Below are 57,671 nucleotides of genomic sequence, written 5' to 3' on the forward strand. Positions count from 1 at the left end.
CGATCTCCAGCATCACGGCGCTGGCCGCCTCGGTCAGTGATACCGGCTTGACGTTGATCGTAATCGACGGGTTGTCGCTACCGGCCGGGAAGAAGGCGCGGTTGATCTTGTCGGCATTTTCGAACTGGGCGATCGCCGTGCTTGGAATGCTCGCTGCGCCGAAGGTGCCCTTCCAGCCCCATGGCGACGCGCTGGTGTCGACGAAGGCTTCGAGCTTTTCCTTGAAGAAGGTCTTGAACAGTCCCTCCGGCCCGAAAAGCCTGATGAAGTCGCTCATCGCCACGTCGCGCGGTGATTTCCGCTCGAAGGGATAACGGCCGGTGACGACGTTCGAGCAGAAGCCTGCGCCTTCGGCCGCCCATGCGTCGCTGATGCGTGAGCGTGCGGATTTGACCGCCAGCGATCCGACATCCGCAGCCAGCCCGGCCATCCAGGTGTCGACCGGCGCCGGCAGCTTGCGGGCCTGCTGCAGCAGGTCCTGATTGGCGTCTGTCAGCTGACTGTCGACGTCGAAGACTTTCGCGACTTCGGCGGTGGAGGTCGTGGCGCGCGAGAGCTGCTCCTGCACTCTCTGCAGGATCGGCTCGAGCTGCCCGATTTCCGATCGCGGCGCATCCTTCGGCTGCTCGGCAGGCGGCGACTGGCCGGCAGGCGCCTTCAGCGCTTCGCGCAGACGGCCGAACGGGTCGGGTGCATTCGCCGCGCTGGCAAGCGCGGTGGTCGACGCGGGCAGGCTGTCGCTGGCGGCCGAGGCGATTTCCGCGCCGGGTCCACGCAGATCGGTGGTGGCGACGATCGATTTGGTGATCGTCTCGACCGGACCGGGCTTGCCCGCCAGGATGCGGGTGGTTTCTGCCGCATCGCCGATCGTCTGGGAAGGTTTTACCCTGATATCGGCCAGGATCGTCGACCAGCGCTGCTCGAACGTGTCGAAGTAAAGCTGCAGCGTCGCCTGGGCGACCGTATCGACCGTCACGCCGGCAGGATTAGGATCGCCGCGGACCCATTGCTCATCGAGCGCCTCGCGCGCGGCGTCGGTAATCCCGGTGAGAACGACGGTGCGGTAGCCGGTCGCGGAGAAAAGGCCGGGAATGCCTTCGCTGAGCGGCGCCTTGGAGGTTCTCTCGAAAGCCTGTTCACCGAGCGGCCCGAGCGCGCCTGCCGGGCTCCAGGCGGGAAGGGCGCGGGACTCGCGATATTCCGCCAGGATGTCATAGGCGCGGCTGGCGATATTCTGCGAGCGGATGATGTCGCGCGCCTTGGCGATCAGCGTCTTGTCGAGCTCGATCGGCGGCAGCGCGCCGCGCGCCATCACATTGGCATGGGCGATCAACGCCTTCCGGGCCGCGGCCCTGCCTTCGTCGGGGTAGAGTTTCGTGAACATGTCCTCCGCCTCAAGCGATGCGAAGTCCGCATCCATGGGGCCGAGCCCGCCGAGCATGCCGTAGAGCTTCAATGCGTCGAAGGTTCGGGTGACGTCGGTGGTTTCGGCCATGTCCTTCTGGAGCTGCACCAGCATGCGCGGCAGGAGCAGCGCGTTCAGCGCCCGCTGATAGGCCTCGCGCTGGCGGCTGGCGACCTTGCCTTCCTGGTCGAGGCCGAGGCTGACCGGCCAGACGCGGGTCTTCGAAAAGTCGGTGGTGACGGCGGCGAGATTGTCGAGCGCCGGCAGGATACGCAGGAAATCCGCATCCGAAACGTCGCGAACCGGCACGCCGCGCGCCAGTTGCTCATAGGCGTCTATGCGCCTTTCGGCGGCGGCGAGCGCGGTGGTGTTCTGGATATAGGTGGCCGTCCAGCTTGTCAGCACGACGGCCAGCAACAGAACCGCGCTCGCATAGGCGGCGCGGCGGAAGAGGAGTTGCCGGCCGGAAAGCCGCTTGTCGCGGGCGACCAGCGAGGCTTCGCCGAAGATCACCTCCTTGAAGAGACGCGGGAGGAAATAGCTGCGTCGCATGCGGGGAACGGCGACCGTCTCCTCCCTCTGGGTACCGGAAGCGAAATAGATGCCGCGCAAGAGCGGCGCCTCCACCAGTTTCGAACCCGAGCAAAGCTCGGTGACGACCTCGTGCAGACGCTCCTTCAAAGAGGTGAGTTCGGCCGGAAAGCGGAAGATGCGGCCGCGCAGCTCCGGATTGGGTTCCTGCTGCAAGCGTTCGATCAGCATGGCGTCGACGCGCTGCTGCAGCAGGGTGAATTCCTCCATGAAGCGTTCCGGCAGATTTGCCGCCTCGTAGCTTTCGTCGAGGCCGAAGGTCGTGCCCCAGACCTGTTCGCGGTCGCTTTTGTTGAAACCGTCGAAGAATTCCACGAAGCCGGTCAGGAGATCGGCCTTGGTCAAAAGCAGATAGACCGGCACGCGCGCATGCAGGAGTTCGTCGAGCTCGGAAAGCCGCTGGCGGATCGCCCTGACCTCCTCGCGCTGTGCCTCCGGATCGCGCGTCAGGAGATCGCCGATCGACAGCGTCACCAGCGCGCCGTTGATCGGCTGCGAACGCCGGTATTTGCGTAGCAGGCCGAGAAATCCTTCCCAGCCGGCCTTGGCGGCGCCATTCAGATCGTCCTGCGTCGTATAGCGGCCAGCCGTGTCGATGAGGATGGCCTCGTCGGTGAACCACCAATTGCAGTTGCGCGTGCCGCCGATCCCCTGCACCGAATTGCTGCCGAGCGCATCGCCGAGGGGGAATTTGAGGCCGGAATTGGTGAGCGCCGTCGTCTTGCCGGAACCCGGCGCGCCGAAGATGACGTACCATGGCAGCTCGTAGATATAGCCGAAACGCTTCTTGGTGATGCGGCGCAGCAGCTGCAGCGCTTCCTTGAGCCGATTGTGGATCTCACCCACTTCGGCTTGCTGGCTGGCCGCCGCTTCGGCTTCCGCGTCCCGCTCTATGCCTTCGACGAGCTTTTTGTCGCGGCGGCGGTCGCGGATGGTGGTGAAGACGAGATAAGCAAACCAGGCGGCGATGATGATGCCGATCAGCGTCAGCCGCGCACTGGCGCTCGCCAGCGGCTTGAAATCGCCATAGGCGGCGAGATAGCCGTAGAACCAGATGACGACGCAGATTGCCGCCACCCAGATGATTGAGATGAAGCGCCGGCCGAGGAGGCCGGCATAGGCCTCCACATAGGAGCGCAGCGTATAGAAATAACTGAGCGGGTTCATCGCGAACCACCTCCCGCAGCAGGCGCCGTCGGGTCATCCGGCATGTCGGCCTGGCGCGGTGTCGTCATACCCGCATCGCTCAGCCGCTCGCTCGGATCGGTTAGCACCAGGATCTCAGTGCGACGGTTCATCTCCCGGCCCTCCGGCGTATCGTTGCCGGCGATCGGATCGGTGTCGGCACGCCCCTCGGTCAGGATCGCGCCCGGCCCGGTGAACGAACTGAGGATTTCGCCCACCGCCTTGGCGCGGGCTTCGGAAAGGTGCCAGTTGGAGGGGAACTGGACGGTGCGGATCGGCACATTGTCCGTGTAGCCCACCACCACGGCGCGGAAATTCTCTGCGGCCAGCGCGCCGCCGATCCGCTGGAGAAGATCGTGGAATTTCTGGCTGACCTCCGCGCTGCCGGTGGCAAACAGGCCGGAATTACTGATCCGGACCAACAGCCTGCCATTCGAGTCCGAAAGCGTGACCAGCTTCTTCTCGACCTCCGGCTGAAGGAAGGCGAGCAGATTGTCGAGCCGGCTCGGCGGTTTCACTTGTGGCGGCGGCGGGGGTGGCGGCGGGGTTTCGGCGACGACAACAGGCGGCGGCTGCCGGGGCGGTTCGGGCACCTTGACCAGCACGCTCGGCATATCACGCGGCGGCAGCTTGGCGAGCCGCTCGAAGGTTCCGTCGGAGGCGCGATTGAGCGAGAGCGTGAAGAACAGATAGCCGAACGCCAGGATCAGGGTCAGAAGCGAAAGCAGCGTCCAGATCGCGGCCGCGGTGCGCAGCGGCTGATGCCGGGCCGAAACACCCTTCCAATGCGGAGACAGCTCCCGTTCGAACACGCCGTACTGGCCGAGCAACGTCTTGTAGAGACTGTCGCGGATGCGGCCGAGCTCCAGCCCGCCGCGCGCCGAGACGCGGGTGCGGCCCTCGAAGGCAAGCGACAGGCAGAGATAGATGAGCAGCAGCAGGTCCTTGTTGGCGCCGGGGCTCTGCTGGAAATGATCGAGCAGGTCGAATACCCGTTCGCCGCCGGTCACGTCCATATGGAAGGTGGAAACGAGACCCGAGCGGGCCCAGCCGGCGCGAACGCCCCAGGCCTTGCTGAGCACGACATCGTCGACCGTCGCGCAGACGACGTAGTGGGCGGCGCGCGCGCGTTCGGGGCTGATGCGGGCGCTCGCCAGATCGCGCTCGTAGCGGCCGACGGCTTCGATCGCCAGCTGGCGCAAAGCGTCGATCTCGGGCTGTTCTTCCGTGTAGCGCAGGGCATGGGCGAGGTTGAGCAGCGGTGCGGCCGAGCGTACCAGCGTCGGCACGTCGTCGGCGCCGAAGCGAAAATCCCGGACGAGGGTTTCGATGGACGCGGCGCTCTTCGGAGGTGATCCCACCGGCGGCTTTCCTGCCTCACTTTCGGGAAAGTCGAGGACGTCATCCAGCATCTCCGCCATCTTGCGGGCGGATTGCTTTTTCCGAGTGCCATCCTCGGTGAGTTCGACGATGGTCGGCAGGTTCTGCCAGGTGGAGGCGGGTTCGGTCTTCATTCTCTGAGGGCCCACAATTCTATTTCAAGCCCGGGGAAATCGCCGGCAAGATGCACGGCGATGGCGCCCGAAGTGTCGAGTTGTTTCCAAAGCGGGTTTTTGGTGTCGAGTTCGAAATAGATGGTGCCGGAGCGATAGGGGAGCTGGCGCGGCAGCACCGGCAGCGGCCGCACGGGAATGCCCGGCAGCGCCACGTTGACGAGGTCGGCGATGCGCTCGACCGGGCCGACCTTGATCTGCGCCGGCAGCTTGCGGCGCACGTCCTCGGCCGGCATCTCGGCCCGGACCGCCAGCACGAATCCGGCATCTCTGAGCAGCGAACGGTCGTTGATCGTGCCGATCCTGACACCATGCCGGCGTTCGGCCAGCTCGATTGCCACGGCCGCCTGTTCGAGCACGGAGGACAGCGAAGCGCGCAGATCGTCGAAGACGGCGGCGAAGGTCGCCTTCAGGTCGTCGTGCCGGTAGGGCGGGAAGTCGCTGGCGCGTTTGCGGTCTGTCGTGAAGGTGGCGAGCTCGCCGGCAAGCTGGATGCAGTTTTCGTAGAAGACGATGGGGTGGATCCGCGTCGCATTCGCCGAAATATGTTTCAGCATCGGGTCGGCGCGGTTGAGGATCTGCAAGAGCAGGTAGTCGCCGACCTCCGCCGTTCCTCGAATGGTGGGGTCGCCGATCCGTTCGGCGATCGCCTCCGCGCGGTGGCGCACGATGCCGAGCAGTTCGGTGATCAATTCGTTCAGCCGTCCCGCGGCCGTGCAGTTGAGACTCGGCACGATATAGTCCGGATCGAGGATCACGGCCCGGTCGGAGCGCACCTCGATGATGCGGGCAAGTCCGATGAGCTCGTAACCGGCAAGCTCGTCGCCGGTCCGGAGATAACGCAGGCTGAGGCGGCCGACATCGATCGGCGCCATGAAGTCGGTCTCGACATTGGCATCGGGCGCTTCGTAGGGCGAGGCGACGAGACGGACGCTGTTGCGTGCGGCGCCACCGTTCAGCGCCACGTCGGCCTTGCCCGGCTGGCGGGCGGGAAGCGCCAGATAGACGATCGTATTCTTGGTGTTCTCGTCGAGATCGAGCGGCGGCGGCAGATCGGTATCGATGGGGGCTTCGAACGGCGTTCCGTCGGGCAAGACGCCGCGCAGGTTCGACAGCGCGAATTGGCCGATCGCCAATGCGCCGCGGTCGATGCCGATCTCGGCCACACCCCAGGGGTAGGGCGACAGGCCGTGCGTCGCGGTGCGCACGAGCCGCTCCGTCCAGCGGTCCGCCTGCTGAAAATGCTGCACGCGAAGGAACATGCCTTCGCTCCAGGCCACCCGGTTCTCATTCCTCATGATGTGTGTCTTTTCCTTCCTGCCTGTCTTGCGGACGAGGCGCTGCCTGCGTGCCGTCCACCGCGCCGGACATCGCATCGCGGAACACGTCATGGATCGAGCGGCTCTCGCCGTCCTTTTCGAATAGTGCCCGGTAAGCCTGCCAATAGGCCTGGTCCCGGCGCCAGGGCAGGCGCCAGGCGCCGGTCTCGACCCGCGCCTCGATGATGCGCGGCTCCAGCCGGCCTGCCGCCTGAACGAGAGCCTCGAGCGCGGAATTGAGTTTGAGCTGCTGCCCGAGCATGGTCTCGAAGCGGGCAAGGAGCGCTTCCTCTCTGCCGCCGGCCAGGAAATCCTGCTCGCCGTCGGAGGATGGCGCGTTGATCTCGAAAACCGCATAACTATTCTCGATGGCTTGCTCGAGCCGGACAAGCAGCGGCTCCAGCCGATCGGCGAAGGCGTCGGGCCGGCCGATCGCCAGCGCCGGAAATTCCTCGGGCTCCGGTTCCGGCCGCGGATCGTTGTCGTTGACGATCCCGATCACCGGCGCCGGCCGGCGCTGGGCGATCGGCACGGAGACATGGGTGGCGGCCCCATGTTCCAGGTGGCTGCCGTATTCGGTCTCCTCCACATTCCAGTCTTCCGGCAGAAGCTGGGTGGCTGACCGGATCTCCGGAGGGCCGCTCCAGCCGATCTCGACACTGCGGGATGAGGCCGCTCCCATTTTCCCGGCCTTTTCGGGAAGACCCCAATCATCGACCGCACGCTCGCCAAGGACGCCGTTTGCGGTATGGCCGCCCGGAGCGATATCGGCCAGGATTGCGGAGATGGTCAGCGGTTCGTCGCTCAGCACGAGGGCGGCATCGGGATCCTCGATCTCGCGGTCCTTGTCGCCTGATATGTGGACGGAAAAGGCAAGCCCGCCCATCTCCAGCCGCGACCTGTCGGAAAGCCGCACGATCTGGCCTTCATGCACGGCGATGCCGTTGACCCGGGAGCCGTTTGCGCTCTGGTCACGCAGCAGGAAGCCTTCGCGGTCGCGCTCGATGATGCAATGGAGCTTGGAGATGGAGCGCCGATCCTCAGGCAGCCGCCAATCGCAATCGGGCGCCCGGCCGAGCGTTCGCCGGCCGCGTTCGAAGAACCATTTCGGCTGGCCTGGCGCCATCGCGTCGCTGGTGATCTCTTTCAGTTCAAGCCGCATCTTCGTCTCCTCACCGCGCCTGGACCGACAGGCGCTCGACGATCACCGCATCGCCGCTGTCCTTTGCCGCCGGCGCGACCCTCGCCCAGCTGTTCCAGCCCAAGCGCGGCGGATCGCCTACCTGTCCGAGCTGGCAGAAGGGGACGTCCTCCTTTTTCAGGATGGCCTGTATGTCGAATTCGAGTGCGGCGCCGACATAGAGCCGCGTCAGGGCGAAGAGCTCGGTGATGGCGCGGCCGCCCGGCGCGAGCTGCAGGTAATCGGCATAGCCGAGCGGACCGATGACGATGCGAAAGCCGCCGCTGAAATCGTGGATGGCTGCACCCGCCGTCGCATTGATCCCAAGCTGGACGCCCTGCGGCTGGCCCATGCGGCTGCGCTCCTCCACCGGGATGGTCAGCCAGCGGCCGCGGAACAATTCGATCTCCACCGGCAGGCCGCTGAATTCGCGCAGCATGGCGCGCAGATTGGAAGCATTGCGGTTGCGCGCGGCGAAAAAGCCGGAGAAACGCAGGATCAGCTCTTCGTCGACGCCGCTCTTTTCGACGAGACGCTTGGTGCCGAAACCGGTGAGCGACAGGAGCGTGGTGACGAAGGCGTTGTTTGCCCACGTGCCGCCCCAGCGCAGCCGCCGGGCGATGCGGTATTTCTCGCAGGCGTCGGTGAAGAGTTCCGCCATCCGCGCACCGAACAGGTCGAAAAAGCCGGCCAGCGCCCGTGACCTGTTGCGCTCCTCGCGCATGACAAGTTCGTTATAGGCCGACGGCATCGAGCCGAGCGCGCCGACGAGACCGGCAAGCGCGCTGCGGATGACGGCCCGGCCGGCCTTGCGGCTGTATCCGCTGACCGCAAGCGGCGCCGGCGAGACGCCGACATGGGCGGCGACATCGAGCCGCCCTTCCTCCACCGAAGCCTGCGCAACACGGAAAGCCGTCACCGGCTCGAAGCGGCCGGGGTCGCGTTCGAGCAGATCGGCAAGGGCGTCTGGTTGGCGGGCGACGGGGAGATCCATGATTTGAGAGCGATCCTTCCTCAGAGCAGCGGGCGTTCGGCGGCGCGTGCCGGCCATCGGGCGATCGGCCTCGACTGCCCCTTCATCCCGATGGTCAGCCGGGTGAAGCTGTTGACCGAGGTATAGAGACTGAAGAAACGGTCGAGCACGCTGCCGAACAGGAAGGCCGAGGGCCGGTCGATGGCGGCCGGATCGAATTCGAGCGCGATCTCGGTACCGGGCACCATGCCGCCGCTGCCGAGACGGGCGGTCGAGTTGCCCGCCTTGATCCGGACGAGCGCATCGCCGAACTGCTTGGTCTCGGGACTGTCCCGGAAGGCGTAGAGCGACAGGATGTCCTTCAGCGCCGCGCCGTCATTGTCGAAGAGCGACAGGTGATTGAGAATGAGATGCGACATCAGCCGCCAGTTTCGGCCCTCCTGATCGTTCATCCTGACCGACGGCGTCGGCGGGATCAGCGCTTCGACACTTGCGACCGCTTCATGGCCGGAGGCGAGCTGCAGGAAAGGATGGCCGCCGCCGAAGGGGAGCTGTTCCGGCAGGTCGCGATTGAGGCAGAGCGTATCGACGCTCGCGACCGCATCGACGGGACCGGCGGAGCGGCGCTGGCGATCGACGAAGGCGATGTCCATGTCGCTGGTCCTGTCGTCTTCGTCGAAACGGCGATAGGCCTGCCAGTAGGTCGGGCTCGCGCCTGCCCGTTGGGAGCGTCCGAAGAACGGCTGGCAGAATTCCTCCTGGCCGCGCGATCCGGTCAGGAGAACGCGATCGATCGAATAGATCTCGCGGGTCTTCTGGCGCCGCGCGTCCGGCAGGAGACGGTATTCGGTGCGGGTGCCGTCGATGGCAATCGGCTCGCAGACCTGGCGGAAGAGGTTGACGACAGGCGTCGCATTGAGCGCGAAGTCGCGGACCGACACCGCTCGCTCGAGCTTGGCGTCGCTGTCCCTCAGGTAGACGAAGAGCTCCAGCGTCTCGCCGCGCCAGGCATCGAGCCCCTCGATGTCGAGAAACAGAAACTTCCGTGGCAGAGCGAAAAATTCGGTCAGCAGCCGGTAGCCGACAAAGCTCGGCGCCGGATAGGGCAGCATGGCCTCTTCGGGCTCGAAGCCGACCGGTTTGAGATTCCCCGCCGGCAGGAATACCGGCGACCGGTCGTCCGCATGTTTGGCGAGCGCAATGCCGAGCGTGTGATTGGCAAGCAGTTCGTAGATCGCCACCGCCTGCTGCCAGGGGGAGGGAATGTGCAGGCGCAGCCGGTTCACGCCGAGGCTGCCGAGGGGCTTTCGGGCATCGAGGCTGCGGATGGAGAGCCTGAGGCAGCCGGCAACGCCGACATAGGGCGAAAGCGGCGCATTGATCGGCTGGCCGGAAAGTGCTGCACCGGTGATCTCGATCGGCGCCATCTCGACATCCTGCGTGGTGCGGAAACGGCAGGCCTCCCCTCGCACTGGCTCGGCCAGGATTTCCGTATGACGCGGCACTGTCTGGACCGAGGCGAGCGTATCGCTCGGTCGGAACCTGACGATGCTCATCGAGGGCAGCGGCGAGAGGTAGTGGGGATAGAGCGTTTCGAGCAGGCTGTCGGTCAGTTCGGGAAACTCGTCGTCCAGCTTCTGGCGGACCCGGGCGGCCGAATAGGCGAAACTCTGGATCAGGCGCTCCACATGCGGGTCGTCGGCGACGTCTCCCGTCATGCGCAGGCGGCCGGCGATCTTCGGGAAGGCATCGGCAAAACGTGCGGCCCGGCGGCGCAGCGCCAGCAACTCCTCATTGTAACGGTGCAGAAAACCTTCAGCCATGCGCCGCCTCCACGAGGAAGCGCTGGGTCGAGGGATCGATGGTCGACTCGAAGCTGATCGGCGGCATGCCTTCATGCAGACGGAAGGTCGCCTGGATGCGCATGCGCAGCGCTCGTTCGGTCATCGTCCGGCTTTTCAGGATCGTCACCCTGACATCGGAAAGGCGCGTTTCGAAAAGCGCGATCCGCCGCTCGATCGCTTGCGCCAGCTTGAGCTTGGCCTGGTCGGTCATCAGATTTGCCGAGACGCCGCCGTCGACGCCATAGCTCACCAGGGCGTCCTTGAGTTCGGAAAGTGCCGTCGGCGGCGTGGTCGGGCAGCGCCGCGTGTTGAGCAGCGCTTCGAGATCGCGGCGGATCGCCTCCCTGACGTCGCGGACCTGATCGACGAGGCTCATCGGCGGATCGACGGCGCGATCCGGAGCCTCGTCGATCAACCTGTCGAGGATCGAGCGGGCAAGGACGCGGTCGCGCAGTCGGTAGCGTTCGAGCGGATCAGCCATGCGCAACCTGCCTGCCGGCAGCCGTTGCCGGCACGATCTCCAGACTTTGGGTGTCATGGATGGAAACCAGTTCGTCGCCGGCGAGGTAGCAGCGCTGGCCGCGGCCGGTGGTGATGCCCGTGGGTTCCTCGATCCATTCGGTCTCACGGCCAAGCCTGAGCGTCGCATCCTTGCCGGTGCCATGATAAACCGCAGGCAGAAGCACCGACGCGGCCGCGCCGTCGATCAGCGAGAGCTCGGCGCGGCGGAAGGCGAGATCCCGCGGACGGGCAATTGGCTCTATCGACAGAGCTGCGATCTTGGCGAAATCGATCCAGAGATAGGCGCCGCCGGTCATGATGACTTCGAGAGCGTGCGGCGTGCGGTCGTCGAGATCGCGGAAATCAGAGACCGCCCTGCCGTTCCAGATCAGTGGGCGCTCGCCCCTCAGGTTCTCGAGCGCAGCGAGCGCGGTCCTCGCCTCATCCGCATCCCCGCCGCGATGGGCGATGCCGAGGCGGACGGCGAGCTTGTCGAGCTCGCTCGGCCCCTGCGGAAATTCCGGCAGGGCGCTGCTCGTAAACCAGGCGTCACGCGCCGCCATTGCCCGAAGCTCATTACGCAGCAAGGCGAAGCCCATCGTCGCGTCGGGAGAGAGGGTGGCCGCAAGGCTGCACTGATTGTCCGCACGCTGATAATCCCCGGCAAGCACGAGAAGATCGATATAGAGATGCCGCGCCTCCTGATCCGAGGGCTTGATCTTCAGATGCGCCTTGACCTCCTCGATCGCGTCATCGAGGGCGTCGTCGCTGAGCGATTGGGCGATGCTGGCGGAAAGCGTCATGCGGACATCCTCTCGGGTATGGCAATGGGGCGGCTCGGGGTCTGGCCGGTGGTCGCGGTCTCGGCGACGAGATGGAAGCTGGTGGCAACGTCATCGAGCTGGAAATGCGGCTGCAGCCGGATGGTGCAGGAGAAGCTGCCGGGCTTGCCCGGAATCTCGGCGACGCTGATGCCGGCCGAGCGCAGGGGAAAGCGGGTGCGCAACGCGATGTCGGCATCGTCATTGCCGAGCGTATAGGCGGTCAGCCAGTCCGCCAGCTTCCGCTCGATCGAGATCGCATCCGAAAGCTGGCCGATTTCGTCGCGCATGATGACCTTGAGATAATGCGAGAAGCGCGACGCGCAGAGCACATACTGCAGCATGGCGGCGAGGCGGGCGTTCTGGCGGGCATGTTCGTTGGAATAGTGCGGCGGCGCATGCAGCGACTGATTGGAATTGAAAATCGCCGAAGCGGAGAGATAGGTGGTGGCGGCGGGGATGATGCCGAGATCGCAAAGCTGCTGCTCCTGGCCGCTGGTCAGTTGGATTTCCACCGGCGGCTGGGCTGATAGTCCGTTGCTTTCGGTGCCAAAATCATAAGGCGGCAGGTCGGCTGCACTCAGCAGGCCGCCGTCGACAGCATCCTGCGTGACGCCGCGGATATCCGCGAACCAGCCTGAGACGATGAAATTTCGGATGACGACAGTGGCAAAGGCGAAAGCGGCATTGCCCCAAAGAAGCGAACTGCCGTCGGCGGCGATGCTTTCGCGGAAGGGAAAGCCGTCGTTGCGATCGCGCGCATGAGGCGTCAGCGGCGAGCGCATCAGGATGCGCGGCGCGACAAGCCCGAGGAAACGCGAATCCTCCCGTGCACGCAGACCGTTCCAGCGGATGCGGGCCGTCTCATAGGCAAGCCAGGAAAAGTCGTTGACCCGGTTCAGCTCGTGAAAGTCTTCAAGCCCGATCGCCTGCGGCGCTGCACCCGCAATAAAGGGGCAGAAGGCGGCCGCCGCCACCATGCCGATCTGCGACAGCGTGCCGACCGGATCGCCACCGGCCGGGTCGGCGGGAGAAAGATGATAGTCGCCGACCAGCAGGCCGAAGGGCTCGCCGCCCGCCATGCCGAACTCGCGGCTATAGATCAGTTCAAAGAGATGGCTTTGGTCGAAATCGCTGGCACGCTCCATGCTTCGCGCGAGCTCGCTCCAGCTGACGCTGAGAAGCTTGACCTTCACCTCGCCGCTGCGGCTTGCCTCGCGCACGAGCATGGCAAGGCCTCGCCATCTCGCCTCCATCGCCTGAAAATCGGGATGGTGGAGGATGGCATTGACTTGCCTGTTCAGCGCTTCGTCGATCAGCGTAATCAGCTGATCCGCCCGGCGCCGCCATTCAGTGCTGGAACCCATCGTCAACCTGACACAGATGTTCGAACGCAAGGGTCAGGCGCGGCGGCGAACCCACCACACCTGACCCTGCTTTCATCAGTTCTTCGAGGGAATCCGGGCGACCATGCGCAGCGAGGTGGTCAATTCCTCCATCTGCAACCACGGACGCATCCAGGCCACGGCATTGTAAGCGCCCGGCCTGCCGGGGATCTCCTGTACGGTGACCTTTGCCTCGCGCAGCGGATATTTCGCCCGCGATTCCTCGCCGGCGTCGTCATTGGCATTGACATAGTTGGAGATCCAGCGATTGAGCCAGGCCTCGCAATCTTCCGCCTCCATGAAGGAGCCGATCTTATCGCGGCCCATCACTTTGAGATAATGGGCAAAGCGCGAGGTCGCCATCATATAGGGCAGACGGGCTGAAACGGCGGCATTGGCTGTTGCTTCGGGCCGGTCGTAGAGCTTCGGCTTATGCGCGGTCTGCGCCCCGAAGAACACGGCATAGTCCGTATTCTTGTAGTGGCAGAGCGGCAGGAAGCCGAGCTTGCCGAGCTCGGCGTCGCGGCGGTCGGTGATGCCGACTTCCGTCGGGCATTTCAGGTCCAGGTCGCCGTCGTCGCTCGAGAAGATATGCATCGGCAACCCTTCGACCTTGCCGCCGTTTTCCGCCCCTCGGATGGCGGTGCACCAGCCGTTCTTGGCGAAGGCTTCGGTCAGACGCGTGCCCATCACATAGGCTGCGTTCATCCAGCAGTAGGAATCGTGCGACAGTTCGCCGGTCTTGGAGCCGCCGGTTTCGTCGAAATTGAACTCTTCGATCGGACTGGTCTTCGGACCGTAGGGCATGCGGGCGAGCACGCGCGGCATGGCGAGCGTCACGAAGCGTGAATCGTCGCTGTCGCGCAGGCTGCGCCACTTGGCGTACTCCACCGTCTCGAAGATCTTCTCGAGATCGCGGGGTTTGGCCAGTTCGCGGAAATCCTCGAAGCCGAACATGCGCGGGCTGGCGGCCGAGATGAACGGCGCGAAAGCGGCTGCGGCGATCATCGAGACGCCCTGCAGAAGCTGGACGTCGTCGAAGGAATTGTCGAATTCGTAGTCGCCGATCAGCGCGCCCATCGGTTCGCCGCCGGGTGTGCCGAACTCGTCTTCATAGACCGACTTGAAGAGCCGCGACTGGTCGAACTCGACGGCCTTTGCCAGATCCTTGGCGACATCGCGCTTGGATGCGTTGAGCACGCGGATCTTCAGATTGGCGCTGGTCTCGGTGTTCTTGACGAGATAATTCAAGCCGCGCCAGGCGCCTTCGAGTTTGGTGAACTCGGGCGACTGCATGATGGCCGCGAGCTGGCTTGAAATCGCCTTGTCGATCTCGGCAATGGCATTGTTCAGTGTGATCGTCAGGTTGCGATCATAGCTGACCGTACCCTTCAGGGCTTGATCGGTCAGCGTGCGCAGAAGGTCCTGGGCACGGTCGGGCTCGGTCTGGCGGGTTGCCGCAACGACCTTCGAGAGCAGGTTCTCATCAGGCGCGAACCCGGCTTCTTCCTTTGTTTGCAATTGCGTTTCTGCGGTCATCTATCGATCCTTTTTGCGAAAGCGGCGGCCCTCGAAGCATGAGGGGTTCCCTTCGAGAGGGGCGGCTGCCGGACAACGACTTTTCAGGAATTGAGCGCGCGGGCCGCTATCGGTCCGCGATCCCAGGCACTCAGTTCAACACGTCCTTCGCCTCTTCGGCTTTGCCGCCGCCAAGCTGGGCCACCAGCTGCGAGAGATCGGCCTTGTTCTGCAGGATATCCTCGAGCAGGCGCTCGAGTTCCTCGGAGCGGTCCGCCTTGCTCATCAGGTCGCGCAGCTGGTTGCGGGCGTTGAGCAGGGCCTTCAGCGCCGGTACCTGATCGACGACAGAGCCGGGTTCGAAATCGGCCATGCTTTCGAATTTCAGCGAAACCGGAATCTCGGTTCCATCTTTCTCGAGGGTGTTCTCGACCGACAGGGTGAGGCCCGGCGTCATGCGGCGCATGACGTCATCGAAGTTGTCGCGGTCGATCTGCACGAATTTGCGCTCGCCGAAAGGCTTGAGCGCCTGCGTGGGATTGCCGGAGAAGTCGCCGAGCACGCCGACGACGAAAGGCAGTTCCTTCACCACCATCGCGCCTTCGGTTTCGACTTCGTATTTGATGTGGACCCGCGGCTTGCGAACCCGTTCCAGTTTTTCATGCACACTTGCCATCGAGATTCTCCTTCGTCTCATCGGCGGATTGTCAATTGAGATGCTGCGGCCTGCCGCTAGCCTCCCTTGTCGGTGACGGGCTGGATGCCGGCTGCCGTCAGCACCGCGTTGCGGGTGTGTTGTTCGGGCAGCAGTTCGGCAAGAAGCTCGAAAAAGTCCATCCGGCCGCGACGCACCAGCGTCTCGATCGACATGGAGATCGGTGAATGGGGCTCGGTACGGCGGAAATAGCGGGCAACGGCGATCAGAAGTTCGAGGGCCTCTTCCCGCGAACGAATCGTCTCGGCGCTGACGGGTGGCATGCGAATGGCCTCGGCTTCGGTGCCATTGCTTGCCTGCAACGGCTCGGATCCCTGCGGGACAAGGGCTTCAGGAGCGGTGAGCGGCTCTTCGATCCCGGCGAGCATCCGGATTGCAGAAGCGGCCTCCTGCAAAACATTGCGTGTATTCGAACTCGGTGGCGCCTGGTCGCCGCAGTGTCTGTCAAGTATTTCGACCATGCGATCGAAAGCGGCGATGCACTCGGTCAGCACGCCGAGATGGGCTGACATCTGAGCGACACCGGCTTCTGCCGCCGCCTGCTGCAATTCCTTGCGCCGTTCGGCTTCGTTCGGCCGCTGTGCAAGCTGAAAATCCCAAAGCGAAAACTGGGCGAACTTTCCGCCGGGGATCAACGATGTCAAACGAATAGCCTGGATCAGCGTTCCTTCGCCGCCGACGCCGTTCAGGCCCGCGAAGGGCGCGAACCGTTCCTCGATATCGCCGTCTCCGATCGAATGCAAAGCGTCGAAATACTTGTCTAAAAGCGACACGGTTGCGACGTAAACGTCATGCAATCCTGAGAAGCCGCGCAGCCGCAACTGCGCTTCCGCCAGCCAGGCCAATACTTCGATGTCCTTGCTTCTGGAAGAAAGGATCTGCAATCCAAGATTGCTAACATCATGCCAGGCAGGTGCAAGCGCAATAGTGTCGCCTGGAGAAATACTACGTTCGGCTGTACGCGCGGCGTTTCTCGCGTCCTTAATTCTATAGTATATTTCACGTGATGAAGTATTAATCCGCACGTTTTCTCCGCACGGATGATTTTGTTCAAATGGATCTATAATTTCACGAACGTTCACGCGGTTAAATTCCTCAAAAAGCAGAGCATACTGCGAAGAACGGTCATTTTGGGCGGCTCATATTGGCTTGTCAACCATCGAAGGATGATGACGGATTTATGACGACTTTCGATATGCTCGTTTTTCAAAATAGAGTCGTTTTTCTTCTGGACAAGGGTTTATGAGCGCCCTAGTTGTTTCTTCGCGTTAGGAGAGCATACTGAATTTCGACGTAAACACAGGACTGGTGGATGTCCCATATCGATCTCAATCGTCTGATAAGAACGCTTGAGCCCAATTTACGTGTCGGTCTTGAGACAGCGGCTTCGCTTGCCGTGCGGCATCAGCACGCCGTCGTCGATATCGCCCACTGGCTTCGCTCCCTTCTTGATATCGCAGGATTTTCTGCCGTTTTCGAAGAGCTCAAGCTCTCCTCCGAAATGCTGAGGACAGAGCTCGACGCGGCGATCGCCGACATGCCGCGGGAGGATGGCGCCTCGCTCGCGCTCTCTCCGAACCTGCTTGCCCTTGGGAGGGAATCCTTTCTGGTTGCATCGCTGCAATGCGGGCGGAATGTCGTGCTGCTGGCCGATCTGCTGGCCGCGCTGATCAATGATTCGGCATTGCGGGCCGTGATGCGGGGCATTGCCCCATCGATGCGCAATCTCGACAGGGCGACGCTCGACAGGTTGCTGGAGAAAGCGTCGTCCGGTTCGTCCGAGCAGCTTTCCATGCCCGCCACCCCGTCTCCGAACCTCTCTGGGGACAATGAATTCCTGCGGCTCTACACCCACGACATGACGGCGGATGCCCGCGCCGGCCGGATCGACCCGGTCATCGGCCGTGATGGCGAATTGCGGCAGTTGATCGATATCCTGATGCGCCGGCGCCAGAACAATCCGATCCTGGTCGGCGAGGCGGGAGTCGGCAAGACCGCGGTGGCCGAAGCGCTTGCCCTGGAGATCGCCGCCGGCAACGTGCCCGCGCGGCTGAAGGACGTGAAGCTGCTGCTGCTGGACCTGAGCCAGCTGCAGGCTGGCGCCGGCGTCAAAGGCGAGTTCGAACGGCGCTTGCATGGTGTGGTCGATGCGGTGAAGACCTCGCCCGAGCCGATCATCCTGTTCATAGACGAGGCGCATGGGCTGATCGGCGCCGGCGGACAGGCGGGGCAAGGTGATGCCGCCAATATCCTGAAGCCCGCTTTGGCGCGGGGAGAACTGCGGACGATCGCGGCGACGACCTGGGGCGAATACAAGCGCTTCATCGAAAAGGATGCCGCGCTCACCCGCCGCTTTCAGACCGTGCATGTCCGCGAGCCGGACGAAGAAGCCGCAATCCGCATGCTGCGCGGCGTGGCGGAAGGCCTGAAAACCCATCACAAGGTCCGCATCCGCGACGAGGCGATCATCGCCGCCGTCCGGCTTTCGGCGCGATATCTGCCGGACCGGCAGCTTCCCGACAAGGCGATCAGCCTGATCGACACGGCCGCTGCTGCGGTGGCGCTGGCGCGCCAGACGACGCCGGAGGCGCTGAAGTTGCTCGCCGACGAGCGCGATCTTCTGGAAACCGAGGCGAACTGGCTCGCACGCGAACCGGAGACGTCGGAAAAGCGCGCCCGGCTTGAGGAGATCGCCGGCAAGCAGAAGCAGATCGTTCTGGAGATCGAGACGCTCCAGTCGAAATTCGACGAAGAAAACCGGCTCGTCCGGGAAGCGGACCGGCTGGAGGAGTTCTTCTCGCCCGACGACGCCGTCGTCCCGCTGGCGCCGGCCGACAAGACGGGCGACGGCACGAATGTCGCGCCTTTCCCATCGCAAGCCATGACCGCGGAAAGCGCACGCGCCGCACTTGCCGTCACGGAACGCAGCCTGGCGGCAGTCGTGGATCAAACGCCGCTGCTACCGCGCGTCGTCGACAAGGAAATCGTTGCCGCCGTCGTCGCTCGCTGGACCGGCATTCCGGTCGGCAAGCTGCTGTCGGACCAGATCGAGACCGTCAAGACGCTCGATGCCCGCCTGAAGGAGCGAGTGCTTGGCCAGGACGCGGCGATCGAGCGCATCGCATCAGCGATGCGGGCGGCCCGCGCCGGGCTTTCCGATCCGCGCCGGCCGCCGGCCGTCTTCCTGCTGGTCGGCATGTCCGGCACCGGCAAGACCGAAACCGCGCTTTCGCTCGCCGACATGCTGTATGGCGGCAGCCGGTACCTCACGACCATCAACATGTCCGAATTCAAGGAGGAGCATAAGATTTCCATGCTCCTCGGCTCGCCGCCCGGTTATGTCGGGTACGGCGAAGGCGGCGTGCTCACCGAGGCGGTGAGGCGCAGGCCCTATGGGGTGCTGCTGCTCGACGAGATCGACAAGGCGCATCCGGGCGTTCAGGAAATCTTCTACCAGGTGTTCGACAAGGGAACCCTGCGCGACGGCGAAGGCCGGGACATCGACTTCAAGAACACCACCATCGTCATGACGGCGAATACCGGTTCGGAGATGATCGCCGCACTGGCCGCCGACCCCGACACGATGCCCGAGGCCGACGCGCTCGAAGCGCTGCTGACGCCGGAATTGCAGAAGCATTTCAAGCCGGCCTTCCTGGGCCGTACGACCGTGCTGCCCTTCATGCCGCTCGGCAACCAGACCCTCTCGGGCATCGTCGATATCCAGATCGGCCGCATCCGCGAGCGGGTCGAGGCCACCTACGGGACCAGGCTTTCACTCTCGCCGGGAGCCCGCGACGCGCTGATTTCGCGCGCCCGCGCCAGCGAGGTGGGCGCCCGCGCGATCGAGGTCATGATTGCCCGCGACCTCTTGCCTGATCTTTCGACATTTTTCCTCGATGCCGTTGGCCAGGGGAAGAAAATTCACGGGGTCACCATCGGTTACGACGGCCACCGTTTCGGCCTCGATGCCGAAGAGGCCGCCCCGCAGGAATTCGACACGCCGGGGGAAAACCGGTTGTCGGATGAAGTAGCCCCGAGCCGCAAGCGCACTCGGGGAGCAGCGAGAAGAAAGGCAACTACGCCTTAGACGCAACTAGGCACTCAACCGCCAATAGGAGAGCTGACAGCATGCCGATTTATCTTCAGATCGACGGTATCCAGGGGGATGCGACCCACGAGCAGCATCGCAAGTGGATGGACATCGAAGCCATTCACTGGAACGTCGCCCGCAACATGAACACCTCCGCCGGTTCGGCGGCAAACCGCGAAGCTTCCGAGCCGACCGTTTCGGAAGTGATCCTCACCAAGGTCAGCGACTCCTCGTCGACCAAGCTCTTCCAGGAGGCCTGCTCGGGCCGCACCGGCAAGCGCTCCGTCATCCATCTCGTCACCACGGGCAACCCCGGCGACACTTACATCGAGTATTCCCTCGAGAACACGCTGATCGCCAGCTACTCGATCGATTCCAACGGTGACCGCCCGGTCGAGACGATCAAGCTGAACTTCACCAAGATGGAAGTGAAGTACACGCCTTACGACGACAAGCACTCGCCGCAGTCGCCGATGATCGCCTCTTACGATCTCGCGACCACCAAGGCCGCCTGAGGCTTCTCAACATCGGCAGTGCCAGCCTTGTTGCTGGCACTGCAGCCGACGTTTCGAGCGCCTTTTCCATCACAGGGAAGGGCGCTGAAATAGGCTGTTTTCGCAGATGAATTGAGAGACATCCTTGCGCTTTAGACAATGGAGATGATCGTGTCGGCTGCAACTGAGCGTTTGAACGATATTCTTGTAGATTTGCCCAAATACAAATCCCAATGGGAGACGAATGTCGCCAATCCCTATGTGCGGGCTTACGATCTCGCCGTCGACAATTACCAGAAGACCACGAAAGCCCAGGAAGCCCGCGACCGGATGCTGGCCGAGCTCTTCGTGTTTTCCGCTTCGGTCCTGACGGGCAGCATCATGATGGCCGCCTTTGCCACGACCTCGGTGCGTGTGCTGGCGGGGCGCACGGCGCTTCGGGTGATCTGCAACAACAATCTCAACCGCACCTTCGACCTGATGCATGCCGCGGCCAACAGCAAGCCGGTGATGTTTGCGCTTGGCGGCGTGCTCGACGAGGCCAAGAAGCTCGCCAACAAGCAGGTGACCAGCGCTGCGGAAAAGCTGACGAGCAGCGCGCCGATCGCTTCCGCGCCGACCGCCCTCAATTTCATGACGCGGATCGCCGATTTCATCGATACCAACCACATCTGCGTGCATGATTTGGTCAGGGGCGTGCAGCAGGACAATTCGATCAGCGAGGCCAACAAATCCAGGCTTGCCGATCTGGTCGGCAAGACGCCGTTCTGCAATCCGCCGGAGAGCCGGCGCGTCGACGAAAACCGGCTGTCCCAGAAGATGGAGCTCTTGTTCTACATGAGCGCGGTTCTGGATTCCGACAAGCTGGTGACCTATGTGCCGGCCACCGGCGGCACCGTCGGCGGCGCGGGCCGGGATATCGAATACAGCAAGAACGCCATTCCACAGCTGCCCTCGGCATCGGATTATCCGAAGGCCACTTCGCCCCGCTTTATCGGCCGGCCGCTCCAGCCTTTCGAGCCCGGTCAGCGTGTCGAATACGACAATATCGGATCGGTCGTGCGGGACCGCATCGACACGCTCAGCCGTCTTACCGGCAATTCGTCCTTCTATCCGCAGCAGAATTTTGCCGAAAGGCTGCTGATCGACCCCACCGGCAGCGCCCAACTGGCGAAGGCGGAGCAGATCATCAACCGACTTTCCACCGACGCGCGGCCCAAGCAGCTCACCGACGTCAGGATGATCTGAGGGGTGTCGATGCTGTTGACGGATCTCCTGAAGCCGCACGGATTGATGGGGCGCATGCGCTGGCCGCTGGTTGCGGCCGCTCTCGTCTGCGCCATGGCCGCAAGTGCGGCCGGCATGGTGGGTGCATCCGATACCACCGATCAGTCCCTGCTTCAGATCGAAGAGGTGGCGTCGCGCCTCTCCGGTATGCCCGCCGCTGTCGACAATGTCGTGAAGGCTGCCGCGGATCGGGGCATTTCGGCGGCTTCCGATGCGCGGCCGCTGCTTGAAACAGCGGCGCGGTCTTCCTTCAAGGCCGACAGCATGCTGGCCGAAATATCAAAAGCCGTCGATGGGGCCGGCGACGATGCCGTCGATCCGAAAGCCTTCGCCAAAGCGGCAGCGGCTTTGGAAGAGGGGCAGGCGAAGGTCGCGCGCATGTACGAAGCGCAGGACCAGACCGCGGCGAAGGACATCGAAACGCATCTTGCCGACCCGGACAAGGGGCCGCGTATCAATCGGCTTGCCGATCTGATGGCCGGCCCGGATCTTGCCGTGGAAACGGCTTTCACCGCCCAGCTCATGTATCTGTCCCTGGAGACCCTCTCCAGCTCCGATGCCGGGACACTGGCGTCCGCTCCGCAGGACAAGCTGCAATCCGAGATGAAGAGCGTGATCTCGTCGCTGCGTTCGAAAAGCGAGAACGAGAAACCGCTTCCCAAGGACATGGCACGGGCGAACGAAAGGGCGCGGCTGACCTTCGTGCTCGCCACCCTGTCTCCGGAAGACCTGTCGGTGCTGACGGATTTCTACGAGAGCCCGGGTGGAAAGGCCAAGCGCGACGCGCTCATCGAAAGTTACAGGCAGGTCTCCGATCAGGCCAATAGCGAAATGCTGGGGCAGTATTTCCAGGCGCTGGTGGATTACCTCAAGACCCATCCTCGGCCGCAACAGCAGCAGTAATTCGGCTCCCAAGACGGAACGTGATGTTATGGACGATTTGCAATCCCTCGCCGCCGATTTCATTCAGGCGAACCGTATTCTGAAGATCGTCTCGCCGCTCGGCGAGGACCAGCTTCTGCCGGAGCGGGTGACGATCGAGGAAGGCATTTCCTCGCTCTTTGAAATCAAGCTGTCGGCGCGCGCCAAGAAGCCGTCGGTCAAGCCGGAGGAGTTGATCGGCCGGCTGATGGATGTCTCCGTCGAGGTGCAGCAGGGCGAGGATGGCGGCGGCGTGCGCCGGCCGTTCAACGGGCTGGTGACCGAACTCAACGAGGGGCCGCCGATCACCCGCGGCCTCAGATCCTATTCCATGGTGCTGCGCCCGCAGATGTGGCTGCTGTCGCGCCGCTCCGACTGCCGCATCTGGATGGACAAGACCTCGGTCGATATCGTCGAGACGCTGTTTTCCGAGCACGGCATCCCGGCGCCCGATACCACGGGCGTGATCACGCCACCACCGCCGCAGCATTATTCGGTGCAGTGGAACGAAACCGACCTTGCCTTCCTCACCCGCCGTTTCGAGGAGGACGGACTGTTCTACTGGTTCTCCCATGAGGACGGCAAACACAAGCTGCATGTCGCCGACAGCGCCCGGTCTTGGCTCGGCCCGTCGCCCTCGGCGCAGGGCGAGGGGCAGGTCCGCCTGGCGCAGGGCTCGGCCGACCGCAACCATATCACCGAGTGGAGCCGGCGCTATTCCTATGTGCCGGGGCAGCGGGCCGGTGCCGACTGGAACTTCGAGACGCCGCGCATGGTGCCCGGCACGATGACGCCGTCGCTGGTGCAGATGCCGGAAGCGACCAAGCGCGAGCTCTACGAATACCCGGCCCGCATCTCGTCGGTCGCTGAGGCGGAGCGGGCGGAAAAACTCAGGATGCAGGCCTCCGAAGCCGACCACGACCGGGTCTTCGGCGGCTCCACATCCCGCATCCTGGAGGCGGGGCGCCGCTTCACCCCCTATGAAGTCGCCCATCCCGACCATGCCTATGAGGAGCATGTGGTGGTCAAGGCGGTGCATACCGTCGTCGACCGCTCTTACGAGACGAACAGCAACGAGCCGGAATACACGAACACATTCGAGGCGGTGCCGTCACGGGTGGCGATGACGCCGCACCGCGAGACCAAGCGGCCTCGGATAGAGGGCACGCAAGTGGCAATCGTCGCCGGCCCCTCCGGCGAGGAGATCCATCCCGACCAGTACGGTCGCATCAAGCTGTGGTTCCCCTGGGACCGCAAGGCCAAGAAGGACGGTTCCGACACCTGCTGGGTGCGCGTCAGCCAGGTCTGGGGAGGCGGGACCTGGGGCGCCCAAGTCATCCCGCGCATCGGCATGGAGGTGATGGTCGCCTTCGTCGACGGCGACCCCGACCGGCCACTGGTCACCGGCGTGGTCCCCAATCCCAGCAACGCAGTTCCTTACGACCTGCCGGCCAACAAGACCCGCATGGTCATGCGCTCGAACTCCCATAAGGGCACCGGCTTCAACGAAATGACCTTCGAAGACGAGGCCGGCCAGGAGAACATGTTCTTCCACGCCCAGAAGGACCAGACGACGCGCGTGCTGAACGACCGCACAAAGCGCATCGACCGGCACGAGGTTTCGGCGATCGGCGCCAACCGGACGGTCGAAGTCGGCGGCAACCAGAAGCACGAGGTCGGCGGCTCGATGAACACCGTCGTCGGCGGCACCGGGCCGATGGCCATGGCGCTGATGGGGGCGGTCAGCGGTCTCTCCGGACATACGGCCGGGCTGCTGGCGCAGGCTGGGCAAATTGCAGGCGGCGGTGGGCCGGGGCTTGCGGCCTTTGCCGGCACGCTGGCGTCTTCAGCGCTCGGTTTCCTCGGTGCAGGCGGACTGGGAAGCCGCGAGGGCGTTGTGTCCGGGCCGTCGCCCAGAGCGGATGCGGGCACGGCATTGGCCGGCTCCGGCACGGGTGTCGGCGACGCGGCCTCCAGCCTTTTTCCGCTGCCCGGCATCATGAACACGATTGTCGGCTCGTTCAAATCGGACACGATCGGCATTGCCCGTGCCGAGCAGGTCGGCGTGAGCAAGGTGACCAATGTCGGCCAGACATCGCTGGAGAGCGTCGGCAAATTCAAGAAGATCGCCGTCGGCGAGGAATTCGTCATCGAATGTGGCGATTCCAAATTCATCATGAAAGCCAATGGCGAAGTGATCATTCTCGGCAAGACGTTCAACTTCGTCGCCACCGAACACTTCCAGATGCGCGGCAAGCCGATCGATCTGAACTGAGGAGGTTCGCTTGGAACTGATCAACCGGCTTCCCTTTCCGGCTATGGCCTTTCGGCAGTTCGATGCGAATGGGGACTTGGATTGTGTCGTGTCGGTTCGTGGCACGTTCGAACATGTTCAAAACGACAGATTGCGGTTACGTCGCGAGCAGGAAGACTTCCAGTGGGAGGACGCCTATGAAGGTGATCCCCATGCCGGCCCTCTCCTGCGTCAGACCGATCTCACACCAGAGAAGGTCGGCACCGACATCACTTTCCTCGGCAATGCCTATGCGCCGGGCAGCACTCCAGCATCGTCATGGCAGGTCGGTCTGCGCGTCGGACAGCTCTCCAAAAGGCTTGAAGTCCATGGCGCGCGCTTCTGGCGCCCCGTCATCAAGGAAAAATGGGCCGGCTTTTCGGCAAGGGAAGCCAAGCGGGTGCTGGCGGATTGGCATCTGAGCGAAGCAGAACCGGCATCTTCGGTGCCGATCTGCTGGAGCAAGGCTTATGGCGGTCAAATTCCCGGTACGGGCGATCCGCAAACCGAAACGCCCGCCGATGTCGAAGCGCGCAATCCGCTCGGCTGCGGCATCGTCAATCTCGACATGCCTTGGGATCAAGCGCCCGTCGCGGCACCGCAAATCACGTTGCTGGGACAGACGCTGAACTGGCGCGAGCCCACCGAGCCTCAGGGACTGGGCTTGGTGTCGCCTTGGTGGCGATCTCGTCAGCAACATGCCGGGACCTATGACGATGTCTGGCTCAACGAGCGTCACCCGCTTCTGCCCGAAGATTTCGATGCACGCTTCTGGCAATGCGCTCATCCGGATCTCGTTGCGGCCCCTTATCTGAGCGGGGACGAAGACTACGAACTGGATCATCTCCACCCTAGCTTCGCCCAAGCCACAGGGCGACTGCCGGGGATCACGCTGGGCGTCCGATGTGTCGGCCAGGAGCGCGATGAGTGGTATCTGCTCTCGCTGGACGGCGTGCATTTCGACTGGCGGAACGATGGTCGAGTTATGCTGACCTGGCGGACGCGCTTTCCGCTTCAGGAGGCAGGCCAAACATCGCTTACGTTGACGCGGGTTCAAATCAAAGCGGCGGATGATGCTCATCCCGACGGAGCAGCGGCATGAGCATTCCGCGCGACAACTATGTCGGCGAGCCCGACTATCCCACGCCCTGGACGACGAAGCAGCCGCGCGAAGGGCTCCGCGATATCGATGAGGCACGGATCGTTTCGCTGTCGCCGGATGTGTGCCTGACGCCGATAGGTTCTTCGGTCGTTCCCATACCATACCCGATCGTCGACTATTGTGGGCACGACAAGGGCTATACGCCATCCGTCCGCTTCACTGGCAAGAAAGCCATGGTCATGCGCTCCTGCACCACGCATGTCCATGGCGACGCTCCGGGCAATCGCAAGGGCGTTAAGTCAGGCGCGGTAGAAGACATCTGCGAGCCGATCGAGCATGCGGATCAGGTTCGAGCCGAGGGATCTCATGTCATCCGCCATCTCGACCGCTTCTGGATGAACAATCGCAATACGCAGGGCGAGGCGAATTTTGTGCGCGGTACCGAGACATTCGCGCCGCCTGAAGACGATGATCCCATTCCCGGCTCACTGCGCTGGACGGGTAGTGACGAAGGCAAGGTCGTGAGCGACACGTCACCCGAACCGCTGATAATGGGGGCTCAATACGCGGATGCGGGGAGCGCTCTTCGCAAGGTAGCGCCGCAGCAATCGGCAGGAAATGCGCAACCGGCAACCCAGCCCAAGCCGCTGCCGCAGCCACAGCGGCCGCAAACGACCCGACCTTTTCCTCCCGCCGCGAATGACAACGTTTATCAACGCCGCGGAACCTTCGGACGCCCTTTGCCGACAGGAGCGGGCCGGGTGCTCGGTTTGCTCGGCCTTGCGCAAGCCGGCTACCAACTCGGCGACATGGCGGGACGATGGTATGTCGGACCGGATGGTGTCATGGCTCGGGCGATCGGGGACCATTTGCGCGGGCAAGTCCCTATTACGTCGACGCAAGCGCAGGAAATCAGCAATTTGCCCTGGCATATGCGGGAATGGTTTTCCGGGAATGCGACCATCCTCAATGCCAATGACATTCTGGCGTTGAAGGCCGGTGTGCCGCTCGATTTTCGCACGATGGATCCCGATGATCTCGCCGACCTGCTCGAGGCGCCGTGGCCCAGCGCCGAGCAGTTGCGGAAAAACGCAGAGCGCATCGGTGAGCGCCGGGCGCCTGCAGCACTGCCCGTCCCGGAAAACGTCCGCGTGGAGCAGGAGCGTGAAAAGCGGAGATGCCGGATCGACACCTACGAAAAGATGGAGCCGATCTGCAAGAGCATCGGCATGCAGGCCCATCATATCGTGCCTGATTGGACCTTGCGCTATGGCACCCGCAAGGAAGCGATCGTCGGTGAAAAACGAATTCCGAATATGCCCGGTTTCTGGCAAGGGCAGAGCATGTGCGTCGTCGGGCAGGCAAGGACGCAGGGAACCGAACATAACGATTCTCACCTGGCCGATGGGGCGATCGAGGCGCTCGGTAGAAATTCCAATCCGCCGTTCACCGCAACTTTGGATGATGTTAAGGATGCCTCTATCGACGCGATGACGTCCGTTCGGCCGGATTGTGCCGCGCAGATCATCGCTGCAGTCAATGGCGAGTTCGCCGGGAGAGACCCCAACCAACTGTTGCGAGCCAAACAGTATCCGCCTTTGCCCAGCGACACGCTCAATGCGTTGCAGACGGGTGCCAAGAGAGGTGCAAATGCAAGACCTTAAGAGTGCGAGCAGCATGATAGAATTCACTCGCGCCTGTGCCCGCTCCGATGATGTCGTCGTGATCAATGCCGTCATGACAGGATCTGACGTCTATGCTCCAGAATCCCGCATCTTTCGCTTCGAACACGACGCCCGGATCGGAGAACAATGGTATTATGACGACTTCGATTTCCATATGCAGGACATCACCTTATTCAGCAATCCGGAAATCGACGCTACGACCGACTATCTCACCTATATGTCTTCTGAGGGGGATGTTTATCACGCTTGGTGGAAAGGAAACTTTCGCGAAAAGATCGCGGGCGCGGGAACCTGGGTGGCAGACGCTAAAGGGCATGGACGAATGTCAGCAATTACCCAGGTCGGAGGCAAACTTTATGCATGCGGACAGGGTGGGCAAATCTATCGGCGACACGGTCGGGACAGTTGGAGCCTTCTGACTGATAGATTGCTGTTCGACATGGCCAGCTATCAGAAGAAAAAAGAAGGAAGGCCTCGCACAGATGATCCGGACTACCTTTCCTGGCTGAGGGACTTTCAGAAGCAAGCGCCCAAAAACATTTCTCTGAACGCTATCAAAGGCTTTTCGGAGGATGCGATATATCTATGCGGATCAGAGGGACCCCGGCCCGTCCTCTATTTCTGGGACGGTTCGGAGCTGCATGAGCTGAAGGTTTATCTTGAGGAAGCAGCGCTGACGGGCATCCACATTGAGCACGCGGATAGCGTCTGGATCTGCGGACGGGAAGGCGTGCTGCTGCACGGCAGCTATGCACGCGGGTTCACGCCAGTCAATCTGCGTCAACAGCTCAATCTCTTTCACATGATTACGCCCTATCGAGGCAAGCTGATATTGCCGTCGAGCGTTCGCCCGGGCGGCCTGTTCGAACTCGCGCCCGGCACGTCCGATCTGCGCCGGTTTTCCCCCGCTCTCCCTAAGCTGCGCGGTGAATACATTTTCTATGCGGGGGCTGTCGGTGATGTTCTTTGGGTTGTCGGTCAGAAGGATATTTTCCGCTTCGATGGGAATGAGTGGGAGCGGATTGAGCATCCTGATCTTTAAAACAAGGCATCTGTTGCCCACGGGTGTGGCTGATGCTCATCCCGACGGAGCAGCGGTATGAGCATCCCGCGCGATAACTACGTCGGCGAGCCCGACTATCCAACGCCCTGGACGACGAAGCAACCACGTGAAGGTTTGCGTGATCTTGACGAGGCAAAGATCGTCTCGCTGTCGCCGGATGTATGCCTGACGCCAGTCGGCTCTTCCGTTGTTCCCATCCCATACCCCATCGTCGACTATTGCGGGCACGACAAAGACTACACGCCATCTGTCCGCTTCACCGGCAAGAAGGCAATGGTCCGTCGGTCCTGTACGACCCACGTTCATGGCGATGCGCCGGGAACGAAAAAGGGGGTCAAATCCGGCACCGTTGAAAATATTTGTGAGCCGATCGGTCATGCCGACCAGGTGCGTGCCGAGGGTTCGCACGTCATCCGGCATCTCGACCGCTTCTGGATGAACAATCGGAATACGCAGGGCGAAGCGATCTTCGTGCGTGGGACTGAGACCTATGATCCGCCTGCGGATGACGATCCTATAATGGGATCATTGGCAGCCCAGAAGCCGATACAGCTTGCGTTTGATGCCACTTCCCCTGAAGGGCAGAGGTTGTTACGTGAATTCATGGCGCGGCAGGCAGAGCAAGGCGCGACACAGCCTAAAAGCGGTTCCTCGCTTGGACGCAAAGGTAATTTTGGCCGTCCCATTCCGGGCGGTGGATTAGCTGGAGCCGCAATTGCTCTCGGAGAGATACAAAATCAATATTACGCTGGCAGCAGACTTTGGCGCTTGCGAAATAGCCTTGAAGAACAAGGTACAGTGGTCGATCCAAGCAATCCCCGTGAACTTCAGGCGCTGTCAAATTATTCCGAAAATCTTGGTGGAACCAGCTTCATAAAGCGAAATTTCTTCGCGCCGATGACGGAGGACGAGGCTCTCAATCAACTGAAAATGGAGCTGCAAGAAGTTAGGAAACAAGAAGCGCGAGAAGCGACAGAAGCCGTCCTGAACTCTAAAAGGCTTGAAGCGGCCGTTGGTCAAGGTGTCCGGGTAGATGTCGATGAGGGTGAATGGCCATGTATTGTTGGCCCCTACAAATATGTCGAGACGATCTGCCCGGGCGAGGCGCATCATATCATTCCGGATATGGTATATCGTCTGGGCACGGCTCCGGAAACGCAGACAGAAAAAGAGTCCACCGCCGGGCGTATTCCCAATTCGCCTACCTATAATCAGGGACAGGCTATTTGCCTGTCGCCAGGCATGCACAGAACGGACGACGATGCCGTTCACAAGTCGCTCAATCCGGCTCTCGCGAGTTTGGGACAGAACTATAACCCTCAGGGAACGGCTCCGCTTGGTAAAATCAGAGATGAGGCACACAAGGCGATTGATCGGATCGAGGGGCTGCCCGAGAAATGTAAAAAAATGGCAAAGGATGCGGCGGACGCGCAAGTTAATATCAAATTTAGGCAACCTGGCCGCACTACGCTACGACCTCCCCGATTGCCGGGCGGACAAGGTGTAATCGATGTCCTAAAAGCCGGCACTTATTGAGGTAAGAAATATGAAACCGTACGATCCCCTACGCCTTGATCGAGCCCTTGCTCTGGGGAAAGACACGTTCTGCGTCGTGTTCAGCGGCAAGGATTATGAGGATATGTATTCCTACGTCCTGGTTCACGAAGGTGGGTTGGAACAGCCGTGGTCCCGTTCCGACGTCCCGCGTAAGATCGATGATCTTGCCGGTAGAATTGGAGAGAATGGACGGCCGATCATCTATGCTCTCAGCGATGAAGGCGATGTTTATACGCTGCCCATGGGCAAGGACTCCTCGCATCGTAAAATAGTCGGCGCTGGCGTCTATTCCGACGATGCGACCGATCTTGGATACGTCAATTCCATCGCCCTGATTGGGGATGCGCTGTTCATAACCGGCTATCACTCGCAGCTTTATCGTCTGGTCGAGAACGACATAGCCTGGTTCCACAAGGAAAAGCTGCCGCAAGCACCAGAAACATACGATTACCTCGTTTTCGGCAATCTGAATGGCTGGACCGAGAGCGATCTCTATATGAATGTGACCTATTCGCCGACAAGCACAAACAGGGAATTAACGGACGAAGAAGAGGAGGAGATGGGGCGCCTCTACCTAGCCGGCCGAAATGAAGAGGCCGCAGCCATTCGACGAGCCTCGGAGGGCTCAAGCCGTGTCCTGGAAGGCCGTCTTTATCATTGGAACGGGCAAGAATGGCGGATCATAGTCAAACCGCGCTCGGGGAAGTATTATCCAGAGCCAGCTACGCTTTCGGACATTTTCATCGAGTCCCCAGAGAAGGTCTGGGCCGTCGGCGGTAATGGCGTCATTTTGTGCGGGAATGCCGAACATGGCTTTCGGGATGTTTCTTTCAAGGGAAACAATGAAAAGCTGCATTCGATTACGAAATTCAAGGATCGGATGGTGATAGCCTCAGACTACGCTTTGCATTGGTTCGACGGGCATCTGTTGTCACCTTTGAAGCCCGTCCTTGATCCGAGCATCAATCGCAACATTCCGAACCCGCTCAAAGTCCAGGCTGTCGATGACGTCCTGTATTATTTCGACTCGAAGCATGGCGTGCACACCTTTGACGGTGATCGCTGGACAGAAATCGAAATTCCACCTGAGTTGTTGGAACGCGATTTCAAAGGGTTGCCGCCTAAACCTCGATGACCGACGCCCCTGACGACGATGAAGATTTCGAGGAGCTGCCGGACAATGGTCAAAATACGCCGTTCTGTCCGTTCTGCGCGAGAAAATACGGGGGCTGCGGGGCGCCGAAGGATTTTCTTAAGCGTTGCCGCCTTGGATGGGATCGCTGTCTGTCAACGGATGATACCGGCTCGGTCACAAGCGGCAGCGGCGCAATTGTTCGGCATGCAAACGGGAATACGAGATGGTCCACGGCATTTGTGTTCTTACGATTCATCGCGGGGCTGATGCCCGCGATGCGTTGCGCTAAGGCTCGCTGCGCATGGTCGAGACCACCAACAGCTCCGGACGGAATATGGCGCATCAGGATCGAGCCGATGGTCCCGACACCGGTGCGGCGGTCACGGATCTCGGAGATCAGAAGGCCAGATTCTGCGCCGAAGTCGCGGCATTGGCCAATGCTGCCATGAACGGGGATCTCAGGCGGCGAATGAATGCCGACTATGCGGATCCGGATCTGCGCCGTTCGGCAGTGATCCTCAACGAGCTGATTTTGTCGATCGACGGCAACCTGTCCGATTTCAACGATGCGATGGCCGCTTTTGCGCAAGGGGATCTGCGCGTCAGCGTGCGGGCCAAGCACCGCGGCGCATTCGGGCAATTGCAGAAGAACTTCAATCTGGCCGTGGCAACGATCCGCTCGGTGCTGGGGGAGCAAGGCTCAGAACGGTTCAGAGACAAGGCGACAAAATTCGGCCGGATGCTGGCAGCCGTCAAATCGAAGGGAATTACCTTCGGAGTTCGGGTCCCCGACGAAGATGCGCGGCCAATTCCCTCGCCTCCCCATGATCTCTGGCTGAAGCTTGCCGACGCCCTGGACGATTTCTCGATCTGAACGGCCGCCATGGCGCCGGTGCGCCGACCATTCGCGGCCGGACCGCACCGCAATTGCAACAGAGCGCCCCGTCTCCGACCGGGCGCCCCATCATTTTGCCGGCGATGCCTCTCAGCCTCAGAAAGGATAGTGCTGGGCGGAATCCTCTACCGTGATCCAGCGCAGGTCGGTGAATTCGGCGATTGCCGCCTTGCCGCCGAAGCGGCCGTAGCCGCTGCCCTTGACGCCGCCGAAGGGCATCTGCGCCTCGTCATGCAGCGTCGGGCCGTTGATATGGCAGATGCCGGATTCGATGCGCGCCGCAACCGCCATTGCCCGCTGGATGTCACGGCTGAAGACGGCTGATGACAGGCCATACTCGGTGTCGTTGGCGATGCGAATGGCTTCCTCCTCACCGGCAACACGAATGATCGGCTTCACCGGGCCGAAGGATTCTTCCGCATAGACGCGCATCTCGGGGGTGACGTGATCGAGCAGCGTCGCCTCGACCACGGTGCCGGAGCGCTTGCCGCCGGCGACGAGCTTTGCACCCTTGGCCGTCGCGTCGGCGATCAGCTCCTCCATTTTCTTCGCGGCGTCGAGGCTGATCAGCGAGCCGAGCACGACGTGGCCCCGCGGGTCGCCGGCCGGCAGCTGGCTGGCGCGGGCGGCCAGTTTGGCGACGAACTGATCGGCGATCGTCTCGTCGACGATGATCCGCTCCGTCGACATGCAGATCTGGCCCTGATGCATGAAGGCGCCGAAAATGGCGGCATTGACGGCGCCGTCGATATCGGCGTCGTCGAGGACGACGAGCGGCGCCTTGCCGCCGAGCTCGAGAAGGGCGGGCTTGAGATGCTTGCCGCAGGTCTCGGCAATGATCTTGCCGACCTTGGTCGAGCCGGTGAAGTTCACGCGTTTGACGGCCGGATGGGCAATCAGCGCGGCGACGATCTCAGGCGCATCCTCCGGCGCGTTGGTGAGGACATTGATGACGCCGGCGGGCAGGCCCGCTTCGGTCAGCGCCGTGGCGATCAGCCGATGCGTGCCGGGGCATTGTTCGGATGCCTTGAGGACGACGGTGTTGCCGCAGGCGATCGGCATGGCGATGGCGCGGGTGGCGAGGATGACGGGCGCGTTCCAGGGAGCAATCGCCAGGCAGACGCCGGCGGCCTGGCGAACGCCCATGGCGAGCGTGCCGGGTTTGTCGGAAGGGATGATTTCGCCGGTGATTTGCGTCGTCATGGCGCCGGCCTCGCGCAGGATATTGGCGGCGAGCATGACATTGAAACCGGCCCAGGGTGCGGTTGCGCCGGTCTCCTCGATCATCAGCTGGGTAAACTCGCCGACTTTCGAATCCATGATATCGGCAGCCTTCATCAGGATGGCGCGGCGCTGGCCGGGGCCGGTCTTCGACCAGGCGCCGAAGGCAGCGGAGGCGGCATTGACGGCCGCGGCAACGTCGTCCAGGTCCGCCGCTGCGGCGCGGCTTGCGAGCTTCTCGGTGAAGGGATCGAGACGATCATAGGTCCGGCCGGTGGAGGCTGCGCGGTCGGCGCCGTTTATGAGGAGGGAAATATTCATCGGAGATCTCCTGGGAACAAGAACTAGAAGCCGAGGACTTCGGCGTTGATGGACGCTTCGAGGCCGCCGTCGGCGGCAAGATTGGCGCCGTTGACCCAGCGCGCGCCATCCGAGCAGAGGAAGAGCACGGCCGGCGCGATATCGGCTGAGGTGCCGGCCCGGCCGACGCGGGTGATGTCGCTGTCGACCCTGGCATCGCCGAGCACGGCGCGGAACTGCTTGAGGATCGGCGTTTCCACCGGTCCGGGGCTGACCGCATTGACCCGGATGCCGCGGCTTTTGAACAGCGGCTGGTGGGCGGCGCGCATGGTCCAGAGCAGCAGCAGTTCCTTGGAGAGCGGGTAGCCTTGCTCGTCCTTGAGGCCGTGTTCGGCCACAACCGCCGCCACGTCCGGAAAACCTTCTTTGCCGGCCAAGGCCTTTGCCCGCTCGAGATTGGCGCGCCAGCCGTAGCCGGCAATCGAGGCGACGTTGACGACGGCGCCGCCTTCGCGCAGGCGGGGTGCGACGGCTTCGGACAGGGCGCGAAGGCCATAGAAATTGACGGCGAGCGTCGAGGCGATACCGGTGCTGCCGGAAAGGCCGGCGACATTGGCGAGCGCGTCGAGGCGCGTCGGCAACTGCGCGACGATGTCGGCAACGCCTGCTGCCGTGGACAGATCACCCTTGATGAAGGCGGCACTTCCACCGGCCGGTTCGCGCACATCGACGCCGATGACCTCGGCCCCCATCTGGCCGGCCAGCTCGGCCGTGCGGGCGCCGATGCCGGAAGCCACGCCGGTCACCAGGATTGTTTTACCAAAAAGCATGAACGTCACCTTTCGCAAGAGAGTCCGGAAATAAGCCGGCTCATTCTTCCCATTTGATCTTATGCGGACCCGGCAATTTCAGCCGGTAGCCGACGGGCAGAAGTTGAAAATCGTAGCGGCGCTCGATTTCGCCCCACAGGCCGCGTGGCAGGTAGAGGGAGAAAATCAGGGCGGTGGCACCGAGGCCAATCAGGTACCAGACGCCGGCTGCGCCGAAGAAGGTCTCGATCACGAAGAACAGGATGGCGCCGAGGATGGCGCCCTCGAACTTGCCGATCCCGCCGACCAGCACCATGAAGATCATGTAGGCCGTCCACTGGACGCTGAAATAGGTCTTCGGCTGGAAGGTGGTGGCGGTTGCCAGCCACAGGCCTCCGGCGACGGCGATGCCGAAGGCGGCGAGCACGAAGAGCAGCCTCTTGGTCGCGATCACGCGCACGCCGACCGAGGTCGCCGCCTCCTCATTGTCGCGGATCGCCTGCATGGCAGCGCCCGCGCGGCTGCGCATCAGGATGAAGAGCGCGCCGAGCAGGGCGGCCATGGCCGCCAATGCGAGCCAGTAGATCGTCGCCCGCCGCGTGCCGCTGTCATAGACGTTGAGCGAAATCAGCGAGGTTCCGGTTTCTCCCTGGATCAGCCCGTCGAGGTTGACGAGCAGGTGGGCGAGAGTGGCGACCACCCACATGCCGATCGCAAACTCGCCGCCCTTCAGGCGCAGCATGAACAGCGAAAGCGGGATCGACAGCGCACCGGTGACGATCGCGGCGGCAAACAGCGCGACGAAGGGATTGAGCCCCGCATCGGCAAGCCGGATGGTGAAATAGGCGCCGAGGCCGAAGAACACCTGCTGGCCGACCGAAACCAGCCCGCCGAAACCGGCAAGCGCATTCCACATGGCGGCAAGGATCACGTAGATGAACAGGGCCGTCAGCCGGTCGATCGCGCCGGCGCCGAGCACGGCGGGAGCGAACATCAGCAAGGCGAGTACCGCGGCCATGGAGCCGAGCGCCACCCGAGACGATTTCGTCCAGCGCTCTATCGATATTCCGTTGGAGATGATGGTCATGTCGGGCTCCGGAGACGGGCGCGCAGCTTGAGAGAGGCGCCGAATTTGTCGAGAACCGGCATGCCGAACCGGGACAGCCTGACGAACAGCACCAGCAGGAACACGGCATGGCCGCCGATCAGGAAGCCTTGCGGATGCAATTGCGCGCCGAGCGATTGGGCAAGGCCGAGAACGATGCCGCCGGCAAGCGTGCCCCATAGTGATCCCGCTCCGCCGATCACGGCCGCCTCGAAGGCGAAGAGAAGCTGCGGGCCGCCGGCATAGGGGCTGAAGGTCGCCCGCATCCCGAGAAAGGCGCCGGCGATGCCGACCGTGACCATGGTGATCGCAGTGGCGACGGCGTTGACCCTGCGGGCATCGATGCCGACCAGTCCTGCCGTATCGGGATCTTCCGCCGTCGCGCGGATGGCGCGGCCGAGGGCAAAGCGGCTGAGGAAGAACTGCAGCGTGCCGAGAATGAGGACTGCGGCCACCATCATCATGACGGCAAGCTTGCCGACGAAGATGTGGCCGGGCAGCTGCCAGGAGGCATAGGACAGGTTGCCGATGAAGGGCGCGAGCGACCTTGTGTCGGCGCCGAACTGCTCGAACAGCAGGTTATCGATGACGATTGACAGGCCGAAGGTCGTGAGAATCGGCAGGAGCGTGCCGCCGCGGGCGCTGCGTTCCAGGATGAAGCGCTGCAGCAGCCAGCCGATGGCGGCCATCACCGGCAGCACGATCAGCAGGCCGTAGAAAGGCGGAATGCCGGCTTTGGCGGCGAGCAGCCACAGGCCGTAGGCGGCTGCGACCGCCAGGCTGCCATGCGCGAGATTGATGATCCGCATGACGGAGAACATGAAGGACAGGCCGCAGGCGATAACGGCGTAGTAACCGCCGAGCAGAATGCCCTGGAGCAGGGTATTGATCACGATGCGCTCCTTTCGCCGGCTGCCCGGTGCAATCCGAAATAGGCTTGGGTGACGTGCTCGCGCGTGACGGCCGCCGCCGGCCTGTCGAGGACGATGCGTCCCTCGAGCATGCAGATGACACGGCTTGCCACGCTCATGGCGCGGGCGAGATCCTGCTCGACGAGCACGATTGTTGTTCCCGACGTCAGCAGCGCTTGCAGCTGGGCATAGACGCGATCGACGACCAGAGGCGAAAGCCCGAGCGAGACCTCGTCCAGGAGAAGAATATCGGGATTGCTCATCAGCGCCCGGCCGATGGCGGTTGCCTGCTGTTCCCCGCCCGAGAGGTGCCCGGTCTTGGCGTGACGACGGGGTTTCAGGTTGGGAAAGGCGTCGAGCACGCGATCGATGCTCCACTCGCCCTTGCGGCCGGAGCTCTTTCCGAGAAGCAGGTTTTCCTCCACCGTCATCTGTGAAAACAGGCGCCGGCCTTCCGGCACCAGGGCGATGCCCTTGGCGATGCGCTTGTGGGACGGCACGGAAGCCAGATCTTCATCGTTGAGAAGGACGCGGCCGGAGGATGGAAGATGGGCGCCGGCGATCGATCGAAGCAGCGTCGTCTTGCCGGCGCCGTTCGCGCCGACCAGCGCCAGCACTTCGCCCTTGGCAAGATCGAAACTGACGCCGCGCACCGCCTGCAGCAGGCCGTGGCGGACGTCGAGGTCGCGGATGGAAAGAAGGCTCATGCGGGCGTCCCTCCAAGATAGGCCTTGACCACCTCCGCATTGCTCATGACCATTTTCGGTTCGCCATCGGCGATGATCCTGCCGGCGTCCATGCAGATCAGCCGTTCTGCCACCTGCAGCAGGATATGAACGATATGCTCGATCCAGACGATGCCGATGCCGCGGCGGCGCAATTCGAGGATGGTTTCGACGAGCTCGCTCGCCTCGCCATCGGTCAGGCCGCCGCCGATCTCGTCGAGCAGCAACAGTCTCGGCTGCGTGGCAAGCGCGCGGGCAAGCTCCAGCCGTTTGCGATCCAGCAGGCCGAGCGTATCGGCGGGGCGGTTGGCGACATCAAGCATGCCGCAGAGCGAAAGCGAATCCACCACGCGCTCATAGGCCTCGTCGCGGCTGGCGGCATTGCCGTGCGATGCGGCGACGAAAACATTCTCGAAGGTCGTCATGCCGCTGAAGGGTTTGGGAATCTGATGGGTCCGGACGAGCCCGGAGCGGCAGCGTTCCGCCGCCGTCCGGTTCGTCACGTCGGCGCCGTCGAAGGTGATGCTTCCCTCGCTCGGCGGAAAGGCGCCGGCGAGCACGCTGAGCAGGGTCGTCTTGCCCGCGCCGTTCGGCCCGACAATGCCCACCGCCTCGCCATCGCCCATGGAAAAATCCAGATTCTCCAGGACCACCAGCGCGCCGAACCGCTTGTGGATCCCCTTGGCCGAGAGAAAGGCTCCTCCCGGCCGTCTTTGCGCTTGCTGCTGCACTTTGGTTATCCGTTGTAAGCGGTGAGCTTGGCGCCGACCGGGACGTTCGGGTCGGTGGCGTTTTCGGTGACGACATAGTCGAGCGCGAACTTCGAGCCCTCCGGCGCTTTCACCCATTGCGTGCCGATGATCGGCCCGGGAGAAACATTGGCGACGGGACCGCTGGTGAAGTCGACCTTGCCGGCAATCGTCGTGGTCTTCAGCGTGCTGAGCGCCTTGGCGACGGCCTCCTTGCTCTTGACGTCGGCGCTGGCTTTCAGCGCATCGAAGCCGGCGTCGAGAAGCGCAAGGCTGGCGCCGAGCTGCTGCGTCCACTGCTTGCCGCTCGCCGTTTCATAACCGTCGGCGAGTTCGGTTCCGGAGACACCGGTCAGCGTCGATTTGTAAGGGAAAGCCTTGTGCCAGTAGGCGGCGCTGCCGATGTTCAGGCCGAGGTCGCCGAGCGCCTCGATGTCGGAGGGAAACAGGCCCGTCTTGGCGATCTGGCAGATCTTGATCTGCTGGGTGAGGCCCTGCTGTGCGGCCTGACGCCAGAAGGCGGCGAAGTCGGGCGGGATCGGGAAGGAATTGAAGATCTCCACGCCCTCCTGCCTGAAGAGAGCGATCTGCGCGGTAAAGTCGGTGGTGCCGGTTTCATAGGCGCCCGGATCGACGATGGTGAAGCCTTCCTTGGCGAGCGCCGGCGCCAGATGGGCGCGGATCGCATTGCCGTCGGCATCGTTGGGATACATGACGCCGACCTTCTTGTTGGTCTCGATCAGGTTCCACTGCGAAACATAGGCCTTGTGGAATTCTTCGACGCCGAAGCCGAAATGATAGGTCCACTTGAACGGCGAGGGCGCGCCGGGCTTGGCGCCGCGGCCGAAATACCAGGCTTCCCAGGGCATGACCGTCGAGAGGCAGGGAATGCCGGCCGCTTCGCAGGCGTCGGCCACCGGGTTGATGGTTTCGGGCGTCGAGACGGCAAGCATCAGGTCGATCGACTGGTTGTTGATCAGGTCCTTCGCCAGCTGGCCGGCGCGCGAGGGATCGGACTGGGTATCCTGGTCGAGAATCTCCACCTTCCAGGTCTTGCCGCCCGCCTGCAGGCCGTTCGCCAGCGCCTTGCGCGCCAGGTCGAGCACATAGCCGTCCGTCTCGCCGAAGCCGCCGAGCGGGCCGGTGCGCGGGCTGATGAAGCCGACCTTCAGCGTGTCGCTGCTTTGAGCAAAGGCGGTGCGGCCGGAAAGCGCCAGCGCCGCGCCGCCCGCCACGGTCGATGCGATGAAAGAGCGGCGGCTCAGCGATGCCGCGTTGAATTTTCCGCTGCGGAAAATGCCGTTCATGAAATCATTCCTCCCTCTTGATGGGGCCTCCCAGCCCGTTCCCAATGTTCATTTCGGCCGATCTCAATTCAGATCGGGTAGTGCCGTTTTCCCGATGCGATGGTGACCCATCGGAGCTCGGTGAATTCATCGATCGCCGCCTTGCCGCCGAAGCGGCCGTAGCCGCTTGATTTGACGCCGCCGAAGGGCATTTGCGGCTCGTCGGAAACTGTCGCCTCGTTGATGTGGCAGATGCCGGATTCGAGCCGCATGGCGACGGCAAGCGCGGCATTGACGTCGGCGCTGAAAACGGCGGCGGACAGCCCGTATTCATTGTCGTTGGCAACCGTCACGGCCTCGTCGACGCTGCTGACCCGGATGATCGCGGCGACCGGTCCAAAGCTCTCCTCGCGGTAGATGCGCATGGCAGGTGTGACGTGATCGATGACGGTCGCATCCATCAGCGTGCCGTTGGCGTGACCGCCGCAGACGAGCATCGCGCCCTTCTGCAGCGCATCGTCGATGAGCGACCTGACGCGACGGATGGCTTCGGCGTTGATCAGCGTGCCGAGCGGCGTGTTGCCGTCCTTCGGGTTGCCGGCGACCAAGGTTGCGGCTTTCGCCCGGAACTTGCCGACGAAGCCGTCGGCGATCTCGTCCATCAGGATGATCCGTTCGGTCGACATGCAGATCTGGCCCTGGTTCATGAAGGCGCCGAAGGCGGCCGCACTGACGGCTTCGTCGATATCGGCGTCGGCCAGAACGATGAACGGCGCCTTGCCGCCGAGTTCGAGCAGGCAGCGCTTGAGATGTCTTGCCGCGGATTCGGCAATGATCCGGCCGACACGCGTCGAGCCGGTGAAATTGATGCGGCGCACGGCCGGATGGGCGATCAGGGCGTCGACAACGGCGGCGGCATCGCTCGGCGCATTGGAAACGACATTGACGACGCCGCGCGGAAAGCCGGCGTCACACAGGACGTCGCCGATCAGGCCATGGGTCTTCGGGCAGAGTTCGGAGGCCTTCAGGATGACCGTGTTGCCGCAGGCAAGCGGCATGGCGACGGCGCGGGTGCCGAGGATGATGGGCGCATTCCAGGGGGCAATGCCGACGCAGACGCCTGCCGGCTGGCGGACCGCCATGGCAAGGTTTCCCGGAATGCCTGAAGGAATGAGCTCGCCCGAGATTTGCGTGGTCATCGCCGCAGCCTCGCGGAGAATATCCGCGCCGAGCCCGCAATTGATCGCGGCCCATTGCGCGGTGGCGCCGGTTTCGCCGGTCATGGCGGCGATGAGTTCCGGTGCGCGCGCGTCCAGTATATCGGCGGCGGCATTCAGCAGCCTGCGCCGTTCGCCCGGCCCGGTCTGCGACCAGTCCGGATAGGCTGCCGCGGCCGCATTGGCAGCCCGTGTCATGTCGGCAACCGATCCGGCCGAGGCGATCGTTGCGACATCGCCGGTCAGCGGATCGATGCGCTCGAAGGTGGCCCCTTCGGAAGCATCCATCGCCTCGTTGTTGATCATCAGCTTTGCCGCGAACACTGTTCCACCCAATTCGTCACGTGTTGGCGCCAAGTGCCGGCGCCTGCTTTATTGCCATGGGGAGAAAACGAGCGGACGCGGCGCCACGAAGGTCGCCTGACGATTCCTGCATCTGCTGAAGAGCCTCCTCCCAAAGGCTGATGAGAAAAGGTTACGCCGATCCGGCGCGGATGGAATGCGATTTATTGGGTTAATATTGTAATTATCCGGTGATATCAGCATTGTTTGACGCGGGAATGGAGGAGAGGCCTTGGCAACGGACGGCGGGATTCATCACTATGCCAGGGGCGAGTGGCACGGGCCGTCGCTGTCGCACCGGCGCATCCGTTTCCAAAAAGGGCTGTATGCCGATTTCTACCATTTCCTTCTGCTGGGGGAGGGGAGCGGGGAGCTTCATTTCGACAATGGCGAACACCGGCCGCTGCACGGACCGCTGCTTGCCTTCCTGCCGCCGCAGGCGCGATGCGAGCTGTCGATATCAGCGGGAAGCGCGGCCCATCTGGTCGGCGCCTCGCCGCAGATCATGGTCGATGCGATCGGCGACAAGGTGGAATCCTATTCGCTGCGCATCTTCACCGAGCAGCGCAAGCTGGTCGAGGCACTGGATCCCTCAGCAGTGGCCGAAATCAGCCCGCTGATTTCGGGCTTCGTGCGGGAACTGGGCGATCCCGCCCGCTCCTCCTGGATGGTCGCATCCGCCTATATCAGGCTCATTCTGATGGCGCTGTGGCGCGGCTCCGATGGCGAGAGAAGCGAACAGCGCGGGCAGGGCGAAACCGGATCGATCCTGCAGAGATACCGGCAACTCGTCGAGGCCGGCTTCCGCCGGCACCGGCCGATCAGCGATTATGCCGCGGAATTGGGCGTCACGGCCGACCGGCTGCATTCCATCTGCCAAAGGGCGCTCGGCCGCTCGCCGATCCAGCTCCTGCACGAGCGCGTGGTGCAGGAGGCAAAGCTGAGATTGGAGCGATCAGCCCGCAATATCCAGGAAATCTCCGACAGCCTCGGCTTCCGCGACCCGACCTATTTCAGCCATTTCTTCAAACGCAAGACCGGCCTTTCCCCCGCCGGCTACCGCGAGATCGCCCGCGCTTCCGCCGGCTCGGAAAACAGCATGCTGTCTTCGGGCTATGCGGATTGGCCTTAGACTCGGGGCTCATTGGTCAAAGCTGGAATTTGCCGGTTTTGGATCGTAAATCACGTTTACATGGAGCGCAAACCGGCGTGGGACTGCAATGCTGCACCATAGCGGTCATTGCGCGCCGCAATCGGCTATGGCCGACATGGGGGCCGGTAGCAGTAAAGCCGGTTTTGCGCTTTCTCCGCAAGAAAGTGACACGAGCGCACGCCTCTCCCGCAACAAAATCGGCAACTATTTGCAGATGAAGCCGGATATTTTCGGTCAACAAATCTTTGGCTCAGTTGGCTCGTGCTTCAAAGCGGAAGGGCGCTGACCTTCTCAAAAAGCTTTTTCAAATGATGGTTCGACATATCTAGGATCGGCTCGTACATAAATGAGTTAATATGGATGTTTTCAGGAGTCATCAGGACGACCTGCTTCAGGCACTTGATGCTGGCCGGACTTGCTACCCCTAACTGTTCCACCTTTTGAAGTAGCTTAAAGGTCTGATTGTTTTTTATAGCATCTACAAAAGCCTGGTCGTTGATGGCGCCGATCATAAAAACCTCCGCTTTGATGCGGATGGCCATCGCCAAAACGATCTTGGTTTCCAGTTCGATTTGCTCCTCGCCCAAAGCACACGCCTGTTGCGCCCGTTCAAACAGCAAGTCAAACACCTTCCGGTCGCCATGCGGTAAGGCGAAATTCGTTTTGAAGGTGACGACCTTCTTAAATTCCTTTTCAAGGTCAAAAACTGTAAGGTTCTCAGAAGTCTGCTTCACGTGCAGATACCGCGTCAACTCGGCTTCCTCTGCCTCCATGCCTGCAAACTCGGCCACGTTCCGGACAAACGGAATCATCGCGATAAGGAAGTCATCGTGCGTTCCTTCCGGGAGCTTCTCCTTCCAATGCTTAAAAGGATTGTTCTGATATTTTTCTTCACGTATGTGGACACCCGAGTCGCTACGGAGCGTATGGAACTTATTGTCCCTTCCAAGATCCAATCGACTAGATACGGTGCGGTAAAAGTCATAGTTGTGAGTAAGGATAATCTGATAAAAGAAATCCACGTCGGTAATGTCGCGTAGATATTCAATGATTGCGTACTTGTTTTTATAGTCGAACGAGTCGGCGATGTCATCGAAGACAAAAATTGTCTTCACCGCACCTTCCTTCCTCGCGATAACCTCAAAGATTATGTTGAGAAGATACAGGGCGCGTTTTTCTCCGTTCGATAGGATGCGAACGAGGTCGAGCTCCTCAACCGCAACTTCGGTTCCGTCATGTCCTTTGAAACGGAACCGGATGCTCGGTGCATCAGCTTTTAAAATCACGTCATGCTGGTTTTCCATTGTGACAATGAAGGGTACGGAAAAACGGCCATTAAATTCATCCAGTACGTCTCCCCAGCGGGTCGCTTCCTGCCGTGCTTCGTTAACGATTTCCTCGAGTTCCCCGCGGCCTCGATCGTACGTACCCAAGGCATCGTTCAGGAGATCAGCATTTAGGGCAAGATATGCAATCCATAAGCGCTGCCGCAGCCGATCTGGATTCGCAAGCTCCGGTATGAGCTTGTCGTACTCGGTAAGATAAGCACGAAACTCTTTCATGTCGACGTTCTTAGTCAAGAGTTTATCGATGCGCTCGAATTGTGCCTTTAGATCAGCATCATTGAGTATCTCGTCTTTTTCCTCCTGAATTATTTTTTCTAAGTCTTTCTCGGTCTTGATTTCTTTCCGCACATCCTTGTTGTTTACATAAACAGAGTGTTCAGCCTTGAAAAAGCCGTTAGCCTTCAAACTTTTCGCAACATCAGCCGCATTATTATGATTGAAAGCGCCTTTCCTAAAAAAGGTGGAATTGCTTACCAGGCGGTCGTACACCGCCATGTAGTTCTCAATGTCGCTGCGGAACGCTTCCGATTTTAGCTGCTCCGCAACCTTGGCCGAAAAAATTTGAGCATATTTTAGGTCTGCGAGTGCGGCGTACGGGTTCTCGTCAACCTCAGGCTTCAAGCGACGAACGGCCTTGAAGAATTCGTTTGGATCGCTAGCAATGTCCATTGCCAGCGCCTCTTCTACGCCGGCCTTCATGCCAGCAGCACTGCCTAAACTTGCGAGCAGAGCGTCCTTTTTCTTGTCAATCTCTCTGCGCACGTTTTCATATCGCTCGCGCAACCTGCTGTTTGCCAACAGTGTCGACATCCGATTGGATTTATATGCTTCATTGTAGGGCTCGACGACAAAAACGTTTTCTGCCGCAATATCGTGGCCAGCTTCGTCGACTATGGAGCGTTCAGTCTCCCGCTCCTTATGAACACGATCGCAAGAAGGTCTTCCCTCTGAAACGTCTTTGAACGTCAGTGCCAGAGAACTTTTCATTATGCCGTTAGCAGCGTAAACTACGTTTTGGCGCTTCTTCGAAAAATCGAATTTATGGCTTAGAGAGGTAATTCCGTAACAATTCTTGAGATCGACAGTTATACTATTCATATTTCCTCCGCTGACCTGGCAGGCATTCTAACCGGCGGTTCGCCTCAAGGAATCTAATCCTATCAGCGCGTGGTGATTCCCGTAAGTAGGCGTTAGCATGAATCGGCGTAGTGCTCGCGGCTAAGTGGTGGGTTGCCAATTTCTTCGCGAACGGTTGCCGTCCGCTTTCAGCACGCATCAGCCGCTCAAGTTGGCTTGACCTCGAAGAACAACCCAACCTCACGACAGCGCAAAAATCCTCACCTCTCTCCCGATGCCCTGAAGCTCCGCCAGCCGGGAGACCGATGAGATGCCGCCGTCACGCAGGATCTCCGAAACCTGGGCATCCCCGACAATCGCCTCCGTCGTCATGATCACATTGGGATCGGCAAGGCCCTGGACGCGGGAGGCGATGTTGACGGTTTGGCCGAAATAGTCCTGCCGGTCGTTGAGATTGACGGCGAGGCATGGTCCCTCGTGAATTCCGATCTTCAGCAGAAGGTCGTCGCTGCCGTGTTCGGCATTCAGCCGCAGCATCGCCTCGCGCATCCTGAGTGCTGCCGCCACCGCGCGGTCCGGGCTCGGGAAGGTCGCCATCACGGCATCGCCTATGGTTTTGACGACGGCTCCGGCCTCTGTGGCGACGATCTCGTGAAGAACCCTGAAATGCGCGCGCACCAGATCGAAAGCGGCAAGATCTCCGACGCGCTCGTAGAGCGCGGTCGAGCCCCTCAAGTCGGTGAAAAGGAAGGTCAGGCTGGTGATCTTGAGGCGCTGGTCGACGTCAAGCGTGTCGGTGCGATAGATGTCCCGGAAGCTCTGGTTCGTCAGCAGGCGCTTGGCCGTCAGAAAAGGCCGCCTGCGGCCCAGGAGGTCGTGCAGTTCGTCTCCGGCGATGCAGACATTCGGTACCACTCGGCGATCGGTGTGGTTCTCGAGGGTGAGCCGCAGCAGGCCGGGACGAAGGATCAGCGTTTCGTTCAGCGCATGCGTCCGGCTGATGATCATCGAGAGGGTTTGACGTTCGTCGGTGGGCTCGCCCTGCACATCGATGAACTGCGCCGAATGGGTGACCGCATCGAAGATGATGACGAACTGCGCCGGCAGTTGTAGGGAGACGAACGCCTTCTCGCCCGGCGCCAGTTCGATCATCTCCAGCTGGATCCGATCGAACTTCGCCTCCAGGTCCTCCGGCAGGTCGACGCCGGAGCTGAAGAAGATCTGGCGGTAGTATTCAAGGGGAGGCAGCCGATCGGGGTCGTGGGCGGCAATCCTGCGCACTCTTGGACTAACGGTGAAGGTTACCTCGACCATCTCGTCGAGGGTCGGTTCGTATCCGGCCGCGCAGAGCGCGCAATGGTAGGTGTCCTGGACGACCCCTTTGAGGGTTGCGCCGCTGTCGAGGACGCCGCCGCATCCCGGGCAAAGGACGTTCCAGGTCATTTCGAAGACGCCGATGCGGGCGGCATGCAGAAGCGCCGCGATGGTTTTCTCTTCATCGAGATGATGCTTGTCGGCAAAGGCGAGCGCATTGATGCGATTGAGATCGCGATCCGAGCCATGTTTGACGACGTTTTCGATGCACTCGACCGTCTGCGGGTCAGCCGCCTGTCGCAGGGTGGCAAAAAGCACGTCCATTTCACTCATGAGACAAGTCTCCGTGTGCAGAACCCACGGCGGACGACGCCAGGGCCGGGATCATAACACGGGACTTTCCCAAGCGAAATCTATCAGCTTGGATGCGGCTTACTTCCCAAGCTTGAGGGGGTTTTCAGCTCCCCTTGTATATCCGCTTCAGCGCTGCCAGCAGTCCATCCATTTCGTCCTGCGAAAACAGACCGATGAAACGCCGCTCATGCTTGTCGATCAACTCACGCGCCCGCGCGAGCATCGCGCGTCCCGCTTTCGTCAGATGCAGTTCCTGGCGGCGGCGGTCGGCCGCGGAGGGGCGGCGTTCGATCAGGTCGCGGGCGGCCAGCCGGTTGACGAGGGCCATCATCGTCGCCCGGTCAGTGCCGAGCGTGTTGGCAAGGTCGATTTGCGATGCGCCGGGATTGCCGGCGACGAGTTCCATCACGGCGAGCTGCTTCTGCGTCAGCGCCAGCTCCTCCATGGTTTCGGCAAAGTCGCGATAGATTGCAACATGCGCCATGCGCAGATGGAAGCCGAGCAGATCGCCAAGCCGGCCGACGTCGAGCGCCGGCGTCGCGGGGGCATCTTCGCCCTCGACATCGTCCCGCGGTGATTTTGTGCCCATGGTTCGCTCTCGCTTCATTCAGGGTCATAACCATCAAAATCAGCGGGTTAGTCAATATCGGCATTGCGGATTTCCCCGCGTCCATTCGAACGATCGCATTTGCCTTGAACAGCCTCTTGCATCTCTATGGAAAAATATTAGTATGTGTTACATACAAATTTGATGCCGGCTGCAGAGGAGCGGCGGGCATGGGAGGAGAACATGGCGCATTCCTTTTCCGGGATGGTTTCGTCGGCAGATTGCGGACTGGTGACGGATGATCCGATCCTTTACCGCGTCCGCGTCGCGCCGGACCGTCCGGCCCTGTTCGAGATCGCCACCGGCCGGCAGCTTAGCTATGCCGAGCTCGATGCGCGGATCGCCCGCTGCGCCGGCTTGCTCAACGATATGCTCGGGGCGCGGCGGGATGGGGCGCGTGTCGCCATGCTGGCGCGCAATTCGGTGGATTCGATCGTGCTTGCCTTTGCCTGCCAGCGCGCCGCCGCCATCTACGTGCCGCTCAACTGGCGCCTCAACGCCGCCGAGCTTCGGCCGATCCTCGCCGATTGCACGCCGGCTCTGCTCGTTCACGACGAGGAGTTCGCGGCAACGGTGGTAAGCGTCGCGAGCGTCGATCCCGAAATGGCGGTGATATCGACGGCCGATGGCCCGGCCGGGCTCGCCGCGCGGATCGAGGCGAGCCGTCCGGCCGGCCCGGTGCCCGCCGATGCCGATGAACCTTGCGTGCTTCTCTACACCTCGGGCACGACGGGGCAGCCGAAGGGCGTCGTCATCACCCGCCGCAACGCCTTTTTCGCCGCCATCAATTTTTCCATGGTCGGAGAGATCGGGCCAGGTTCCGTCGCATTGTGCGACCTGCCGTTCTTTCACACGATCGGGCTGATCGCGGTGGCGCGCACCACGTTGATGCTGGGCGGCACGCTTGTCATTTCCGACCGCTTCACGCCGGCGCGCACGCTTGCAGCCCTTGCCGACCGGCGGCGCTGCATCACCCATTATTTCGCCGTGCCGCAGATCGCGCTCGCCTTGCGCAACGACCCCGCCTATAGCGCTGCGGCGCTTTCCGGCCTGCATGCGCTCTTCGTCGGCGGCGCTCCGCTGACGCAGGCGCTGATCGAAAGCTATCTCGACGACGGCGTTGCGCTGGTCAACGGCTACGGCATGAGCGAGGCCGGAACGGTGCTGCATGTGCCGATCGACCGGCGCGCCGTGCAGGATAATCCCGGCAGCGTCGGTCTTCCCGCGCCGTTACTCGACATTCGCATCGTCGGCGAGGACGGCCGCGACGTTGGCGAAGACGAAATGGGCGAACTCTGGCTGCGCGGGCCGGCGGTAACGCCGGGCTACTGGAACAAGCCGCGGGAAACCGCGGCCGCTTTCACCGACGGCTGGTACCGCACCGGCGATCTCGGCCGACGCGAAGCGAACGGCTTCTATCGCATCGTCGACCGGCTGAAGGACATGTATATCAGCGGCGGCGAGAATGTTTACCCCGCCGAGGTCGAGGCGGCGCTCGCGAGCCATCCCGATATTCTCGATGCCGCGGTCGTCGGCATTCCCGACCTCAGGTGGGGCGAATGCGGCGTCGCCTATATCGTGCTGCGGCCAGGTGCATTGGCAACGGGCGATGAGATCGCCGGCCATTGCGCGGCAAGGCTTGCCGCCTTCAAGCGTCCGGCGCGCATCCTCTTCGTCGAAACCATTCCCCGCACCGCCTCCGGCAAGGTGCAGAAACATGTTCTGCGCCAGTTCCATTCCGACGAAACCCTTCAACGACAGGCCTTGTGACGCGGGTTCCCGCCTTCACGCCGAAACCAATGGAGTAAACCATGACTGAAATGAAATCGCCGGTTCTGGTCGAATTCGACAACGGCATCGCTTTCGTGACCCTCAACCGTCCGGAAAAGCGCAATGCGATGAATCCGGCCCTGAATGCCCGGATGCTCGAGGTGCTCGACGAACTCGAGGGCGACGAGCGCTGCGGCGTCCTCGTCCTGCGCGGCGCCGGCGAATCCTGGTCGGCCGGCATGGATCTGAAGGAATATTTCCGCGACAACGACGGCAAGCCGCGTGACGCCACGCTGAAGGCGCGGCGCCAATCCGGCAACTGGTGGAGCCGGCTGATGTATTTCGAAAAGCCGACCATCGCCATGGTCAACGGCTGGTGCTTCGGCGGCGCCTTCACGCCGCTCGTGTCCTGCGATCTTGCCATCGCCGCCGAGGAGGCGAAATTCGGCCTTTCCGAGATCAACTGGGGCATTCTGCCGGGCGGCAACGTCACCCGTGCGGTTGCCGAAGTGATGCGCCATCGCGACGCGCTCTATTACATCATGACCGGTGAGCTGTTCGATGGGTGCAAGGCTGCGGAAATGGGTCTCGTCAACGAAGCGGTGCCGCTGGCCGAGCTTGAAACCCGGGTCCGCAAGATCTGCGCCAGCCTGCTCGAAAAGAACCCGGTGACGCTGAAGGCCGCCAAGGACACCTACAAGCGGGTGCGCAACCTGCCATGGGATCTCGCCGACGATTACATCTACGCCAAGCTGGAGCAGATGCTGTTTCTCGACAAGACCAAGGGGCGCGACGAGGGACTGAAACAGTTCCTCGACGACAAGACCTATCAGCCGGGGCTCGGCGCTTACAAGCGCGGCTGAGCGCGCGTTGATTTCGGGAGGAGGAAAAGCAATGAAAATCCATGCCGCGGTGGCGCGTGCGCCGCATATGCCGTTTTCGCTGGAAAGGCTCGATCTGGAGGAGCCGCGCGAGGGCGAGATCCTGGTTCGCGTCGTGGCGACAGGGGTCTGCCACACCGATATCGTCATGCGTGACCAGCACCTGCCGGTGCCGCAGCCGGTCGTGCTCGGCCACGAGGGCGCCGGCATCGTCGAGCGGGTCGGGCCGGGTGTCGCCAAGGTCAAGCCCGGCGATCATGTGGTCATGACCTTCAACTCCTGTGGCCATTGCCCGAGCTGCAATGATCACGAGGAAACCTATTGCCACGAATTCTTCCCGCGCAACTTTTTCGGTGCGCGTGCCGATGGTTCGAGCGGGCTCTCATGCGAGGGGGAGCGGGTTCACGGCAATATTTTCGGGCAATCCTCCTTTGCCAGCCATGCGCTGTGCCATGAACGCAATATCGTGAAAGTGCCTGGAGATGCCGATCTGGCGCTGCTCGGGCCGCTCGCCTGCGGCATCCAGACCGGCGCCGGCGCGGTCATGAACGCGCTCAAGGTCGAACCGGGAAAAGTGCTCGCGGTTTTCGGCATGGGCTCCGTCGGTCTTGCCGCGGTGATGGCGGCACGGGTCGTCGGCGCTTCGCGGATCATCGCCGTCGACGTCAACGAGACGCGGCTGGCGCTTGCGGCCGAACTCGGCGCGACCGATATCGTCAACGGCAAGGCGAGCGACGCGGTTGCCGCGATCATGGCGCTGACCGGCGCCGGCGTCGATTATGCGATCGATGCCTCCGGCGTGCCCGCCGTCATCGACCAGTGCGTGCGGGTGCTGGCGCCGCGCGGCACCTGCGGCATCGTCGGGGCTTCGCCGCACGGCGCGACGCTGACGCTGGATCTCACCCATATCCTCTCCGGCGGACGCCGGGTCCGCGGCATCGTCGAGGGCGATTCCAATCCCGATGTGCTGATCCCGCTGTTGATCGATCTGCATCGGCAGGGGCGCTTCCCCTTCGACAGGCTCGTCACCTTCTATGATTTCGCCGACATCAACCAGGCGGTGGAGGATTCGGAAAAGGGCATCGTGCTGAAACCGATCGTCCGCCAGCCGGCCGTCTGACATCGTTCAAGGGAGGAAACAATGAACACCGTCACCCCGATCGCCACCGATACCAGTGCCGATGCCATGAAGGCGCTGCTTGACCGGCAAAAGACGTCTTTCCTGAGGGAAGGGCCGCCAAGCATCGAGACCCGCATCGATCGCATCGACCGCGTCATCGCCCTTCTGGTCGATCATAAGGATGCGATCGCCGCGGCCCTCTCGGACGATTTCGGCAGCCGCAGCGTCGAGGCGAGCCTACTTCTCGACGTCTTCACCTGCGTCGGTTCGCTCAAATATGCCAAGGCTCATCTTGCCGAATGGCTGAAGCCGGAAGAGCACGAGGCACTGTTTCCGGATGCGGTCGCTAAAGTGGTCTATCAGCCGAAGGGGGTCGTCGGAATCCTGAGCCCCTGGAATTTCCCCTATCAGCTCGCCCTTGCGCCGCTTGCCGGCATTCTCGCCGCCGGCAACCGCGCCATGATCAAGCCCTCGGAGGTGACGCCGGCTTCAGCAGCCTTGATGGCGAAGCTCATCGCCGGCGCCTTCGACGAAACGGAAATCTCAGTCGTTCAGGGCGGACCGGCGACGGGCACTGCCTTCACGTCACTGGCCTTCGACCACCTGATCTTCACCGGCGGGACCGCGATCGCCCATCATGTCATGCGGGCGGCGGCGGAAAACCTGACGCCGCTGACGCTTGAACTCGGCGGCAAGTCGCCCGTCATCGTCGGCCGCTCGGCCGATCTCGCCGACGCGGCGCGCCGCGTCATGACGGTCAAGACGCTGAATGCCGGCCAGATCTGCCTGGCGCCCGATCATGTCTATGTACCCGAGGAAAGCGTCGAAGCCTTTGCCGGACACGCGGTCGCGGCGGTCGGCGCGATGTATCCGGCGTTGAAGGAAAATCCCGATTACACCTCGATCGTCAACGCTCGCCATCACGCCCGCGTCCAGGGCCTGATCGACGATGCCAGGGCCAAGGGCGCTGGGATCGTCGAGATCAACCCGGCGGCGGAGAATTTCTCCCAGCAATCGGCCCATCGCATGCCCCCGACCCTGATCCTCGATCCGACGGAAGACATGCGCGTGCTGCAGGAGGAAATCTTCGGGCCTGTGCTGCCGGTCATTGCCTATCGCGATATCGCCGACGTCATCGATCGGATCAATGCCAGGCCGCGCCCGCTCGCTCTCTACTATTTCAGCCAGGATCGGCAGGAGGAACGCCGTGTCCTCGACAATACGACTTCAGGCGGGGTGACGGTCAACGACTGCATGAGCCACGTCACGGCGGAAGGCCTGCCTTTCGGCGGCGTCGGCCATTCGGGCATGGGAGCCTATCACGGTAAATTCGGCTTCCTCACTTTCTCGCATCCGCGCGCCGTCTATCACCAGAGCAAGATGGTGGAAGCGGAATACATGATGCGGCCGCCCTATGGCGAGGCGATGCGTGGCTTTTTGGCTGCGGCGATTTGCAAGTAGTGAAAGAGCCGGGATCGTGACCGCGGGTGCGTTATGAACAGCAGCGGCGCGATCTCTCTCGTAGCTTCACGAGCGCTTTGGCGCGCAACACGATAGTCCAAATGCGCATGCTTATCCGGATAGCGCAACTATTGCGCTAACCGGATAGATGTCCCGAGGCCCAGGATGCAGTTGTTAAGCATGCCTTATCGCATCGAGTCTATCCGTTGAACTGCAGCGCATTGCGGACATGATGTCTCCTGCCGTCTTCGGGCATGACCTTTCAATCCGGTTCAGCGTCTTTCTCATGTCGTCAAATCTGGCAACAAGGCCCTGTGCATACCTCACCGTCTCCAGCACTCGCTTCGGCCCGGAGACGCATCTGCAAATGAAATAGCCTGATGGGTCTCCGATTTAACTAAGCTCAAACCAGTGTTGCTCTATGATCAGTTCGGTACATGTATTGGAAGGTGGATCCAACGCAGTGAGTGGCATCTGGACGCAATTCGGTGGCAACCTTTCTTTCGTGTGCCTGGCCATTTCGCTCTGGGCGCATTTTTCGATCCAGTTTCAGCGCAGTTCGGCCAGGCAGGAGAAAATCGCCTTCGGAATCGTAGCCGGCGCGGCCTCGATCGGATCGATATTGCTGGCCGTCGAATTCAATCCCGGCCTCTATATCGACTTGCGCTTCTCGCCGCTTGCTTTGGCGGGCATGTTCGGCGGGCCGATCGCGGCGGCTTTTGCGGCGTCGCTGGCGATGGCCTTTCGTTTTTGGGTCGGCGGCACGGCAATGATCGACGGTCTCGTCGCGATTGTTGTCGCGACCGGCATCGGCCTGGTTGGCAATTTCTGGATCCGCAAGAGATCTCCCCGGCTCATGGACGTTGGCCTGCTGGGCCTCGCGCTCGGCGCCTCTCTTGTCGTGTTGATGGCGACGCTTCCCACCCTGGTGCACGCCCGTGTGCTGGCCATGATCGGTCTGCCCATGACCGTATTGAACTGCCTGGCGACTGCGCTGTGTGGTTTCATTCTGTTGAAGACCCAACAATGGGCGCTGGAGCGAAGCATATTGGTGACCGCATTTTCGCAGTCGCCCGACTATCTCTACGTGAAGGATCGAAACAGCCGGTTCATCACCGTCAACGAAAATATGATCCGCCTTTATCGTTTCAAGACGACGGCGGAGATGACCGGATTGTCAGATTTTAATCTCCTGTCGCGCCCGCTCGCTGAAGAATTGTATTATCTCGAACAGCAGCTTATGGACACCGGGGTGCCTCTGATCGACTCTACCGAGCATATCGAAGGCAGATCCCTGCTCGCCTCCAAGGTGCCGCTGCGGGATAGGCAGGGGCGGGTGATCGGCCTTGCGGGCGTAACACGTGACATTACGGAGCGTACCGTCCTGGAGCGGGAATTGCGCGAAAGCAAGAACCTGCTGTCGCATGCGATGGCCGGCATGTCCGACGGTATCGCCATGTACGACAGCAAGGGTTTCCTTGTTTTCTGCAACGAGCAGTATCGCACCGCCTTTCCGCTATCCGGGGATGCGCGCGTGGTTGGCGCCCATATCAGCGACATTCTCCGCCGCGTCGCCGAAACAAACGAGCGCACCGGTATTCCGGACAATGACCTCGAAGAATGGATCAAGGTCGCCAGTGCTGCGCTGCACAGCAACAAGGACGAAGAGGTCCAGCTTTATAACGGCGACTGGCGCAGCATCCGGACAAGGCTTGCCGAAGACGGCACGGCGATGGCCGTCGTCTCGGACGTCACCGCGACGAAGCAGGCGGAAATCGCGCTCAGGCTGTCGGCGGAGCAACTGAAGTCCCTTGCCGAGACCGACGGGCTCACCGGCATCGTCAATCGTCGGGCCTTCGACGAAGCTTTCGCACGCGAGACCACCGGCAGCGCCAGGAAGAACACGCCGTTCAGCCTGCTGATGGTCGATATCGACCGCTTCAAGGCCTATAACGACACCTACGGTCATCCCGCCGGAGACCAATGCCTGCGTGTCGTCAGCAAGTGCCTTCGCCAGTCCGTCAGCCGGCCGGCAGACATCGTCGCACGTTACGGCGGAGAGGAATTCGTGGTTCTGCTTCCGGCGACCAGTGCGAAAGGGGCAATGATCGTTGCCGAGCAATTCGCACGTCTCCTAAACCAGGAGAATATCGTTCATTCCGGCAGCGAATTCGGACGAGTGACCGCCAGTATCGGCATATCCTGCGCGACCGGCGCCACCTTGAGGGTCAACCCGAACCGTCTCCTGACGGAGGCCGATGCGGCGCTCTACGACGCCAAGACGCAAGGCCGCAATCGCATCCTGGCACATTCGCCCGACGAACGGCATGCCATGAAGGACGTTGGTTGATTGAATCCTTGATAGGTTTTTCCTATCGATCCATCGCTCCTGCGGCCTTGATGTTTTCCTCGCTTCGACAATACAGGGCGCATGGACAAAAAATTCATTGGCAAGAAATCGGCGGCAGCCGGCGGCTGGGGCGCGTTGAAGAGCTGCGGGAAGCAGTTGCTTCAAAGCGGCATGCCGATTTCCGGGGCGCGGACGATGCTGAAGGCGAACCAGCCGGATGGGTTCGATTGCCCGGGCTGTGCCTGGGGCGATCCGGAACACGGATCGTCGTTCGAATTCTGCGAAAACGGTGTGAAGGCCGTCGCCTGGGAGGCGACGGAGAAGCGGGCAACGCCCGCTTTCTTCGCTGACAATACGGTATCGCAGCTTCGCCGGCTGACGGATTATGAGCTGGAACTCAACGGCCGCCTGACGCATCCGATGCGCTACGATACGGCGAGCGACCGTTATCTGCCGGTCGCGTGGGAGGATGCCTTCGCCGAAATCGGAGCCGTTCTCAAGGGGCTCGATCATCCCAACCGGGCGGAATTCTATACGTCCGGCCGGGCGAGCAACGAGGCGGCCTTCCTCTACCAGCTCTTCGTGCGCGTCTATGGCACGAACAATTTTCCCGACTGCTCCAACATGTGCCACGAGGCAAGCGGCATCGCCATGCGCCAGGCGGTCGGTGTGGGCAAGGGCACGGTGCTTCTGGAGGATTTCGAAGAGGCCGATGCGATTTTCGTGATCGGGCAGAACCCGGGCACCAACCATCCCCGCATGCTCGGCGACTTGCGCCGGGCGGCGATCCGCGGCGCGCGCATCGTCGTCTTCAATCCGATCCGCGAACGCGGCCTGGAGCGCTTCTCCGATCCGCAGGACAAGATCGAGATGCTGCGCGGCGGTTCGACCGACATCGCCAGCCTTTATCTCCAGCCGCAACTCGGCGGCGACATGGCCGCGGTGCGCGGGATGGCGAAGGCCGTGCTGGCTGCGGAAGAGGCAGCGGTCGCCGCCGGTCTGCCCTCCGTTCTCGACCATGCATTTCTCGCCGAACACTGCGCGGGTTTTGCGGAATACCGGGCAGCGGTCGAGGCGACGAGCTGGGCTGAGATCGAGGACCAATCGGGACTGAGCCGGCAGGAGATCGAGCGGGCCGCCGATGTCTATATCAACGCCGAGAAGGTCATCTGCACCTGGGCGATGGGCGTGACCCAGCATCTGCATTCGGTCGCGACGATCCGCGAGATCGCCAATTTCATGTTCCTGCGCGGCAATATCGGCCGGCCGGGTGCCGGCCTTTGCCCGGTTCGCGGGCATTCCAACGTGCAGGGTGACCGCACCGTCGGCATCAACGAAAAGCCGTCGGACGATTTCCTCGATGTGCTGGAGAAACACTTCCGCTTCGCCGTTCCCCGCGAACATGGCCACAATGTCCTTGCCGCCATCGGCGCGATGCTCGACGGCTCGGCCGAGGCCTTCATCGGGCTTGGCGGCAATTTCGCCCGCGCCACCCCCGACAGCGCCCTTGTCGAGAAGGCGCTGCGGCGGCTGAAGCTGACGGTGCACATCGCCACCAAACCCAATCATTCGCATCTCATGCCCGGCGAAACCGCCTTCATCCTGCCGTGCCTCGGGCGCACCGAGATGGATCTGAACGCGGCGGGCAACTCCCAGCTCGTCAGCGTCGAGGATTCGATGAGCATGGTGCACGGTTCCGCCGGCATCAATCGCCCTGCCTCACCGCATCTCCTCTCGGAAGTCGCCATCATTGCTGGCATTGCGCAAGCGACGGTCGGCGCCGCCGTGGTCGACTGGACAGAGCTCGCCGGCGACCACGACCGCATTCGCGATCATATCGCGGCGACTATCCCGGGCTTCGAAAATTACAATGCGCGCCTGCGCAAGCCGCGCGGTTTCCACCTGCGCAACACGGCTGCCCACCGGGAGTGGGATACGCCGGCAGGCAAGGCGTCATTCTCTGCCGAGCCGCTTCCGGAAGAGACGGTGCATCAGCGGGCGCGAAGGGGTGAGGGGCGTTTCGCCCTGCAGACCTTCCGGTCGCACGATCAATACAATACGACGGTCTATGGCCTCGATGACCGATATCGCGGCGTTTACGGGGAGCGGCAGGTCATCTTCATTCACCCGGCGGATCTGCAGGCGATGCATGCCGAGGCCGGCGACCGGGTCGACGTGGTCGGCGAGCATGAGGACGGTATCGAGCGCATCGCTGAGAATTTCCGCTTTGTGCCCTATGACATCCCCCGGGGAAGCATAGCGGGTTATTACCCCGAACTGAACGTGCTCGTGCCGCTTGGCAGCGCCGGCAGGGAAAGCGATACGCCCACTTCGAAATCGATCATGGTGTCCTTCCGCCGGCGAAAAGCCGCGTGAGCGTAGAGGCAGCCGAGGTCGATCGCTTTCTTGCCCTCGTCGCGGCGGCGCAAGGCAGAGATGCCCAATTGACGTCGATACAAGCCGGCCTGCTCGTCGCCGCGGAGCTGGGGATTGCGCGTGACAGCCGCACCTTTGCGCGCATGCTGGGGATAGCGCATTCTCTCGTGCTGAGGGAACTCAACGCCCTGGCGGAACGCGAGGGCGTGCTGCAGATCGTCAAGCGCGATCCAAGGACGATGAGAGTGCATTACACATTGCCGCCGAGGGACGAGGCGTAGCCCCTTGCGTCGGCCGCGGGCTGCCCGCTTACTCGCCGCAAGCCGAGGCCATCATCGCCGGATCACGCGCTTCCTGGTGTCGGAAGGGTATTCTCCGTAGGTGTTTTTATAGACCGCGGAAAACCGGCCGAAATGAAAGAAGCCCCATTTGAGACAGATGGCCTTCATGGTGTCCTTGCTCTCGGGATCGAGCAGATCCTGGCGCGCCGCACGCAGACGAAGGGTCAAGAGGTAGGCGGCGGGAGAGGTTCCCCTGAAGGCACGAAAACCGGTTTCGAGCGCCCGGCTGGATACGCCGGCCGCTTCGGCGACCTTCGGCATGGTGATCGGCTGATCGATATTGGCGTGCATGAATTCAATCGCCCGGCGGACATGCCGGGGAGCGATCAGGGCCGGGCCATTCTCCAGGAAATGCGACAGCCGGTGCGGCACCAGGCGCACGACCAGATCGGCCAGCGCCTGCGTCATATGCGCCATGGCGATCGGCGACTGCAGCAAGGGACCATCGTCGCGCATGCCCGCGATGATCGTTTCCGTGAGATTGCTGATCAACCGGCCTTCCGGCTTGGACAGATCCAGTTCGGGCAGCAGGTCGAGAGAGCCGCTGAACGGCATCTCGAAAGTCTGGCCGATCGTCTGGAGGATGAGCGGCCAGTTGATCAGCAACTCGTCGATGACGTTCGATCGCCCATGCATGATGACGCTGTTGGGCTCGAAATTATTGTAAAGAAGCAATTTTCCTTGCCCGGCCTCGGCGACGCGCGACCCATAGGTGACCCCCATGCCGCCGCTGCGCGGCACGACGATCGACAGATATTCGGCCGTATCGACGGTCGGCTCGATATTGAACTGAAATTCCGCCTCATGATAACCGGTGAGCAGGACGGCACTGTCACATGCCGAGAAATCCAATCCCCAATGGAAGTCCTGGCTGCGGCCGACAGGCTCGGCATCAAATGCGCCAAAGGCGCCGCCCAGCGTTTCGACCATGTTGTCGAAGGACGAACCGCTAAATCGAAATGAGAATGGGGCAGTGCTATTTTCCGTCATGCCGCTCCTATCGTTTCAATGGGGCTGTGTTGACTTGTCCTTCTCCGTCGCTCGCCGATGCCGGCGCAATCCATGATAGCGCTGACATATTGATGCGCGTACCTCCAATCGCTTCGCCTGATACCATCGACCATCCTCCTCCGCTTCGTCAGGGCCTGTGGACGTGATTGATTGCTGAGGCGTGGCTATATATTAGCCGATCGGAGCATGCAGCGCAGCAGGTCTCAGCGGAGCAGGGGAATCTGCACGTGGTGTCGGCATCGGGATCGGTGGTTTGCGTAAGCCGATGCAGACGAAACGCGGGCGTGACAAGCGTCAATAAAACCAACCCGTTAAATGCATTGCCAAGAGTTC

General features: G+C 62.0%; 44 protein-coding genes (1 of these 44 running past the window's edge). 20 read left to right on the forward strand and 24 right to left on the reverse strand.

Translation table 11 applies throughout. From position 1 onward, the window contains the following. The 12 genes from tssM to tssA all read right to left on the reverse strand — a co-directional run. On the reverse strand, positions 1–3,163 hold the 5' portion of the coding sequence (gene tssM, locus ACMUVN_RS19135; RefSeq protein WP_132574915.1) for a type VI secretion system membrane subunit TssM. The gene continues 314 nt to the left of window position 1, outside the view; 3,163 of the gene's 3,477 nt are visible here — the first part of the coding sequence; its start codon is at positions 3,161–3,163; its stop codon lies off the left edge, out of view. Beyond that, complete coding sequence (tssL, locus tag ACMUVN_RS19140) at positions 3,160–4,695, reverse strand: type VI secretion system protein TssL, long form (protein ID WP_063474129.1); 1,536 nt, start codon at positions 4,693–4,695, stop codon at positions 3,160–3,162. Before tssL ends, tssM begins: the two co-directional genes overlap by 4 nt. Further along, a complete protein-coding gene (gene tssK, locus ACMUVN_RS19145; RefSeq protein WP_047616899.1) occupies positions 4,692–6,032 on the reverse strand; it encodes a type VI secretion system baseplate subunit TssK in 1,341 nt (446 codons plus the stop codon). Before tssK ends, tssL begins: the two co-directional genes overlap by 4 nt. Beyond that, the gene (locus tag ACMUVN_RS19150) at positions 6,022–7,215 is read right to left on the reverse strand and encodes an FHA domain-containing protein (protein ID WP_132574917.1); all 1,194 of its coding nucleotides are present in this window, start codon (positions 7,213–7,215) and stop codon (positions 6,022–6,024) included. Before ACMUVN_RS19150 ends, tssK begins: the two co-directional genes overlap by 11 nt. Before the next feature lie 10 nt (positions 7,216–7,225). Next, positions 7,226–8,227, reverse strand: a complete 1,002-nt coding sequence (gene tssG, locus ACMUVN_RS19155) for a type VI secretion system baseplate subunit TssG (protein ID WP_097543427.1) — start codon at positions 8,225–8,227, stop codon at positions 7,226–7,228. Between the two features lie 20 nt (positions 8,228–8,247). Continuing rightward, entirely contained in the window at positions 8,248–10,029 is a 1,782-nt protein-coding gene (gene tssF / locus ACMUVN_RS19160; RefSeq protein ID WP_047616895.1) for a type VI secretion system baseplate subunit TssF, read from the reverse strand. Next, a complete protein-coding gene (gene tssE, locus ACMUVN_RS19165; protein ID WP_132574919.1) occupies positions 10,022–10,531 on the reverse strand; it encodes a type VI secretion system baseplate subunit TssE in 510 nt (169 codons plus the stop codon). Before tssE ends, tssF begins: the two co-directional genes overlap by 8 nt. Next, positions 10,524–11,354 (reverse strand): type VI secretion system accessory protein TagJ, encoded by an 831-nt coding sequence (locus ACMUVN_RS19170; protein WP_047616891.1) that lies wholly within the window; start codon positions 11,352–11,354, stop codon positions 10,524–10,526. The genes tssE and ACMUVN_RS19170 overlap by 8 nt, the downstream gene beginning before the upstream one ends. Beyond that, positions 11,351–12,739, reverse strand: a complete 1,389-nt coding sequence (tssC, locus tag ACMUVN_RS19175; protein ID WP_132574921.1) for a type VI secretion system contractile sheath large subunit — start codon at positions 12,737–12,739, stop codon at positions 11,351–11,353. The genes ACMUVN_RS19170 and tssC (ACMUVN_RS19175) overlap by 4 nt, the downstream gene beginning before the upstream one ends. A 75-nt stretch (positions 12,740–12,814) precedes the next feature. After that, a complete protein-coding gene (gene tssC, locus ACMUVN_RS19180) occupies positions 12,815–14,296 on the reverse strand; it encodes a type VI secretion system contractile sheath large subunit (protein WP_047616887.1) in 1,482 nt (493 codons plus the stop codon). A 130-nt stretch (positions 14,297–14,426) separates the two neighbouring features. Continuing rightward, complete coding sequence (gene tssB / locus ACMUVN_RS19185; RefSeq protein ID WP_047616886.1) at positions 14,427–14,951, reverse strand: type VI secretion system contractile sheath small subunit; 525 nt, start codon at positions 14,949–14,951, stop codon at positions 14,427–14,429. A gap of 56 nt (positions 14,952–15,007) precedes the next feature. Further along, entirely contained in the window at positions 15,008–16,072 is a 1,065-nt protein-coding gene (tssA, locus tag ACMUVN_RS19190) for a type VI secretion system protein TssA (RefSeq protein ID WP_132574923.1), read from the reverse strand. A 230-nt stretch (positions 16,073–16,302) separates the two neighbouring features. Here tssA and tssH point away from each other — a divergent pair, with 230 nt between their 5' ends. The 11 genes from tssH (at position 16,303) to ACMUVN_RS19245 (ending at position 31,491) form a co-directional block, all read left to right on the forward strand. Beyond that, the gene (tssH, locus tag ACMUVN_RS19195; protein WP_132574925.1) at positions 16,303–19,077 is read left to right on the forward strand and encodes a type VI secretion system ATPase TssH; all 2,775 of its coding nucleotides are present in this window, start codon (positions 16,303–16,305) and stop codon (positions 19,075–19,077) included. Positions 19,078–19,118: 41 nt separating this feature from the next. Further along, positions 19,119–19,595, forward strand: a complete 477-nt coding sequence (locus tag ACMUVN_RS19200; RefSeq protein WP_003575677.1) for an Hcp family type VI secretion system effector — start codon at positions 19,119–19,121, stop codon at positions 19,593–19,595. A gap of 144 nt (positions 19,596–19,739) precedes the next feature. Next, complete coding sequence (locus ACMUVN_RS19205; RefSeq protein ID WP_414815382.1) at positions 19,740–20,822, forward strand: hypothetical protein; 1,083 nt, start codon at positions 19,740–19,742, stop codon at positions 20,820–20,822. Positions 20,823–20,831: 9 nt separating this feature from the next. Next, positions 20,832–21,764 (forward strand): hypothetical protein, encoded by a 933-nt coding sequence (locus ACMUVN_RS19210; protein ID WP_414815383.1) that lies wholly within the window; start codon positions 20,832–20,834, stop codon positions 21,762–21,764. Between the two features lie 28 nt (positions 21,765–21,792). Continuing rightward, positions 21,793–24,057 carry a type VI secretion system tip protein TssI/VgrG gene (tssI, locus tag ACMUVN_RS19215; protein ID WP_132574929.1) on the forward strand — a complete coding sequence of 755 codons (2,265 nt, stop codon included), beginning with the start codon at positions 21,793–21,795 and terminating at the stop codon, positions 24,055–24,057. 10 nt (positions 24,058–24,067) lie between these two features. Continuing rightward, entirely contained in the window at positions 24,068–25,177 is a 1,110-nt protein-coding gene (locus tag ACMUVN_RS19220; protein ID WP_132574931.1) for a DUF2169 domain-containing protein, read from the forward strand. Further along, positions 25,174–26,841, forward strand: coding sequence for a DUF4150 domain-containing protein (locus tag ACMUVN_RS19225; RefSeq protein WP_254962490.1), 1,668 nt, complete (start codon positions 25,174–25,176; stop codon positions 26,839–26,841). Before ACMUVN_RS19220 ends, ACMUVN_RS19225 begins: the two co-directional genes overlap by 4 nt. Positions 26,842–26,854: 13 nt before the next feature. Then, the gene (locus ACMUVN_RS19230) at positions 26,855–27,904 is read left to right on the forward strand and encodes a hypothetical protein (protein WP_132574935.1); all 1,050 of its coding nucleotides are present in this window, start codon (positions 26,855–26,857) and stop codon (positions 27,902–27,904) included. Positions 27,905–27,961: 57 nt separating this feature from the next. Further along, a complete protein-coding gene (locus ACMUVN_RS19235; protein ID WP_132574937.1) occupies positions 27,962–29,461 on the forward strand; it encodes a DUF4150 domain-containing protein in 1,500 nt (499 codons plus the stop codon). A gap of 10 nt (positions 29,462–29,471) precedes the next feature. After that, positions 29,472–30,617, forward strand: a complete 1,146-nt coding sequence (locus tag ACMUVN_RS19240) for a hypothetical protein (RefSeq protein ID WP_132574939.1) — start codon at positions 29,472–29,474, stop codon at positions 30,615–30,617. 301 nt (positions 30,618–30,918) lie between these two features. Further along, positions 30,919–31,491, forward strand: a complete 573-nt coding sequence (locus tag ACMUVN_RS19245; RefSeq protein WP_132574941.1) for a methyl-accepting chemotaxis protein — start codon at positions 30,919–30,921, stop codon at positions 31,489–31,491. A 117-nt stretch (positions 31,492–31,608) separates the two neighbouring features. Here ACMUVN_RS19245 and ACMUVN_RS19250 read toward each other — a convergent pair whose 3' ends face one another. The 8 genes from ACMUVN_RS19250 to ACMUVN_RS19285 all read right to left on the reverse strand — a co-directional run bounded on the left by ACMUVN_RS19250 (position 31,609) and on the right by ACMUVN_RS19285 (position 40,171). After that, positions 31,609–33,054, reverse strand: coding sequence for an aldehyde dehydrogenase (locus ACMUVN_RS19250; RefSeq protein WP_132574943.1), 1,446 nt, complete (start codon positions 33,052–33,054; stop codon positions 31,609–31,611). A gap of 23 nt (positions 33,055–33,077) precedes the next feature. After that, positions 33,078–33,863, reverse strand: a complete 786-nt coding sequence (locus tag ACMUVN_RS19255) for a coniferyl-alcohol dehydrogenase (RefSeq protein ID WP_132574945.1) — start codon at positions 33,861–33,863, stop codon at positions 33,078–33,080. A 40-nt stretch (positions 33,864–33,903) separates the two neighbouring features. Then, positions 33,904–34,929 carry a branched-chain amino acid ABC transporter permease gene (locus tag ACMUVN_RS19260; protein ID WP_132574947.1) on the reverse strand — a complete coding sequence of 342 codons (1,026 nt, stop codon included), beginning with the start codon at positions 34,927–34,929 and terminating at the stop codon, positions 33,904–33,906. After that, positions 34,926–35,840 carry a branched-chain amino acid ABC transporter permease gene (locus tag ACMUVN_RS19265; RefSeq protein ID WP_097543410.1) on the reverse strand — a complete coding sequence of 305 codons (915 nt, stop codon included), beginning with the start codon at positions 35,838–35,840 and terminating at the stop codon, positions 34,926–34,928. Before ACMUVN_RS19265 ends, ACMUVN_RS19260 begins: the two co-directional genes overlap by 4 nt. Next, positions 35,837–36,565, reverse strand: coding sequence for an ABC transporter ATP-binding protein (locus tag ACMUVN_RS19270; RefSeq protein WP_063474149.1), 729 nt, complete (start codon positions 36,563–36,565; stop codon positions 35,837–35,839). Before ACMUVN_RS19270 ends, ACMUVN_RS19265 begins: the two co-directional genes overlap by 4 nt. Then, positions 36,562–37,314, reverse strand: coding sequence for an ABC transporter ATP-binding protein (locus tag ACMUVN_RS19275; RefSeq protein WP_127430779.1), 753 nt, complete (start codon positions 37,312–37,314; stop codon positions 36,562–36,564). Before ACMUVN_RS19275 ends, ACMUVN_RS19270 begins: the two co-directional genes overlap by 4 nt. Positions 37,315–37,319: 5 nt before the next feature. Continuing rightward, on the reverse strand, positions 37,320–38,639 hold the full coding sequence (locus ACMUVN_RS19280; protein ID WP_048338163.1) for an ABC transporter substrate-binding protein: 1,320 nt from the start codon (positions 38,637–38,639) through the stop codon (positions 37,320–37,322). A 68-nt stretch (positions 38,640–38,707) separates the two neighbouring features. After that, a complete protein-coding gene (locus ACMUVN_RS19285) occupies positions 38,708–40,171 on the reverse strand; it encodes an aldehyde dehydrogenase (RefSeq protein ID WP_254962684.1) in 1,464 nt (487 codons plus the stop codon). A 238-nt stretch (positions 40,172–40,409) separates the two neighbouring features. Here ACMUVN_RS19285 and ACMUVN_RS19290 point away from each other — a divergent pair, with 238 nt between their 5' ends. Both ACMUVN_RS19290 and ACMUVN_RS19295 read left to right on the forward strand, forming a co-directional pair. Next, on the forward strand, positions 40,410–41,309 hold the full coding sequence (locus tag ACMUVN_RS19290) for a helix-turn-helix transcriptional regulator (RefSeq protein WP_254962491.1): 900 nt from the start codon (positions 40,410–40,412) through the stop codon (positions 41,307–41,309). Positions 41,310–41,397: 88 nt separating this feature from the next. Further along, positions 41,398–41,616 carry a hypothetical protein gene (locus tag ACMUVN_RS19295; protein ID WP_254962492.1) on the forward strand — a complete coding sequence of 73 codons (219 nt, stop codon included), beginning with the start codon at positions 41,398–41,400 and terminating at the stop codon, positions 41,614–41,616. Here the strand turns inward: ACMUVN_RS19295 and ACMUVN_RS19300 are convergent. From ACMUVN_RS19300 to ACMUVN_RS19310, 3 genes are all read right to left on the reverse strand, one after another. After that, on the reverse strand, positions 41,597–43,774 hold the full coding sequence (locus ACMUVN_RS19300; RefSeq protein WP_254962493.1) for a phage infection protein: 2,178 nt from the start codon (positions 43,772–43,774) through the stop codon (positions 41,597–41,599). The two genes, ACMUVN_RS19295 and ACMUVN_RS19300, sit on opposite strands and share 20 nt — an antisense overlap. Positions 43,775–43,993: 219 nt before the next feature. Continuing rightward, complete coding sequence (locus tag ACMUVN_RS19305; protein ID WP_254962494.1) at positions 43,994–45,400, reverse strand: adenylate/guanylate cyclase domain-containing protein; 1,407 nt, start codon at positions 45,398–45,400, stop codon at positions 43,994–43,996. 124 nt (positions 45,401–45,524) lie between these two features. Then, on the reverse strand, positions 45,525–46,010 hold the full coding sequence (locus ACMUVN_RS19310; protein ID WP_254962495.1) for a MarR family winged helix-turn-helix transcriptional regulator: 486 nt from the start codon (positions 46,008–46,010) through the stop codon (positions 45,525–45,527). Positions 46,011–46,211: 201 nt separating this feature from the next. On the opposite strand from ACMUVN_RS19310, the gene ACMUVN_RS19315 reads away from it, so the two are divergent. The 7 genes from ACMUVN_RS19315 to ACMUVN_RS19345 all read left to right on the forward strand — a co-directional run bounded on the left by ACMUVN_RS19315 (position 46,212) and on the right by ACMUVN_RS19345 (position 56,267). Beyond that, on the forward strand, positions 46,212–47,798 hold the full coding sequence (locus ACMUVN_RS19315) for an AMP-binding protein (protein ID WP_254962496.1): 1,587 nt from the start codon (positions 46,212–46,214) through the stop codon (positions 47,796–47,798). Between the two features lie 41 nt (positions 47,799–47,839). After that, positions 47,840–48,661, forward strand: coding sequence for a p-hydroxycinnamoyl CoA hydratase/lyase (locus ACMUVN_RS19320; protein ID WP_254962497.1), 822 nt, complete (start codon positions 47,840–47,842; stop codon positions 48,659–48,661). Between the two features lie 31 nt (positions 48,662–48,692). Next, a complete protein-coding gene (locus tag ACMUVN_RS19325) occupies positions 48,693–49,799 on the forward strand; it encodes an NAD(P)-dependent alcohol dehydrogenase (protein ID WP_254962498.1) in 1,107 nt (368 codons plus the stop codon). Between the two features lie 21 nt (positions 49,800–49,820). Then, positions 49,821–51,260, forward strand: coding sequence for a coniferyl aldehyde dehydrogenase (locus tag ACMUVN_RS19330; protein ID WP_414815384.1), 1,440 nt, complete (start codon positions 49,821–49,823; stop codon positions 51,258–51,260). Positions 51,261–51,681: 421 nt separating this feature from the next. Then, a complete protein-coding gene (locus ACMUVN_RS19335; RefSeq protein WP_097545393.1) occupies positions 51,682–53,610 on the forward strand; it encodes a diguanylate cyclase in 1,929 nt (642 codons plus the stop codon). Between the two features lie 81 nt (positions 53,611–53,691). Beyond that, positions 53,692–55,986 (forward strand): FdhF/YdeP family oxidoreductase, encoded by a 2,295-nt coding sequence (locus tag ACMUVN_RS19340; protein ID WP_254962499.1) that lies wholly within the window; start codon positions 53,692–53,694, stop codon positions 55,984–55,986. Beyond that, positions 55,983–56,267: a hypothetical protein gene (locus tag ACMUVN_RS19345; RefSeq protein WP_063474165.1), complete on the forward strand. Its 285-nt coding sequence runs from the start codon at positions 55,983–55,985 to the stop codon at positions 56,265–56,267. The genes ACMUVN_RS19340 and ACMUVN_RS19345 overlap by 4 nt, the downstream gene beginning before the upstream one ends. A gap of 51 nt (positions 56,268–56,318) precedes the next feature. Here ACMUVN_RS19345 and ACMUVN_RS19350 read toward each other — a convergent pair whose 3' ends face one another. Next, positions 56,319–57,317, reverse strand: coding sequence for an AraC family transcriptional regulator (locus tag ACMUVN_RS19350; protein ID WP_047616827.1), 999 nt, complete (start codon positions 57,315–57,317; stop codon positions 56,319–56,321). Between the last annotated feature and the right edge of the window lie 354 nt (positions 57,318–57,671).

It is taken from the genome of Rhizobium sp. IY2 (assembly GCF_047532935.1).
Lineage (GTDB): Bacteria > Pseudomonadota > Alphaproteobacteria > Rhizobiales > Rhizobiaceae > Rhizobium > Rhizobium anhuiense.

Coding starts and splice junctions, on each gene's coding strand:
- tssL (WP_063474129.1), bottom strand. CDS start 4,695: ATGAAGACCGAACCCGCCTCCACCTGGCAGAACCTGCCGACCATCGTC.
- tssK (WP_047616899.1), bottom strand. CDS start 6,032: ATGAGGAATGAGAACCGGGTGGCCTGGAGCGAAGGCATGTTCCTTCGC.
- ACMUVN_RS19150 (WP_132574917.1), bottom strand. CDS start 7,215: ATGCGGCTTGAACTGAAAGAGATCACCAGCGACGCGATGGCGCCAGGC.
- tssG (WP_097543427.1), bottom strand. CDS start 8,227: ATGGATCTCCCCGTCGCCCGCCAACCAGACGCCCTTGCCGATCTGCTC.
- tssF (WP_047616895.1), bottom strand. CDS start 10,029: ATGGCTGAAGGTTTTCTGCACCGTTACAATGAGGAGTTGCTGGCGCTG.
- tssE (WP_132574919.1), bottom strand. CDS start 10,531: ATGGCTGATCCGCTCGAACGCTACCGACTGCGCGACCGCGTCCTTGCC.
- ACMUVN_RS19170 (WP_047616891.1), bottom strand. CDS start 11,354: ATGACGCTTTCCGCCAGCATCGCCCAATCGCTCAGCGACGACGCCCTC.
- tssC (WP_132574921.1), bottom strand. CDS start 12,739: ATGGGTTCCAGCACTGAATGGCGGCGCCGGGCGGATCAGCTGATTACG.
- tssC (WP_047616887.1), bottom strand. CDS start 14,296: ATGACCGCAGAAACGCAATTGCAAACAAAGGAAGAAGCCGGGTTCGCG.
- tssB (WP_047616886.1), bottom strand. CDS start 14,951: ATGGCAAGTGTGCATGAAAAACTGGAACGGGTTCGCAAGCCGCGGGTC.
- tssH (WP_132574925.1), top strand. CDS start 16,303: ATGTCCCATATCGATCTCAATCGTCTGATAAGAACGCTTGAGCCCAAT.
- ACMUVN_RS19200 (WP_003575677.1), top strand. CDS start 19,119: ATGCCGATTTATCTTCAGATCGACGGTATCCAGGGGGATGCGACCCAC.
- ACMUVN_RS19205 (WP_414815382.1), top strand. CDS start 19,740: ATGATCGTGTCGGCTGCAACTGAGCGTTTGAACGATATTCTTGTAGAT.
- ACMUVN_RS19210 (WP_414815383.1), top strand. CDS start 20,832: ATGCTGTTGACGGATCTCCTGAAGCCGCACGGATTGATGGGGCGCATG.
- tssI (WP_132574929.1), top strand. CDS start 21,793: ATGGACGATTTGCAATCCCTCGCCGCCGATTTCATTCAGGCGAACCGT.
- ACMUVN_RS19225 (WP_254962490.1), top strand. CDS start 25,174: ATGAGCATTCCGCGCGACAACTATGTCGGCGAGCCCGACTATCCCACG.
- ACMUVN_RS19230 (WP_132574935.1), top strand. CDS start 26,855: ATGATAGAATTCACTCGCGCCTGTGCCCGCTCCGATGATGTCGTCGTG.
- ACMUVN_RS19235 (WP_132574937.1), top strand. CDS start 27,962: ATGAGCATCCCGCGCGATAACTACGTCGGCGAGCCCGACTATCCAACG.
- ACMUVN_RS19240 (WP_132574939.1), top strand. CDS start 29,472: ATGAAACCGTACGATCCCCTACGCCTTGATCGAGCCCTTGCTCTGGGG.
- ACMUVN_RS19245 (WP_132574941.1), top strand. CDS start 30,919: ATGGTCGAGACCACCAACAGCTCCGGACGGAATATGGCGCATCAGGAT.
- ACMUVN_RS19250 (WP_132574943.1), bottom strand. CDS start 33,054: ATGAATATTTCCCTCCTCATAAACGGCGCCGACCGCGCAGCCTCCACC.
- ACMUVN_RS19255 (WP_132574945.1), bottom strand. CDS start 33,863: ATGCTTTTTGGTAAAACAATCCTGGTGACCGGCGTGGCTTCCGGCATC.
- ACMUVN_RS19260 (WP_132574947.1), bottom strand. CDS start 34,929: ATGACCATCATCTCCAACGGAATATCGATAGAGCGCTGGACGAAATCG.
- ACMUVN_RS19270 (WP_063474149.1), bottom strand. CDS start 36,565: ATGAGCCTTCTTTCCATCCGCGACCTCGACGTCCGCCACGGCCTGCTG.
- ACMUVN_RS19280 (WP_048338163.1), bottom strand. CDS start 38,639: ATGAACGGCATTTTCCGCAGCGGAAAATTCAACGCGGCATCGCTGAGC.
- ACMUVN_RS19295 (WP_254962492.1), top strand. CDS start 41,398: ATGCTGCACCATAGCGGTCATTGCGCGCCGCAATCGGCTATGGCCGAC.
- ACMUVN_RS19300 (WP_254962493.1), bottom strand. CDS start 43,774: ATGAATAGTATAACTGTCGATCTCAAGAATTGTTACGGAATTACCTCT.
- ACMUVN_RS19305 (WP_254962494.1), bottom strand. CDS start 45,400: ATGAGTGAAATGGACGTGCTTTTTGCCACCCTGCGACAGGCGGCTGAC.
- ACMUVN_RS19310 (WP_254962495.1), bottom strand. CDS start 46,010: ATGGGCACAAAATCACCGCGGGACGATGTCGAGGGCGAAGATGCCCCC.
- ACMUVN_RS19315 (WP_254962496.1), top strand. CDS start 46,212: ATGGCGCATTCCTTTTCCGGGATGGTTTCGTCGGCAGATTGCGGACTG.
- ACMUVN_RS19320 (WP_254962497.1), top strand. CDS start 47,840: ATGACTGAAATGAAATCGCCGGTTCTGGTCGAATTCGACAACGGCATC.
- ACMUVN_RS19325 (WP_254962498.1), top strand. CDS start 48,693: ATGAAAATCCATGCCGCGGTGGCGCGTGCGCCGCATATGCCGTTTTCG.
- ACMUVN_RS19330 (WP_414815384.1), top strand. CDS start 49,821: ATGAACACCGTCACCCCGATCGCCACCGATACCAGTGCCGATGCCATG.
- ACMUVN_RS19335 (WP_097545393.1), top strand. CDS start 51,682: ATGATCAGTTCGGTACATGTATTGGAAGGTGGATCCAACGCAGTGAGT.
- ACMUVN_RS19340 (WP_254962499.1), top strand. CDS start 53,692: ATGGACAAAAAATTCATTGGCAAGAAATCGGCGGCAGCCGGCGGCTGG.
- ACMUVN_RS19350 (WP_047616827.1), bottom strand. CDS start 57,317: ATGACGGAAAATAGCACTGCCCCATTCTCATTTCGATTTAGCGGTTCG.